47 protein-coding genes (1 of these 47 only partly in view) are annotated in these 57,671 nt (G+C 71.9%); 20 read left to right on the top strand and 27 right to left on the bottom strand.

Features of this window, described 5'->3' with window-relative positions; translation table 11 throughout:
• Positions 1-43, top strand: partial view of a phosphotransferase gene (locus tag ACFW22_RS04685; RefSeq protein WP_173264329.1) — the final stretch only. It extends 764 nt beyond the left edge of the window; the window shows 43 of its 807 coding nt (coding positions 765-807); the start codon falls outside the window, past its left edge; its stop codon occupies positions 41-43.
• 89 nt (positions 44-132) lie between these two features.
• Positions 133-1,155: an NAD(P)H-quinone oxidoreductase gene (locus ACFW22_RS04680; RefSeq protein WP_386398814.1), complete on the top strand. Its 1,023-nt coding sequence runs from the start codon at positions 133-135 to the stop codon at positions 1,153-1,155.
• Between the two features lie 152 nt (positions 1,156-1,307).
• Here ACFW22_RS04680 and ACFW22_RS04675 read toward each other — a convergent pair whose 3' ends face one another.
• The 6 genes from ACFW22_RS04675 to ACFW22_RS04650 form a co-directional block, all read right to left on the bottom strand.
• Positions 1,308-1,853 (bottom strand): bacterial proteasome activator family protein, encoded by a 546-nt coding sequence (locus ACFW22_RS04675; protein WP_384874250.1) that lies wholly within the window; start codon positions 1,851-1,853, stop codon positions 1,308-1,310.
• A gap of 97 nt (positions 1,854-1,950) precedes the next feature.
• On the bottom strand, positions 1,951-4,815 hold the full coding sequence (locus tag ACFW22_RS04670; protein WP_386398809.1) for an FtsX-like permease family protein: 2,865 nt from the start codon (positions 4,813-4,815) through the stop codon (positions 1,951-1,953).
• A complete protein-coding gene (locus ACFW22_RS04665; RefSeq protein WP_386398807.1) occupies positions 4,812-5,546 on the bottom strand; it encodes an ABC transporter ATP-binding protein in 735 nt (244 codons plus the stop codon). The genes ACFW22_RS04670 and ACFW22_RS04665 overlap by 4 nt, the downstream gene beginning before the upstream one ends.
• Before the next feature lie 98 nt (positions 5,547-5,644).
• The gene (locus tag ACFW22_RS04660) at positions 5,645-6,301 is read right to left on the bottom strand and encodes a PadR family transcriptional regulator (RefSeq protein ID WP_386398805.1); all 657 of its coding nucleotides are present in this window, start codon (positions 6,299-6,301) and stop codon (positions 5,645-5,647) included.
• 86 nt (positions 6,302-6,387) lie between these two features.
• Entirely contained in the window at positions 6,388-7,284 is an 897-nt protein-coding gene (locus ACFW22_RS04655; protein ID WP_386398802.1) for a hypothetical protein, read from the bottom strand.
• A 110-nt stretch (positions 7,285-7,394) separates the two neighbouring features.
• Positions 7,395-9,020, bottom strand: a complete 1,626-nt coding sequence (locus ACFW22_RS04650; protein WP_386398799.1) for a protein kinase — start codon at positions 9,018-9,020, stop codon at positions 7,395-7,397.
• A 264-nt stretch (positions 9,021-9,284) separates the two neighbouring features.
• On the opposite strand from ACFW22_RS04650, the gene ACFW22_RS04645 reads away from it, so the two are divergent.
• On the top strand, positions 9,285-10,895 hold the full coding sequence (locus tag ACFW22_RS04645; RefSeq protein WP_386398795.1) for a protein kinase: 1,611 nt from the start codon (positions 9,285-9,287) through the stop codon (positions 10,893-10,895).
• A gap of 92 nt (positions 10,896-10,987) precedes the next feature.
• Here the strand turns inward: ACFW22_RS04645 and ACFW22_RS04640 are convergent, their stop codons facing one another.
• The 3 genes from ACFW22_RS04640 to ACFW22_RS04630 all read right to left on the bottom strand — a co-directional run bounded on the left by ACFW22_RS04640 (position 10,988) and on the right by ACFW22_RS04630 (position 13,494).
• Positions 10,988-11,986, bottom strand: coding sequence for a phosphotransferase (locus tag ACFW22_RS04640; RefSeq protein WP_386399056.1), 999 nt, complete (start codon positions 11,984-11,986; stop codon positions 10,988-10,990).
• Positions 11,987-12,238: 252 nt separating this feature from the next.
• Positions 12,239-12,691 carry a pyridoxamine 5'-phosphate oxidase family protein gene (locus tag ACFW22_RS04635; RefSeq protein WP_386398792.1) on the bottom strand — a complete coding sequence of 151 codons (453 nt, stop codon included), beginning with the start codon at positions 12,689-12,691 and terminating at the stop codon, positions 12,239-12,241.
• A 143-nt stretch (positions 12,692-12,834) separates the two neighbouring features.
• Entirely contained in the window at positions 12,835-13,494 is a 660-nt protein-coding gene (locus ACFW22_RS04630; RefSeq protein WP_386398790.1) for a response regulator, read from the bottom strand.
• A 339-nt stretch (positions 13,495-13,833) separates the two neighbouring features.
• On the opposite strand from ACFW22_RS04630, the gene pdhA reads away from it, so the two are divergent.
• From pdhA to ACFW22_RS04605, 5 genes are all read left to right on the top strand, one after another.
• Positions 13,834-15,024, top strand: a complete 1,191-nt coding sequence (gene pdhA / locus ACFW22_RS04625; protein ID WP_384882961.1) for a pyruvate dehydrogenase (acetyl-transferring) E1 component subunit alpha — start codon at positions 13,834-13,836, stop codon at positions 15,022-15,024.
• A gap of 2 nt (positions 15,025-15,026) precedes the next feature.
• Positions 15,027-16,007 (top strand): alpha-ketoacid dehydrogenase subunit beta, encoded by a 981-nt coding sequence (locus tag ACFW22_RS04620; RefSeq protein ID WP_384882963.1) that lies wholly within the window; start codon positions 15,027-15,029, stop codon positions 16,005-16,007.
• Between the two features lie 32 nt (positions 16,008-16,039).
• Complete coding sequence (locus tag ACFW22_RS04615; protein WP_386399053.1) at positions 16,040-17,398, top strand: dihydrolipoamide acetyltransferase family protein; 1,359 nt, start codon at positions 16,040-16,042, stop codon at positions 17,396-17,398.
• A 165-nt stretch (positions 17,399-17,563) separates the two neighbouring features.
• A complete protein-coding gene (locus ACFW22_RS04610; RefSeq protein ID WP_386398786.1) occupies positions 17,564-18,226 on the top strand; it encodes a GntR family transcriptional regulator in 663 nt (220 codons plus the stop codon).
• Positions 18,223-19,539 (top strand): nitrate/nitrite transporter, encoded by a 1,317-nt coding sequence (locus ACFW22_RS04605; RefSeq protein ID WP_386398783.1) that lies wholly within the window; start codon positions 18,223-18,225, stop codon positions 19,537-19,539. Before ACFW22_RS04610 ends, ACFW22_RS04605 begins: the two co-directional genes overlap by 4 nt.
• A 101-nt stretch (positions 19,540-19,640) precedes the next feature.
• On the opposite strand, the gene ACFW22_RS04600 is transcribed toward ACFW22_RS04605, so the two are convergent.
• A complete protein-coding gene (locus ACFW22_RS04600) occupies positions 19,641-20,468 on the bottom strand; it encodes a maleylpyruvate isomerase family mycothiol-dependent enzyme (protein WP_386398780.1) in 828 nt (275 codons plus the stop codon).
• Positions 20,469-20,623: 155 nt separating this feature from the next.
• On the opposite strand from ACFW22_RS04600, the gene ACFW22_RS04595 reads away from it, so the two are divergent.
• Positions 20,624-21,427, top strand: a complete 804-nt coding sequence (locus ACFW22_RS04595) for a carbon-nitrogen family hydrolase (protein WP_386398776.1) — start codon at positions 20,624-20,626, stop codon at positions 21,425-21,427.
• Between the two features lie 25 nt (positions 21,428-21,452).
• Positions 21,453-22,109, top strand: coding sequence for an SMI1/KNR4 family protein (locus ACFW22_RS04590; protein ID WP_386398773.1), 657 nt, complete (start codon positions 21,453-21,455; stop codon positions 22,107-22,109).
• A 7-nt stretch (positions 22,110-22,116) separates the two neighbouring features.
• Here the strand turns inward: ACFW22_RS04590 and ACFW22_RS04585 are convergent, their stop codons facing one another.
• Positions 22,117-22,608 (bottom strand): LURP-one-related/scramblase family protein, encoded by a 492-nt coding sequence (locus ACFW22_RS04585; RefSeq protein WP_386398770.1) that lies wholly within the window; start codon positions 22,606-22,608, stop codon positions 22,117-22,119.
• Between the two features lie 155 nt (positions 22,609-22,763).
• Here ACFW22_RS04585 and ACFW22_RS04580 point away from each other — a divergent pair, with 155 nt between their 5' ends.
• Positions 22,764-24,578: a thioredoxin-like domain-containing protein gene (locus ACFW22_RS04580; protein WP_386398767.1), complete on the top strand. Its 1,815-nt coding sequence runs from the start codon at positions 22,764-22,766 to the stop codon at positions 24,576-24,578.
• 92 nt (positions 24,579-24,670) lie between these two features.
• On the opposite strand, the gene dacB is transcribed toward ACFW22_RS04580, so the two are convergent.
• From dacB to ACFW22_RS04545, 7 genes are all read right to left on the bottom strand, one after another.
• Complete coding sequence (dacB, locus tag ACFW22_RS04575; protein WP_386398763.1) at positions 24,671-26,302, bottom strand: D-alanyl-D-alanine carboxypeptidase/D-alanyl-D-alanine-endopeptidase; 1,632 nt, start codon at positions 26,300-26,302, stop codon at positions 24,671-24,673.
• A 309-nt stretch (positions 26,303-26,611) separates the two neighbouring features.
• Positions 26,612-27,919, bottom strand: a complete 1,308-nt coding sequence (locus ACFW22_RS04570) for a M18 family aminopeptidase (protein ID WP_386398760.1) — start codon at positions 27,917-27,919, stop codon at positions 26,612-26,614.
• Between the two features lie 201 nt (positions 27,920-28,120).
• Positions 28,121-29,950, bottom strand: coding sequence for an acyl-CoA dehydrogenase (locus ACFW22_RS04565; RefSeq protein WP_386398757.1), 1,830 nt, complete (start codon positions 29,948-29,950; stop codon positions 28,121-28,123).
• 180 nt (positions 29,951-30,130) lie between these two features.
• On the bottom strand, positions 30,131-30,679 hold the full coding sequence (locus ACFW22_RS04560; protein ID WP_386398755.1) for a hypothetical protein: 549 nt from the start codon (positions 30,677-30,679) through the stop codon (positions 30,131-30,133).
• Between the two features lie 69 nt (positions 30,680-30,748).
• Positions 30,749-31,315 carry a hypothetical protein gene (locus ACFW22_RS04555; protein ID WP_386398754.1) on the bottom strand — a complete coding sequence of 189 codons (567 nt, stop codon included), beginning with the start codon at positions 31,313-31,315 and terminating at the stop codon, positions 30,749-30,751.
• Positions 31,312-33,228: an alpha/beta hydrolase gene (locus ACFW22_RS04550; protein ID WP_386398752.1), complete on the bottom strand. Its 1,917-nt coding sequence runs from the start codon at positions 33,226-33,228 to the stop codon at positions 31,312-31,314. The genes ACFW22_RS04555 and ACFW22_RS04550 overlap by 4 nt, the downstream gene beginning before the upstream one ends.
• Before the next feature lie 5 nt (positions 33,229-33,233).
• Entirely contained in the window at positions 33,234-33,659 is a 426-nt protein-coding gene (locus ACFW22_RS04545) for a hypothetical protein (protein WP_386398750.1), read from the bottom strand.
• A gap of 158 nt (positions 33,660-33,817) precedes the next feature.
• Here ACFW22_RS04545 and ACFW22_RS04540 point away from each other — a divergent pair, with 158 nt between their 5' ends.
• The 4 genes from ACFW22_RS04540 (at position 33,818) to ACFW22_RS04525 (ending at position 37,740) form a co-directional block, all read left to right on the top strand.
• On the top strand, positions 33,818-34,309 hold the full coding sequence (locus ACFW22_RS04540; protein WP_384872647.1) for an SseB family protein: 492 nt from the start codon (positions 33,818-33,820) through the stop codon (positions 34,307-34,309).
• Between the two features lie 127 nt (positions 34,310-34,436).
• Entirely contained in the window at positions 34,437-35,399 is a 963-nt protein-coding gene (locus ACFW22_RS04535; protein ID WP_386398749.1) for a pirin family protein, read from the top strand.
• A gap of 85 nt (positions 35,400-35,484) precedes the next feature.
• Positions 35,485-36,555 (top strand): AI-2E family transporter, encoded by a 1,071-nt coding sequence (locus tag ACFW22_RS04530; protein ID WP_386398748.1) that lies wholly within the window; start codon positions 35,485-35,487, stop codon positions 36,553-36,555.
• Positions 36,556-36,729: 174 nt separating this feature from the next.
• Complete coding sequence (locus ACFW22_RS04525) at positions 36,730-37,740, top strand: quinone oxidoreductase family protein (protein ID WP_386398747.1); 1,011 nt, start codon at positions 36,730-36,732, stop codon at positions 37,738-37,740.
• A 251-nt stretch (positions 37,741-37,991) separates the two neighbouring features.
• Here the strand turns inward: ACFW22_RS04525 and ACFW22_RS04520 are convergent, their stop codons facing one another.
• The gene (locus ACFW22_RS04520) at positions 37,992-38,807 is read right to left on the bottom strand and encodes an MBL fold metallo-hydrolase (protein ID WP_386398745.1); all 816 of its coding nucleotides are present in this window, start codon (positions 38,805-38,807) and stop codon (positions 37,992-37,994) included.
• A 253-nt stretch (positions 38,808-39,060) separates the two neighbouring features.
• Positions 39,061-41,181, bottom strand: coding sequence for a SpoIIE family protein phosphatase (locus ACFW22_RS04515; RefSeq protein WP_386398744.1), 2,121 nt, complete (start codon positions 41,179-41,181; stop codon positions 39,061-39,063).
• A gap of 172 nt (positions 41,182-41,353) precedes the next feature.
• Here ACFW22_RS04515 and aspS point away from each other — a divergent pair, with 172 nt between their 5' ends.
• The gene (gene aspS / locus ACFW22_RS04510; protein WP_386398742.1) at positions 41,354-43,174 is read left to right on the top strand and encodes an aspartate--tRNA ligase; all 1,821 of its coding nucleotides are present in this window, start codon (positions 41,354-41,356) and stop codon (positions 43,172-43,174) included.
• A 282-nt stretch (positions 43,175-43,456) separates the two neighbouring features.
• Here the strand turns inward: aspS and ACFW22_RS04505 are convergent, their stop codons facing one another.
• Together ACFW22_RS04505 and ACFW22_RS04500 are read right to left on the bottom strand one after the other, a co-directional pair.
• Positions 43,457-44,329, bottom strand: a complete 873-nt coding sequence (locus tag ACFW22_RS04505; RefSeq protein ID WP_386398741.1) for a helix-turn-helix domain-containing protein — start codon at positions 44,327-44,329, stop codon at positions 43,457-43,459.
• Positions 44,330-44,617: 288 nt separating this feature from the next.
• Positions 44,618-45,049: an ATP-binding protein gene (locus tag ACFW22_RS04500; RefSeq protein WP_384872662.1), complete on the bottom strand. Its 432-nt coding sequence runs from the start codon at positions 45,047-45,049 to the stop codon at positions 44,618-44,620.
• A gap of 156 nt (positions 45,050-45,205) precedes the next feature.
• Here ACFW22_RS04500 and ACFW22_RS04495 point away from each other — a divergent pair, with 156 nt between their 5' ends.
• From ACFW22_RS04495 to ACFW22_RS04485, 3 genes are all read left to right on the top strand, one after another.
• On the top strand, positions 45,206-46,081 hold the full coding sequence (locus ACFW22_RS04495; protein WP_384872664.1) for a helix-turn-helix domain-containing protein: 876 nt from the start codon (positions 45,206-45,208) through the stop codon (positions 46,079-46,081).
• Positions 46,078-46,284 carry a DUF397 domain-containing protein gene (locus tag ACFW22_RS04490; protein ID WP_386398740.1) on the top strand — a complete coding sequence of 69 codons (207 nt, stop codon included), beginning with the start codon at positions 46,078-46,080 and terminating at the stop codon, positions 46,282-46,284. Before ACFW22_RS04495 ends, ACFW22_RS04490 begins: the two co-directional genes overlap by 4 nt.
• 263 nt (positions 46,285-46,547) lie before the next feature.
• On the top strand, positions 46,548-46,889 hold the full coding sequence (locus ACFW22_RS04485) for a DoxX family protein (protein WP_386399051.1): 342 nt from the start codon (positions 46,548-46,550) through the stop codon (positions 46,887-46,889).
• An 80-nt stretch (positions 46,890-46,969) separates the two neighbouring features.
• On the opposite strand, the gene metG is transcribed toward ACFW22_RS04485, so the two are convergent.
• Together metG and ACFW22_RS04475 are read right to left on the bottom strand one after the other, a co-directional pair.
• A complete protein-coding gene (metG, locus tag ACFW22_RS04480) occupies positions 46,970-48,577 on the bottom strand; it encodes a methionine--tRNA ligase (protein WP_384872670.1) in 1,608 nt (535 codons plus the stop codon).
• 150 nt (positions 48,578-48,727) lie between these two features.
• Positions 48,728-50,560, bottom strand: a complete 1,833-nt coding sequence (locus tag ACFW22_RS04475) for a VWA domain-containing protein (protein ID WP_386398738.1) — start codon at positions 50,558-50,560, stop codon at positions 48,728-48,730.
• 259 nt (positions 50,561-50,819) lie between these two features.
• Between ACFW22_RS04475 and ACFW22_RS04470 the strand changes: the two genes are divergently transcribed.
• On the top strand, positions 50,820-52,862 hold the full coding sequence (locus ACFW22_RS04470; RefSeq protein ID WP_386398736.1) for a PhoX family protein: 2,043 nt from the start codon (positions 50,820-50,822) through the stop codon (positions 52,860-52,862).
• A 28-nt stretch (positions 52,863-52,890) separates the two neighbouring features.
• Here the strand turns inward: ACFW22_RS04470 and ACFW22_RS04465 are convergent, their stop codons facing one another.
• The 3 genes from ACFW22_RS04465 to ACFW22_RS04455 all read right to left on the bottom strand — a co-directional run bounded on the left by ACFW22_RS04465 (position 52,891) and on the right by ACFW22_RS04455 (position 57,567).
• Positions 52,891-53,871 carry a hypothetical protein gene (locus ACFW22_RS04465; RefSeq protein ID WP_386398734.1) on the bottom strand — a complete coding sequence of 327 codons (981 nt, stop codon included), beginning with the start codon at positions 53,869-53,871 and terminating at the stop codon, positions 52,891-52,893.
• Between the two features lie 57 nt (positions 53,872-53,928).
• Positions 53,929-55,401 (bottom strand): APC family permease, encoded by a 1,473-nt coding sequence (locus tag ACFW22_RS04460; RefSeq protein ID WP_386398732.1) that lies wholly within the window; start codon positions 55,399-55,401, stop codon positions 53,929-53,931.
• A 207-nt stretch (positions 55,402-55,608) separates the two neighbouring features.
• A complete protein-coding gene (locus ACFW22_RS04455; RefSeq protein WP_386398731.1) occupies positions 55,609-57,567 on the bottom strand; it encodes an FUSC family protein in 1,959 nt (652 codons plus the stop codon).
• Positions 57,568-57,671 lie beyond the last annotated feature (104 nt).

Genomic DNA, 57,671 nt, shown 5'->3' with positions numbered 1-57,671 from the left:
TGACGCTGCCCGACGCTGGGCGGAGTACCGAAAAGCCGTCTGAACGCCCCTCAGCGGCCCCTCAGCGGCCCCGTCCGTGCGTCGGCCCCCGTGGCGCATGGGCGGGGCCTTCGTCGTGGGTAGCGTGAGGTTATGAAGGCAATCACGATCACCGAACCGGGTGGGCCGGAAGTGCTCACATGGACAGAGGTACCGGACCCCGTACCGGGGCCGGGGGAAGTCCTCATTGATGTGACGGCCAGCGCCGTAAACCGGGCGGACCTACTCCAGCGCCAAGGCTTCTACGATCCTCCGCCTGGCGCTTCGCCGTATCCGGGACTTGAATGCTCCGGGCATGTGGCAGCGCTGGGGGAGGGGGTCACCGGGTGGAAAGTCGGTCAGCCGGTGTGCGCTCTCCTGAGTGGTGGGGGGTACGCCGAGAAGGTGAGCGTGCCCGCTGGCCAGGTACTTCCTGTACCGGACGGTGTGTCTGTGGCCGACGCTGCCGCGCTGCCGGAAGCAACCGCAACGGTGTGGTCTAACATCTTCATGGGTGGGGGTACCGCCACAAGCTCCAACATCTTCATGATCGCCCACCTGAGGCCGGGCGAGACCCTGCTGGTGCACGGTGGTGCGAGCGGGATCGGCACGATGGCGATCCAGCTGGCGAAGGCGGTCGGTGCGCGGGTCGCGGTCACCGCCGGTGGGCCCGAGAAGCTGGCGCGCTGCGCCGAGTTGGGCGCGGACGTCCTGATCGACTACCGCGAGCAGGACTTCGTGGAGGAGTTGGCGAAGGCGACGGACGGCGCGGGTGCGGACGTCATCCTGGACATCATGGGCGCGAAGTACCTGGAGCGGAACGTGAAGGCGCTGGCCGTGAACGGCCGGCTGGTCATCATCGGCCTCCAGGGCGGGGTGAAGGGCGAACTGAACCTCGGGGCGCTGCTCGCCAAGCGCGCCGCCGTCATGGCGACCACGCTGCGGTCCCGTCCGGTGCACGAGAAGGCGGCGATCGTCGCCGCCGTCCGGGAGCACGTCTGGCCCCTGATCGGCGCGGGTACGGTCCGGCCGGTCGTCGACCGCACGGTTCCGATGCAGGACGCGGCGGAGGGGCACCGGGCGCTGGAGGCCGGCACCCACGTGGGCAAGGTGCTGTTGCTCGCCCCGGGCGCCTGATCCCACCGGGCGCCTGATCCCACCGGGCGCCTGATCCCACCGGGCGGACGGCCCCTCGACGGCCGGCGCCTGCCGTGGCGCGCCCCGGTGGGCGGCGTGCGCACGGAGGAGGGCCGGCACACCCGGTGCGCCGGCCCTCCTCCGCGTGCGACCTACAGATACGGGCCCGAGCGCCCCGCATGTCCGTGGCCCTGCTCGTCGTCATCGTCGTGGGACGCGCCCGGGGGCAGCGCGCGGCGCATCTGCTCCAACTGCGCCCTGGCCGCCATCTGTTGGGCGAACAGCGCCGTCTGGATGCCGTGGAACAGCCCTTCGAGCCACCCCACCAGTTGGGCCTGCGCGATGCGCAGCTCCGCCTCGGAGGGGATCGCCTCGTCGGTGAACGGCAGGGAGAGACGTTCCAGTTCCTCGACCAGTTCGGGCGCGAGCCCGTCCTCCAACTCCTTGACGGAGCTGGCGTGGATGTCCTTGAGCCTGACGCGGCTGGCCTCGTCGAGGGGTGCCGCGCGCACTTCTTCCAGGAGCTGCTTGATCATGCTGCCGATCCGCATGACCTTCGCAGGCTGCTCGACCATTTCCGTCACCGGGACCTCGCGGGTTTCGTCGTCGCCCTGAGCGCCGCCGAGCGCCATCCCGTCCTGTCCCACGACGAGGATCGGGGGGCTCTCCTGCGACCTGTCATTCCTCGGCATCTCCATGCCGCCATTCTCTCGTACGCATGCCTCACCACACGGTGTGCCCCTGTACGGGGGTGATCCACCCTCGTACAGGGGCACGGGACGGGAGCGGGGACCGTCAGGTCGCCGCGCGTCGGGCGAGCGCTCCGCGCGAGCGGGTCACCAGGGCGGCGAGCAGCGCGGCGCCGAGCGGGACGGCGACGAGCAGGCCGGCCAGCGTTTCCCAGGGGATGACGATCGGCAGCTCGGGCGGGGAGGTCTCTCCGATCCAGCCCTGGGCCAGGCTCTGCTCGAAGAAGCGGACCTGCTCGCGCTCTTCGGTGAGGCGCAGGCCCACGGCGGGCAGCAGCCCGGCCGCCGAGCCGAGGAGCACGCCCATGGCGGCGACGACGCCGCACTGGAACCCGCTGAGGGTGCGGCGGACCTTGGGCGGTGCGCCGACGGCGGCGAGCGTCTTCAGGTCGGCTTCGGCATCGGCCTGGGCGAGACCGGTGGCGATGCCCGCGGCGCCGATGGTGACGAGACCGGCGAAGACGGCCAGCGAGAGCAGGACGATGCCGTCCTGCTGGACGAAGCCCTCCTCCAGGTGGAGCTGGACTTCGCTGCCGAGCTTCGCGAGCTCGGCGTCGAGCTTCTGGCGCTGTTCGCCGTCGGGGAGCCGGTCCGTGCTGACGTAGAGGCCGAGCGGGACCGTGGAGAGCCCTGCGGCCTTGGCGGTGGCCGGGGTCATCAGGGCCTGGAGGCCGTATGCGTTCTTCTCGCCGGGCACCTGGTAGGCGGGCAGGGAGGTGATCCTGCCGGGGACCGGGCGGTTCTCCGAGGAGGCCTTGTCGGCTGCGGCGAGGTCGGTGATCTGCTTGATGCCGATGGTGCCGTCCGCGGCGACCTGGCTCCGGTTGAAGCTGACGACCTTGCCCTCGGCCAGTGCCCGGACGGTCGCGGGATCGTCGACGCCGAGGACGGTCAGCACTCCGGCGTCACCGACGAGCAGCCCGCCCTCGGAGACGTACATCCCGCCGTTGCCGTTCTCCGCGCAGCGCCAGTCCTCGGTGAGGATCTTCCGCCGCTGCTCGGGCGTGTACTTCTCCGAGGGGTCGCCGCCGTCGGGGAGCGCCGCGTACAGCGGGCACTCGTTCGCCTGGGGAACGACGACCTCGTAGCGACCGCAGCCCGCCTCCGCGCTCCAGGGGGCACAGCCGGGCTTGCCGACGGACACGCGCTCCACGTCGGCGCGCAGGTCGACGGGGAAGGAGCGCTGGACGGCCTCCCGGACGGCGGGGGCGTCCCGTCCGCCCTCCTCGGAGACGAAGGCGGAGGCGACGCCGTACGGCAGCTTGGCCTCGTACTCGGCCTCGCTCTGGGCCTCGCGGCTGGCCATGTAGGTGGAGACGGCGACCGTGCCCGCGACGGCGGCGAGGACGGCGGCGACCGCGGGTGCCGTACGGCCCCGGTTGCGGACGGCGTCCCGCAGCGCGAGACGGGGGGAGAGCGGCAGCCAGCGGCCGGTTCGCCCGAAGAGGCCCACCAGGGCCGGGGTCATGGCGACGACGCCCAGTTCGGCGATGGCGGAACCACCGGCCACGATGATGAACTGCTCGCTGACGAGCGAGCCGAAGAGGGCGATGGAACCGCCGAGCAGAAGGGCGCCGAGCCCGATGAGCGGGAGCACCCGGCTGCTGCGGCGGATTCCGCGCCGGCCGGTGAGCGAGGCGAGGACGGTCTGTCGTGCGGCGGTGAAGGCCGGAACGATGGCCGAGAGCAGACCGGTCAGGACCGCGAGCAGGGCAATGCCGAGGAGTTCGGCCGGTCGGACCTCGAAGGCCCCGAACCGCTGCCCCATGGTCTCTTCGAGGACCGGCTGCAGGGCCAGCGTCAGGACCACGGCGAGAACGGTCCCGGTGACGGCGGCGGTGAGGCCGATGACCAGGCCGCCGCTCAGCACGATGGCCCGGATGTGGCTGCGGGCACCGCCGTTGGCCCCGACCAGACCGAGCTGGCGGCGCGAGCGGCGGGCACCGACCGCGAAGGCGGGGCCGGCGAGGAGGCAGATCTCCAGCATGGCCAGGCCGACGACCGTGCTGATGGCGGCGAGCTCGGCGGCGGCAGCGGCCGGGCTGGCTTCGAAGGTGCCCCAGCCCTCCTTCTGGAAGAGCGGCACCTCTGACCTGGCGGGCGGGTTCACCAACACGGCGCGCGAAGTGACCGACACACCGTGGGTGTTGATCTCCTTGACGGCGTTCCACGTGAAACCGCCGGACGCGCGCACCAGGTACGAGAGGGAGGTTTCGGGGGTGGTCAGACCGGCCTGTGTGACGGCCTTGCCGTACGGCGCGAGGAAGGCCCCCGGCAGTGCGTTGACCTGGTCGGTGCCGAGCGAGTCGGGAAGTTCGTAAGCGCCGACGATCCGGTACGGGCGGTCGAAATTGCGGGCGGAAAGGGTCGAGCCGACCGACAGGCCGCTGGTCTCCAGGAAGTGCGAGGTCGCCATGACCTCGTCGTCCCTCTCCGGGAAGTGCCCCTCCAGGAGCGTCATGATGCCGCGGGCAACCGGGTCGGAGGCCTTGAGTTCGCGCACCTCGGTCAGGAGCAGGCCGTGGGACGTCGTCAGCTTGGCCGCCCCGCTCTCGTCCGTGAGGACGGTGGATCCTGCGGGAAAGGTCCGGGAGACGTCCGTGGTGCCGCTCGGCCACGGCTCGTCCTCATAGTCCTCGACCGGTGTCCGCAGGTCCCCGGACGGGTCCTGGAAGATCGGGACACCACCGAACTGGGCGTCCCGGAAGCGCGCGTCGGCCGTGCCCATCATCCGCTCCGCCCGCTCGACGGGGGAGAGTTGGGAACTGCGGTAGGTCAGGTCGAGGGCGCTGACCCCCAGGATGGGCAGCGCGATCATCGCGAGGACGAGGGCGCTGCGTCCCTTGGAGCGCCAGGCGTCGCGGCGGGCTATTCGGATCGCGGCCCGCCAGGAATGGAACCAGGTCTTCACGCCTCTGCCACCTGGCCCGACAGAAGGGAATCGGCTTCGCTCCGCACGGTCTGGTCGACGATGGCGCCGTCCCGGAGGAACACCACCCGGTCGGCCCAGGCGGCGAACCGCGGTTCGTGGGTGACGAGGACGCCGGCGGCGCCCGCATCGCAGCGCGTGCGGAGCAGCGCGAGCACGGACTCGCCGGTCTCGGAGTCGAGGGCGCCGGTGGGCTCGTCGGCGAGGACCAGTCGGCGGTCGCCGACGAGGGCGCGGGCGATGGCGATCCGCTGCTGCTGGCCGCCGGACATCTCGTCGGGGAAGCGGTCGGCGAGGTGGCCGAGCGCCATCTCCTCCAGGGCGGCGAGGGCCTCGACGCGTGCCTTGCGCGCGGAGGTCCCGTCCAACTCGCGCGGTAGGGCGACGTTCTCGGCGGCGGTCAGGGCCGGGATGAGGTTGTAGTCCTGGAAGACGTAACCGATGCTGCGGCGGCGCAGCGCGGCGAGCTCCTTGACGCTCGCGGTGGTGATGTCGGTGTCCTCGACGATCACCCGGCCCGAGGTGGGGGTGTCGAGGCCGCCCGCGATGGTGAGCAGGGTGGACTTGCCGGAGCCCGACGGGCCCATGACGGCGACGAGTTCGCCGGGGTAGACGGCGAGGTCGATTCCGCGCAGGGCGTGCACTTCGGTGGCGCCGGTGCCGTGGACGCGGGTCAGGTTCTGGAGTTGCAGCACGGGCTGCGGTGTGGGCATGGAAGAGGTCCCCCAGTTGGTCGTACGCGGTGGTGGGCCGGGTACGGGTGTGTGCGGTGGAAGGTGGTCGATGGCGGGGCGGGTGCGCGAGGGGTGGGTCAGCCCGCTCCGGACGCACCGGTGGCCGACGGGCGAGGAGCGGCCGAGGCGTTCGGGGCGGCCGAGGCGTTCGGGACGGCCGGTGCCACCGGGGGCCGCTCCCGGGAGGCCGTCGCCGACAGACGGATCAGCCGGGCCTCGCAGTGGTCCAACCAGCGGGCCTCCGCCTCGGTCTGGAAGATCAACTGCTCCAGGACGAGCAGCCAGGCCACGTCGTCCCGCTCCCGCGTCCCGCCGCTCTCGACGGCGGCGAGGGCCTGGGCCTTGAGGCGGGTGTAGTCCTGCATGGCCTTCACGGTGTGCCGGCGCTGGGACTGGATGACGGCGCGGATGTCCACGCCGGGTGCACCCACGGCCATGGCGAGCTTGATGGCCAGTTCGTCACGGGCGGGACTGGTGCGGTCCACCGGCTCCTCGAACCAGGTCCTGAGTTCGGTGCGACCGTTGTCGGTGATCGTGTAGAGCGTGTGTCCTGCCTCGTCCGCGCCGTCCTGGGTGACCATGCCGTCGCGTTCGAGCCGGTTGAGCGTCGTGTAGACCTGGCCGACGTTGAGCGGCCAGGTGGAGCCGGTGCGCGACTCGAACTCCGTGCGGAGCTGGGAGCCGTAGCGGGGACCGCGTTCGAGGAGGGCGAGGAGCCCGTGGCGGATCGACATACTCAGTATGTATACCGAGTATGTCGCCGGGTGCAACCCTCCCGAGGGGGAAGCGGAAGGTCCCCCTCGTGGGGGACCCCGACGGCTCAGCGGCGGCGCATCCGGAGCCCGAGAAAACCGATGCCGAGCCCCATCAAGGTCATCCCCACCCCCAGGGTGAGGAAGGGAACCGGCTGGTCAGCAAGGGGAAGGGCGGCCTCGGGCGACAGTCGCGGCGCGGCGGCGGGCAGACTGGCGGGCACGGTTCCGGGCTGCAGCGGCTCCTCCTCGGGAACCGGCTCGTCCGCCGCCCCGAAGCCGTCCTGCTCCTGCGCGCTTGTTGCCGTTTCGGTACGAGAAGGGCCCGACGAGGACCCGCTCGACGGGGCGGGGTCGGAGGGCGCGGCGGTCTCGGAGCGTCCGGGGCGGGGCCGCCCCTCGCCGGCCGGTCGCCCCGCGAGGGAGGCGGAGCCCTGGGGAGCGGGGGCGTCGGAGGGATCCGTGGACGGCACGGCCGACACGGAGGCACCGGTACCGGAGGGCACGGGCACGAGGGGCCCGGCGGCGGGGAGGGTTTCCCCCGCGCTCTCCCCGGTGGCCTGTCCGGAGCCCCCGCCGGTGTCCTCGGGAGCGGTGGCAGGGGAGGACGGCGCCGGTGCGGCCGACGGGCGCCCGGCGGAGGGCAGGGGCACCGCCGGGACCTTGGCGGGGAGCGGGGGCGTCGGAGCCGTACGGCCCGCCGAAACCGGGGGCTTCACGCCGTCCGCCGCACCGCCTCCCGGCTTCCGCACGTCCGGCTTCCGCACGTCCGGGTCCCGCACCTCCGGCCCGGCCGTTGCGCGCCCCGCCGGCCACCGGGTGTCCGCACCGGTCGCCGGGGGAGCGCCGGGGGCCTCCGCCGCGTACCCGGAGGGCGCGGCGTGCAGAGCGCAGAAGCAGGTGAACGCGCAGGCGAGAGCGGTGCCGAGAGCCCGCGCCCGTCCCGTGCGGAGTGCTGGAGTCACCGAGTGACCCCCTCCCGTACCGAGCCGCCGAGGTGTTCAACTCAGCGTCACATGACCGAATCGTTCCGGCATCCGGGACGGGGCAGGGGGTGGAGGCGGGTGTCGACGCCCTACTCCGGCGGGTAGCCCGTCGACACCTTCAGGGTGAATTCGGCATCGGCATCGGTGATGTCCTGGCCTGCCGGCGGGTACTGCTCCAGGACCGTGCCCTCGCCGTACGTGGACTCGTCCACCGTGGTCTCGTTCATGATCTTCCAGCCGGCCGCCTGGACGCAGTCCTTCACCGACTGGATGTTCTTGTAGGTCAGGTCCGGGGTCTCGAACTTGTCGGGGTCGTCGTTGGACTCCGTGGGCTCCGTGCACTTCTTCGTGTCGATGGTCTTGGTCAGGTCCGGGCCCTTGTAGCCGGGCACCTCCGACTCGCCCTGCTGCACGTCCGTGCCGGTGCCACCCGCCTGAGCGCCCGGATCCTCGTCGTCCAGGTTGAGCGCGAGGACCAGGCCGCCGATCGCGAGCACCGCGACGGCGACGGCGCCGACGAGGAGCGGCACGTTCCGGCGGGACCCTCCGGCGGCGACGGGCCGGGGCGCCTGCTGCGGGGGGTAGGGAGAGGGGGCCGGGGTCTGGTAGACCGGCGCGGGACCCTGGGGGTAGCCGTAGGGAGTGCCGGCCATCGGCCCGGACACGGGGGGCGTCGGACCGTACGGGCCGGGCTGCGGGGTCTGCGGCAGATAGGGCTGCTGCACGCCGTGCGGGGTCGGCGGCGGGGTCTGGCCGACGGGCGGGAAGACCGCGGAGCCGACGCCCGAGCCGCTGCTCACCTGACCGCCCGCCACGATCACCGGCGCACCGGTCTGGCCGGCCGCGAGGACGCGCAGGCACTCGTCGCGCATCGTCGCGGCGTTGGGGAACCGCTCGTTCGGGTTCTTCCGCAGCGCGCGGGCGACCAGGGCGTCCATCGCGGGGGTCACCGAGCGGTTGACGGAGGACGGGGCGACCGGCTCCTCCTGTACGTGCGCGTAGGCGATGGCGAGCGGTGAGTCGGCGTCGAACGGCAGACGGCCCGTCAGCAACTGGAAGAGCATGATGCCGACCGAATAAAGGTCGGAGCGGGCGTCCACCGCGCGGCCGAGGGCCTGCTCGGGGGAGAGGTACTGCGGGGTGCCGACGACCATGCCGTTCTGCGTCATCGACGTGACGCCCGACTGCATGGCCCGCGCGATGCCGAAGTCCATGACCTTGACCGTGCCGCGCTTGGTCGTCATCACGTTGCCCGGCTTGATGTCACGGTGGACCAGGCCCATCTCGTGGCTGACCTCCAGCGCCGCCAGCACGTCGGCCGTCACCTTCAGGGCCTTGTCGGCCGGCATCGCGCCGTACTGCTGCACGTCGGCGGCGAGGACCGAGCCGAGCGGCTGCCCCTCCACGTACTCCATGACGATGTACGGCATGACGGCGCCGTCGAGCGTGTCCTCGCCGGTGTCGAAGACCGACACGATGTTGCTGTGCGACAGCTTGGCCACGGCCTGCGCCTCGCGCCGGAAGCGCTCGCGGAAGGACTGCTCCCGGCCGAGCTCCGTGTGCAGCGTCTTGATGGCGACCTGACGATCGAGCGCGGTGTCGTACGCCAGGTACACCGACGCCATGCCGCCTTCACCGAGGAGGTCGCGCAGCTGGTACCGGCCGCCCGCGACCGACCCGCCCGCATAGCGGCCCTGTGCGCCGTCCTGGCTCATCTGTGCTTCCCCCTAGGCGCGCGCGGTGGCGTCGATCCGGAATTTCCCGGCCAAGTCTGCCCGAGGGCGGTGACACGTCAAGCCGGGTGCCCTTTCCGTGACCCTCTGCACAGGAAGCGTTTCCACGTGCTTCGGAGGGGCCCGTCGGATTTGCACAGGCGTACGTCGAGGGGGTTCGATGGCCGATCCATCTCGGACCGTGGCGTTGCACGGAGCCTGTAGCGTGACGACTGGACACGGCACGACAGACGACGGCGAGGACTGATGGCACCCGAATCCGAAGCAGGCGGCGGCGTGCCGGACCCGTCGGCGGAGTCCTGGGGCATCGGCGGGGTCGTCGGCGACGGCCGCTACCGCCTGACGCACCGTCTGGGCCGCGGCGGCATGGCAGAGGTCTTCGCCGCCGAGGACGTGCGGCTCGGCCGCACCGTGGCCGTCAAGCTGCTGCGCGCCGACCTCGCCGAGGACCCGGTGTCCAAGGCCCGCTTCACCCGTGAGGCACAGTCCGTCGCCGGCCTCAACCACCACGCCATCGTCGCGGTGTACGACTCCGGCGAGGACCTGGTGGGCGGTCGGCCCGTGCCGTACATCGTGATGGAGCTCGTCGAGGGCCGCACCATCCGTGACCTGCTGCTCAGCGCCGAAGCGCCCGGGCCCGAGCAGGCGCTCATCATCGTCTCCGGGGTCCTGGAGGCGCTGGCCTACTCGCATCAGCACGGCATCGTGCACCGCGACATCAAGCCGGCGAACGTGATCATCACCCACACCGGCGCCGTGAAGGTCATGGACTTCGGCATCGCGCGGGCCCTGCACGGCGCGCAGTCGACCATGACGCAGACCGGCATGGTCATGGGCACCCCGCAGTACCTCTCCCCCGAGCAGGCCCTCGGCAAGGCGGTCGACCACCGCTCCGACCTGTACGCGACCGGGTGCCTGCTCTACGAACTGCTGGCACTGCGCCCCCCGTTCACCGGCGAGACCCCGCTGTCCGTCGTCTACCAGCACGTGCAGGACGCGCCGGTCCCGCCGTCCGAGGTGGCGCAGGGCGTGCCGCCGGAGCTCGACGGCCTGGCGATGCGCTCGCTCGCGAAGGACCCGGACGACCGGTTCCAGAGCGCCGAGGAGATGCGCGGGCTCGTCCAGTACGGCCTGCAGATGCTCCAGCAGCAGGGCGGCCACACCGGCCTGTGGAACACCGGGCCGGTCGGGATGTACGAGGGCGGGCACACTCCGGGCGGCGGCATGGCCGCGACGGCCGCGATGGGCCACCCGGTGCACGGGGAGACCGCGCAGGGCGCGATCCTCCCGCCGATGAACCCGGACGACGGCGGCGTCGGATACGGCGGCGGGTACGGCGGTGGCACGGGCGGCACCGGCTACGGCCAGGACGGCTACGGAGGGCAGAACGGCGGCCGGGGCAAGCTGTGGCTGCTGGTCGCCCTCGCGCTGGTCGCGGTCGTCGCCGGCGTCGCGTACGCAGTCAACAAGGCGAACGCACCGGACGGCGAGGTGAAGCCCCCGACCGTCACCGACTCGCCGTCGACGGCCTCGCAGGAGCCGACCCCCTCGGAGGAGCCCACCGGGGAGCCGACCGACGAGCCGGGCACGTCCACCGGTGGGGGCGCGACGCAGAAGCCGTGGACCCCGCCGACGACCTGGGAGCCGCCGACCGAGCCCACCGGCGAGCCGACGGAGACGGCGACCACGCAGCCGACCGAGCCCACCGGCGAGCCGACGGAGACGGCGACCACACAGCCGACCGAGCCCACCGGCGAGCCCACCGGTGAGCCCACCGGCGAACCGACGGACAGCTCCTCCGGCGGCAACGGCAACCCGGACACCCCGCCGACGGGCGCGGGCGCCGAGAGGAACTGACGCACCGCCCGGCGACGGGGGCGCCACCCCGACGGGGTGGCGCCCCCGCCGCCGTGTCGGAGCCCGGTCGGCCCGGTCGACCGGGTCCGTCCTCAACCAGCGAAGGCGTCACGGACCGCGACGTACTCGCGGGTCCACCAGACCGCCAGGGCCGACACCGTGGGGAACTGCCCGTCGGCCCTGCGGTCGTGCAGCTGGTAGCGCCAGCGCAGGGTCCAGAAGTCGTTGAGCCGCTCCCACCACACCCGGTGTGCCGCCGCGGCCATCTCGGTGCCGTCCGCACCCGACGCCCGTCGGTACGCGCGCGCGTACGGCCGCACCTTCTCCAGGGCCAGCTCGCCTCCGGGCCGTACGAAGAAGATCGCGGCGGCCCTGACCGCCTCCTCCGCCCGGGGGCGCACCCCCAGCCGGTCCCAGTCGACGATCGCGGCGGGTTCCGCGCCCCGGTACAGCAGGTTCAGCGGGTGGAAGTCACCGTGCACCCAGCCCGCGGTGGCGGCGGGCGGCGGGCGGTGGTGGGCGTGCTGGGCGAGCAGCCTGCGCCGTTCCCTGAGACGGTGCTCCGCGAGCGCGTCGAAGCTGTCCCGGGGGCGGTGCGCCCGGGCCAGCCCGAGCAGTTCCTCGATGGCCCGGAAGGTCTCCGGGAGGTCGGCGCTCGCGCATCCGCTCCCGTCGGTCGGGTCGTGCGCCTCCTCCGGTCCGGAGGGCTCCATCACCCGGGCCAGGGCCGTGTGGACCTGCCCGAGGAGGGTGCCGAGACGGCGGGAGCCGCCGGTGGAGAGCTCGCTGCCGTCACGGTGACGGCCCTCGATCCAGGGGTGCAGGGCGTAGCAGTGGCCGTCGACGACGGTGACGGTGCGGCCCCGGGCGTCGGCGAGGGGCGGGGCCACGGGCAGACCGAGGGCGTACAGGCGCTGGGTCGCCCGGTGCTGGCGGGCGACGGTGGCGCGGTCGGCGGTGGCCGCGTCGAGGTGCTGCTTGAGGAAGTAGGTGCCCCGGGTGGTGGCGAGGCGGAAGCCGCGGTTGAGGAGCCCTTCGGCGACGGGCACGCAGGAGAGGGGCTCTCCGGCGTGCCGGTGGCGGCGGAGCAGGGCGCCGACGGGAGGTGCACCGGTGGCCCGTAATGCGGTGCCTAACGGCCGGGGCGGGCCGTCCGCTGCCCGTAACGCGTCGTCGGCGGCCGGCGTGCCGGCGGCGCGGCGTCGGTGCGCGGAGGGGCGGGCCCGGCCGTCGGGGGACCGGAGGGCGGGGCGTCCGGTTTCGAGGGCCCCGGGGAACGGCGGAGGGTTTCCGGCCGGTGACGAGAGTGTTTCAGATGAGCGCAACACTCACCAAATGTTAGATCACGCTGCGTGGTGGAGATGTCGCTCTGTGGAAGGGGAGGGGGTGGCGGGTGCCTTCGTCCCGCTCGGGTAGTCGAGCGCGTGCACCGTCACGAACTGGGGCTCGATCCGCATGTAGACCGCCTCGTAGGGCTCGCCGTCCACCCGTTCGGGCTCGGGCCCGAAGGCCGCCAGCTGCTCTTCGGTGGGCTCGACGATCTCGGCGGTGCCGGTGAACTGCACGGACCAGATGTTCTCGGCCCCGGACTCGAAGTTGTCGGCACCGTACGCGACGACGCTCCCGTTGCAGGCCCGGTGGTAGCCGAGCCCCCGGTGCATCCGCAGCAGGACGCGGCCGTCGGCCACGATGTGGCGGGCGGGGGCGACGAACGGCATCGCCCGCATGCTCGTCGCCACCCGGCCGTACGACACGCGGCTGAGCAGATCGATGGCGCGGATCTCGTCGGTGGACATGGCTTCCACTCTCCGCCACCGGCACCGGGTCGGGAAAGGGGCCCCTGCCCCGGTTCGGCGGGGACGTAGGTCCCGAATGCGGGCCGTCGGCCCGGCCTGGTCCGTACGGGGGAGGCAGGGGTCCGCCCCGGGCCCCGCAGCTGTCAGTGGCGCTCGGCCTGGAGCCGCGCCACGTACGCCGCGGCCTGCGAGCGCCGCTCCATGCCCAGCTTGGACAGCAGGCTGGAGACGTAGTTCTTGATGGTCTTCTCCGCGAGGTGGAGCCGTTCGCCGATGACCCGATTGGTCAGGCCCTCGCCGATCAGATCCAGGATCTTGCGCTCCTGATCGGTCAGACGGGCGAGCTTGTCGTCGCCCTTCGGATTGTTGCCGTCACGCAGCCGTTCCAGGACGCGGGCGGTCGCCACCGGATCGAGCAGCGATTTGCCGGCGGCCACGTCCCGCACCGCGTTGAGCAGTTCGTTTCCGCGAATGGCCTTGAGGACGTATCCCGAGGCCCCGGCCATGATCGCGTCGAAGAGCGCTTCGTCGTCCGCGTAGGACGTCAGCATCAGGCACTTGATCGAATCGTCCTGTGACCGGATTTCGCGGCACACCTCCACCCCGCTGCCGTCCGGCAGCCGGACGTCCAGCACCGCCACGTCGGGGCGGGTCGCGAGGATCCTGACCAGGGCGTCCGCCGCCGTCCCGGCCTCGCCGACGACCTCGATGTCGTTCTCCACGGAGAGCAACTCGTGAACGCCGCGCCGGACGACTTCATGGTCGTCCAGTAGAAATACCCGGATTTTTCCTTCTTCGCGCACGCAGTCAGTCTCACATATTGGGTCTTCCGGCGCCCGGGGTGCGCGGGATAACGTGCCGGGTGTTCCGACGACGGCGTCGGGTCGTTGTCCGTGCGCTGACCAGCAGCGCATCCCCCTTTTTCTCGATTTACTTGGAAATCCAAGCAAAATCGCAGGTCAAGTGGGGTTTCGCGGGAATGCCGCGCAATGGGTAACGTGCCTATGACGACGCTCGCCGGGGCACCTGTCACGCCCGACTCCGGCCGCGTCGCACCCACCCCGTGCGAAGGTACGGACAAGGCGGAGCCGCACTGGCCCCACCGGCGAACCCGGGGGCCGGACCGACGGAGGAGCACGCACGTGACCGTGGAGAGCACTGCCGCGCGCAAGACGACGCGACGCAGCAGCGGCACCAAGCGCACCGCAAGCGCGAGCACGAGCACCACCAAGAAGGCGACGGCGAAGAACGCCGAGGCCTCGGAGCCCGAGCTCGTTCAGCTGCTGACGCCCGAGGGGGAGCGCGTCCAGCACCCCGAGTACGACATCGATCTGAGCGCCGAGGAGCTGCGCGGTCTCTACCGCGACATGGTCCTCACCCGCCGCTTCGATGCCGAGGCGACGGCCCTGCAGCGTCAGGGCGAGTTGGGCCTGTGGGCCTCGCTGCTCGGCCAGGAGGCCGCGCAGATCGGGTCCGGTCGTGCCCTGCGCGACGACGACTACGTCTTTCCGACCTACCGGGAGCACGGCGTCGCCTGGTGCCGCGGGGTCGATCCGACGAATCTGCTGGGGATGTTCCGCGGTGTGAACAACGGCGGCTGGGACCCCAACAGCAACAACTTCCACCTCTACACGATCGTCCTCGGCTCGCAGACCCTGCACGCCACCGGCTATGCCATGGGCATCGCCAAGGACGGCGCGGACTCCGCCGTGCTCGCGTACTTCGGCGACGGCGCTTCCAGCCAGGGCGACGTGAACGAGTCGTTCGTCTTCTCCGCGGTCTACAACGCTCCCGTCGTGTTCTTCTGCCAGAACAACCAGTGGGCCATCTCCGAGCCCATCGAGAAGCAGACGCGCGTCCCGCTCTACCAGCGCGCCCGCGGCTTCGGCTTCCCCGGCGTCCGCGTCGACGGCAACGACGTCCTCGCCTGCCTGGCCGTGACCCGTTCGGCCCTGGAGCGTGCCCGCCGGGGCGAGGGCCCGACCCTCATCGAGGCCTTCACCTACCGGATGGCCGCCCACACGACCTCCGACGACCCGACGCGCTACCGCCGCGACGCGGAGCGGGAGGCCTGGGAGGCCAAGGACCCGATCCAGCGGCTCCGGACGTACATGGAGAACGAGGGCCACGCCGACGCGGCCTTCTTCGAGGCGCTGGAGACGGAGAGCGAGGAGCTCGGCAAGCACGTCCGCGAGGTCGTCCGCGCCATGCCCGTTCCGGACCACATGGCGATCTTCGACAACGTGTACGCGGACGGGCACGCGCTCGTCGACGAGGAGCGCGCGCAGTTCGCCGCTTACCAGGCGTCCTTCGCGGACGGAGAGGCCGAGTAATCATGGCTGTTCAGAACCTTCCCCTCGCGAAGGCGCTCAACGAGTCGCTGCGCAAGGCCCTGGAGAGCGACCCCAAGGTCGTCATCATGGGCCTGGACGTCGGCAAGCTCGGCGGCGTCTTCCGGATCACCGACGGGCTGCAGAAGGACTTCGGCGAGGACCGCGTCGTCGACACCCCGCTCGCCGAGTCCGGCATCGTCGGCACCGCGATCGGCCTCGCCCTGCGCGGCTACCGGCCGGTCGTGGAGATCCAGTTCGACGGCTTCGTCTTCCCGGCGTACGACCAGATCGTCACCCAGCTGGCGAAGATGCGGGCCCGCTCGCTCGGCACGGTGAAGATGCCGGTCGTCATCCGCATCCCGTACGGCGGCGGCATCGGCGCCGTCGAGCACCACTCCGAGTCCCCCGAGTCGCTCTTCGCGCACGTCGCGGGCCTCAAGGTGGTCACCCCGGCGAACTCCTCCGACGCCTACTGGATGCTCCAGCAGGCGATCCAGAGCGACGACCCGGTCATCTTCTTCGAGCCCAAGCGCCGCTACTGGGACAAGGGCGAGGTCGACACCGAGGCCATCCCCGGCGAGCTCCACAAGGCCCGCGTCGCCCGCCAGGGCACGGACCTCACCCTCGCCGCCTACGGCCCGATGGTGAAGACCTGCCTGGAGGCCGCGGCCGCCGCGGCCGAGGAGGGCAAGTCGATCGAGGTCGTGGACCTGCGCTCGATCTCCCCGCTCGACTTCGACACCATCCAGGCCTCGGTCGAGAAGACCCGTCGCCTGGTCGTCGTCCACGAGGCCCCGGTGTTCTTCGGCTCCGGCGCGGAGATCGCCGCCCGGATCACCGAGCGCTGCTTCTACCACCTGGAGGCCCCCGTCCTGCGGGTCGGCGGCTACCACGCGCCGTACCCGCCGGCGCGCCTGGAGGAGGAGTACCTGCCGGGCCTGGACCGCGTGCTCGACGCCGTCGACCGCTCGCTGGCGTACTGAGGAGAGCACCCGTGACCATCCGCGAATTCAAGATGCCCGACGTGGGCGAGGGCCTCACCGAGGCCGAGATCCTCAAGTGGTACGTCCAGCCCGGTGACACCGTCACCGACGGGCAGGTCGTGTGCGAGGTCGAGACGGCCAAGGCGGCCGTGGAGCTGCCGATCCCCTTCGACGGCACCGTCCACGAGCTGCTCTTCCCCGAGGGCACGACGGTCGACGTCGGCCAGGTCATCATCTCGGTGAACGTCGGCGGCGAGGCGGCCCCCGCGGCCCCCGCGACCCCGGCCCCCGCCGTGGTCGAGGCCCCCGTGGCCGAGGAGCCCGAGCCGGAGGGCCGCCAGCCGGTCCTCGTCGGCTACGGGGTGTCGGCGGCCTCCACCAAGCGCCGGGCCCGCAAGACCGCCGAAGCCGTCTCCGTTCCCTCGGTGCCGGAGCAGCTGAACGGCCATGCCGCCGCGGCGGCCCGTCCGCTGGCCAAGCCGCCGGTGCGCAAGTTGGCCAAGGACCTCGGCGTCGACCTGGCGACGGTCACCCCGACCGGTCCGGACGGCATCATCACCCGGGACGACGTGCACCGGGCGGCCGTCCCGGCGCCCGCTCCGGCTCCCGTGGCCGAGGCTCCGGCCCCCGCCTCGGCTCCGGCCCCCGTGGTCGAGGCCCCGGCCCCCGCGCTCACCGGCTCCTCCGACGCCCGTGAGACCCGCATCCCGATCAAGGGCGTGCGGAAGGCCACGGCGGCGGCGATGGTCGGTTCGGCCTTCACCGCGCCGCACGTCACCGAGTTCGTGACCTTCGACATCACGCGCACGATGAAGCTGGTCGAGGAGCTCAAGTCCGACAAGGACATGGCCGGACTGCGGGTCAACCCGCTCCTCCTCATCGCCAAGGCGGTCCTGGTCGCGGCCAAGCGCAACCCGGACATCAATGCGGCCTGGGACGAAGCGGCGCAGGAGATCGTCCTCAAGCACTACGTGAACCTGGGCATCGCCGCGGCCACCCCGCGCGGTCTGATCGTGCCGAACATCAAGGACGCGCACGCCCAGACCCTGCCGGAGCTCTCGAAGTCCCTGAGCGAGCTGGTCGCCACCGCCCGCGAGGGCAAGACGACCCCGGCGGCCATGCAGGGCGGCACCTTCACCATCACCAACGTCGGCGTCTTCGGCGTGGACACCGGTACGCCGATCCTCAACCCCGGCGAGTCCGCGATCCTCGCGGTCGGCGCGATCAAGCTCCAGCCGTGGGTCCACAAGGGCAAGGTGAAGCCGCGACAGGTCACCACGCTGGCGCTCTCCTTCGACCACCGCCTGGTCGACGGCGAGCTCGGCTCCAAGTTCCTGGCGGACGTCGCCGCGATCCTGGAGAACCCGAAGAGGCTCATCACCTGGGCGTAGTGGCGAGGTTCGTCCGTTTCACGTGAAACATCCGGCGGTGGCCCATGCCACCGCCGGATGCGTTTCCGCCTCCTGCAGCAGGGACGGGACGCCGTCGGGCAACGGTCCCGTCCGCGATGCGGACGGGACTGCTCCTTGGACCCCTGTTGTATCTAAGCTGTGCCCATGCCCCCGCCAGCGCTCTCGTCCACCAGGCAGCCCCCCGCCGCCGACCGCGTCTACGCCCACGTCAAGCAGGCCGTGCTCGACCGGCGCTACGAGGGGGGCACCCTCCTCACCGAGGGCGAACTCGCCGAGGCCGTCGGGGTGTCCCGGACCCCCGTCCGCGAGGCACTGCTCAAGCTGGAGATGGAAGGGCTGCTCAAGCTCTACCCCAAGAAGGGCGCCCTCGTCCTCTCCGTCTCCGCACAGGAGATCGCGGACGTCGTCGAGACCCGCCTGCTCGTCGAGGAGTTCGCCGTCCGCCGGGCCGTGCCCGCCTCCCCCGCCCTCATCGAACGGCTCGAAGAACTCCTGGAGGAGCAGAAGCGGCGCGCCGCGGCAGGCGACCTCGCCGAGGTGGCCGTCACCGACCGCTGCTTCCACGCCGAGATCGTCCAGCACGCCGGCAACCAGATCCTCGCCCGGCTCTACGACCAGCTCCGTGACCGGCAGCTGCGCATGGGCGTCGCCGTCATGCAGGCCCATCCCGACCGGGTCGCCAAGAACATCACCGAACACGCCGAGATCCTGGACCGGATCAAGGACGGCGACGCCGAGGGCGCCGCCCACCACGTGCGCCGCCACCTCGGCCGGGTCAGGGTCCTGGTCCGGGGTGAGGACCGTTGAGCGGCCGCAACGGCCACGGCTCCGCCGCCTCCCTGCCCGGCGACCCGCCCGGCGGGCGGCGCGCCGCCCTCGTCTGGGGCGTCGGCGTCGCCGTCTACTTCGTCGCCGTCATCTTCCGCACCTCCCTCGGCGTCGCGGGACTCGACGCCGCCGACCGCTTCGACGTCAACGCCTCCGCGCTCTCCACCTTCTCCATCCTCCAACTGCTGGTCTACGCGGGCATGCAGATACCCGTCGGCCTCATGGTCGACCGGCTCGGCACCAAGAAGGTCCTCGCCCTCGGCGTCACCCTCTTCACCGTCGGCCAGCTGGGCTTCGCGCTCTCCCCCTCGTACGGCACCGCGCTCGGCTCCCGCGCCCTCCTCGGCTGCGGCGACGCCATGACCTTCATCAGCGTCCTGCGCCTCGGCAGCCGCTGGTTCCCGGCCCGCCGCGGCCCGCTCATCGGCCAGGTCGCCGCCCTCTTCGGCATGGCCGGCAACCTGGTCTCCACCGTCTTCATCGCCCGCGCCCTGCACGGCCTCGGCTGGACGACCACCTTCGTCGGCAGCTCGCTCGCGGGCGTCCTCGTCCTCGCCCTGCTGCTGCTCTTCCTCAAGGACCACCCCGAGGGACACGAACCGGAGCCCGTCCCGCACGCGGGCATCGCGTTCGTCCGGCGCCAGATCGCCGAGTCCTGGCGGGAGCCCGGAACCCGGCTCGGCATGTGGGTGCACTTCACCACCCAGTTCCCGGCCATGGTGTTCCTGCTGCTCTGGGGACTGCCGTACCTCGTCGAGGCACAGGGACTGTCCCGGTCCGCCGCCGGAACGCTGCTCACCCTCGTCGTGCTGTCCAACATGGTCGTGGGCCTCGCCTACGGCCAGATCATCGCCCGCCACCACGCGGCCCGCGCCCCGCTGGCCCTCGGCACGGTCGCGGCCACCGCACTGCTGTGGGGGGCCACCCTCGGCTACCCCGCCGACCACGCACCGATGTGGCTGCTCGTCACCCTCTGCCTGGTCCTCGGAGCCTGCGGCCCCGCCTCGATGATCGGCTTCGACTTCGCCCGCCCGGCCAACCCGCCGGAGCGCCAGGGCACCGCGTCCGGCATCGTCAACATGGGCGGTTTCGTCGCCTCGATGACGACCCTGCTCGCGGTCGGCGTCCTGCTCGACGCGACGGGCGACGACTACCGGATCGCCTTCTCCTCCGTCTTCGTCCTGGAAGCCCTCGGCGTCGTGCAGATCCTCCGCCTCAAGGCCCGCACCCACCGCAGGGAACGGGAACGGCTCGTCGCCAGCCGGGTGGAGGCCGTGCACGTGCCCGTCTGAGGCGGGGACGTGCACCCCCCGCCGCGGAGGACGTCAGGACCCACCGGACACCATCGGAGCCCTGCCGACACCGGCGACGTCCCCCCGGGCGGGCACGACGGTCAGCGGGGCGTCACCGCGAAGTTGTCGAGTATGGCGCGGGCCAGGTCGGCGTCACCCTCCGTCTTGACCTGATCCGCCACCTCGGCCGGCCGGACCCGACCGCAGGCCAGCCGCACGAACGTCTCCCAGTCCGTCGCCAAGCTCACCGCGGGACCCAGCGACGGCGCCCCGTCCACCGACCCCCGGCCCTCCGCATCGACCCGTATCGTCCGCAGGAACTCCACCGGCCCGGTCACATCGAGCACCACCGCCGACGAAGCCGGCGCCCCCGCGTCCTTCGCGACCGCCTTCGGCAGCGCCTCCAGCAGCACGTCCCGGGTCACGAGGGCCCCCGCGGAGTCCAGGTTCCCCGGCGCGTTGAGCGCCGTCCGAAGGTCCTGCTCGTGCACCCACACGTCGAAGGCGCGCATCCGATAGGCCAGTTCGAGGGACTGCTCGGCCCCGAGGGGAGCACGGATCAGGTGCTCGGGGGAACGGTTCTCGTTGCGGAGCTGCCGGGCCCGCCGGATCAGGATGTACTCCAGCTCCGAGGTCATCTCCGGGGCGGTGTGGTGCCGCCGCACATCGACCTGGACCTCCATGTAGCGGGAGAAGTCGCTGCGCACGTGGTAGAGGTCGCGCGGCAGCGAGTGGATCGGCCGCGGATCGCCGAGCATCTCCGTCTCCATGCCGATCACATGGGACACGACGTCCCGCACCGACCAACCGACACAGGGCGTCGGCCGGTTCCACTCGCTCTCCACGAGGGGCTGCACCAGCTCGGCTATCGCCTCGATGGAGTGGGTCCAGGCGTCGGCATAATTCTGGAGGCTGGGATGGACGGTCACGGGACCCCTCGGCGGTTCTTCGGTGCGCGGGCTGAAAACACGACTGGGTGGGAGGCTCGGACGCTAAGTTACGCTGCCCGAAGGCACACCGGCAGTGCTTTCGTGTGACGATCGTAGGCCGGTCTTGACGGCTCGAATGCCAGGACGGTGGTAGTGTGCGCGCCTCGCTGATCCAGATCGCGGTAGACCCGGACGAACCGGTCGATGCCCGTCGTGCCCGCGCGGCACGTCTCGTACGGGAGGAATCCGGCCGCGCCGACCTCGTCGTCCTGCCGGAGCTGTGGACCGTCGGCGCCTTCGCATCCGAGCTCTTCGCCGCCGAGGCCGAGCCGCTCAACGGCCCGACCCACCGGGCGATGGCAGCCGCCGCCAGGGACGCCGGGGTCTGGCTGCACGCCGGCTCCTTCGTCGAAACGGAGGGCGGTGCCCTCTACAACACCTCGCTCGTGCTCTCGCCCGACGGCGAACTCGTCGCCTCCTACCGGAAGATCCACCGCTTCGGCTTCGACAAGGGCGAGGCCGTCATGATGGCCGCCGGCGAAGACCTGGTCACCGTCGACCTCCCGCACCTCACCGTCGGCGTCGGCACCTGCTACGACCTGCGCTTCCCGGAGCTCTTCCGCGGCCTGGTCGACGCCGGCGCCCAGGCCTTCGTCGTGCCCGCCGGCTGGCCCGCCCTCCGCCGCGCCCACTGGACCCTCCTCGCCCGGGCACGAGCCGTCGAGAACCAGGCGTACGTCCTCGCCTGCGGCACCGCCGGCACCCACGCGGGCGTGGAGCAGGCCGGGCACTCGCTCGTCGTCGACCCCTGGGGCGAGACCCTCGCGGAAGCCGGACCGGACGAGGAGGTCCTCCGCGTCGTCCTCGACCCGGCGAAGGTCCGGACGACCCGGGAGCAGTTCCCGGCGCTCAAGGACCGCATCCTCGGAATCGCGCCGCCGCACACCCGCCACGCCTGAGACGGCCAGGAGGAGACCGCATCCCGTGAACGACCACGACGGGGCCGTCGGTGCCTTCGCCGCGCTTTCGGCCCGCCGCCCCGAACCCACCCCCGAACAGCGGGCGGCACTCGCCGCCGGCACCGGCCTCTCCACCCTCACCGCCCTGGTGCCCCCGCCCACCACCCCCCGGCTCGGTCCGCACGACTGGGCGTGGTTGTACGAGCGCCTCGGTACCCGCCTCCCCACCGAGTACGTCCGGCTGATGGAGGCCTACGGCGCCGGCGAATGGTGCCAGTGGCTCCGCTTCCAGGTTCCACGGGGCACCGACTCCTACGACCTGGCGCCCTGGGCCGAGTGGTACGCCGACTGCTACCGGGGCCTGCGCGCCGACCACCCCGCCTACCACCCGCTCGCCGCCTGGCCGGAACCGGGCGGTTTCCTGCCCTTCGCCGACTCCATCGACGGCGACCAACTGTGCTGGCTCACCGAGGGCGACGAACCCGACGCCTGGCCGCTGGTCGTCGTCCCGCGCCATGCCGGTCAGGGCCCACCGCTCACCGGCACCCTCGTCGAGACCCTCCTCGCCTGGCTGCGCGGTCACCTGCACGTGGAAGGACTGCCCCGCCCGGTGCGCCCCGACGAGGACCCGCTGGACGTCATCGACTTCGAGCAGTTCGAGGAGGAGACCGACGGGCGATGACGGCCCGCTACTCCTCCCGCTCCCGCTCCGACATCCTGATGACGCACACGGCGACCGCGATCTGGAGGGCCGGGTCGGCGTCCTCGCGGACCACGTTCACCGCGTAGGTGTCGCGGATGCGGAACCACTGCCTGGAGATGTGGGCCAGGAGTTCCCCCTCGTACTCGACGATGAACTCCCGGTCCAGGATCCGGCCGCTGACGTCCAGTTCGGTGCCGTCGACGAGCGTCACCCGGTAGTGGTTGCGGAGCAGGGAGAGCCGCTTGCGGCGAACGGTCGCGAGGGGCCGCTCGTCCCGTTCGACGGTCATCGTGTCCCGGAGGCTGAACACCTTCTGCCGCAGCGTGATCAGGACCTGGCCGTCGGGGTCCTTCAGTTCCAGGGTGTCGCGCAGCCGCAGGGCCTTGCCGTCGACGAGGAAGGCGTGGCGGCCCCGCTCGTCCTCGATCCAGTAGTCGTCACCGATCGCGAAGATCTTGTCCCGCACGAGATATTTCACGGGCCCATGTCTGCCCCGGCCCGGCGGCTTCCCAACCGGGCCGGGGGGTGAACCCGCCCCGCCGGTCCCGTCTGCCCGCCGGTCCCGTCCGCCCCGCTCCACCGGTCTCCCCCGGGCGGTGACCGTCCGCCGGGCGCGGATGGCAAGCTTGAAGGATGAACGATGCTGCCCCGGCGCCCACCCCTGCGCCCGCACCCCGCAAGCGTGCCCGTGTCCGTGCCCCGGAGCTGATCGGCAAGGGCGGCTGGATCAACACCGGCGGGAAGGACCTGAAGCTCGCCGACTTCCGAGGTCGCACATTGATCCTCGATTTTTGGACCTTCTGTTGCATCAACTGCCTGCACGTCCTGGACGAACTCCGTGACCTGGAGGAGAAACACCGCGACACGCTCGTGATCGTCGGGGTGCACTCGCCGAAGTTCGTGCACGAGGCCGATCACCGGGCCGTCGTCGACGCCGTCGAGCGGTACGAGGTGCACCACCCCGTGCTCGACGACCCCGAGCTGGCGACCTGGAAGCAGTACGCCGTGCGGGCCTGGCCGACGCTCGTCGTGATCGACCCCGAGGGGTACGTCGTCGCCCAGCACGCGGGTGAGGGGCACGCCAACGCGATCCGGACGCTCGTCGAGGAGCTGGAGGCCGAGCACGAGGCCAAGGGGACGCTGCGGCGCGGGGACGGGCCGTACGTGCCGCCCGAGCCCGTCGCGACCGACCTCCGGTTCCCCGGCAAGGCGATCGGACTCCCGTCCGGGAACTTCCTGGTCTCCGACACCACCCGGCACCAGCTCGTCGAGCTGGCGGAGGACGGCGAGACCGTGGTGCGGCGCCTCGGGGAAGGAGTCTTCCGGGAGCCGCAGGGCCTGGCACTGCTCCCCGACGGAAAGGTCGTCGTCGCGGACACCGTGCACCACGCCCTGCGGACCTACGACCCGGAGAGCGGGGCGATCGAGCTCGTCGCCGGCACCGGGAAGCAGTGGTGGCAGGGCTCCCCCACCTCCGGGCCGGCGCTCGACGTCGACCTGTCCTCGCCGTGGGACGTGGCCTGGTGGCAGGGCAAGGTGTGGATCGCCATGGCCGGCGTGCACCAGCTGTGGACCTACGACCCGCAGACCGGGACCGTCGAGGTCGCGGCCGGCACCACCAACGAGGGGCTCGTCGACGGGCCCGCCGCCGAGGCCTGGTTCGCACAGCCCTCCGGGCTGGCCGCCGCCGGGGACCGGCTGTGGATCGCCGACTCGGAGACCAGCGCCCTGCGGTGGATCGACACCGACCTGGTCGTCCACACCGCCGTCGGCACCGGCCTCTTCGACTTCGGCCACCGGGACGGGGCCGCCGACCAGGCGCTGCTCCAGCACCCGCTGGGCGTCACCGCCCTCCCCGACGGCTCGGTCGCCGTCTCCGACACGTACAACCACGCGCTGCGCCGCTTCGACCCGGCGAGCGGCGAGGTCACCACCCTCGCCACGGACCTGCGCGAGCCGAGCGACGCGGTCGTCGTCGACGGGGACGTCGTGGTCGTCGAGTCGGCCCGGCACCGGCTGACCCGGCTGCGGCTGCCGGAGGAGGCCGTCCAGGTCGAGTCGGTCGCCCACCGCACGCAGCGGGAGGCGACGGAGGTCGCTCCGGGCCGGCTCCGTCTCGACGTGGTCTTCCAGGCGCCGCGCGGCCAGAAGCTCGACGAGCGGTACGGCCCGTCGACCCGGCTCCTGGTCTCCTCGACCCCGCCGGAGCTGCTGAGCTCCGGCGAGGGCACGGGCACGGACCTGTTCCGGGAGCTCGACGTCGACCCGGAGGTCGCGGAGGGCGTGCTGCACGTCTCGGCGATGGCCGCGTCCTGCGACGACGACCCGGCCAACGAGTACCCGGCCTGCCACGTGCACCAGCAGGACTGGGGGGTTCCGGTGCGGATCACGGCGGACGGGGCGACCCGTCTGCCGCTGGTGCTGGCGGGCCTGGACGAAGAGGGCTGACCCGTGGTTCCGGTGAGGTGAACGGGCCCCGGGGCAGAGCGCACGGCTCTGCCCCGGGGCCCGTCGTCGTTCGGCGGTGCGGCGGGGTGGACTCAGGACGCCCTGGGGCCGCCGTGAGGGCCGCCGTGAGGGTGGCCGGCGGCCTGCTGCTGGAGCAGTGCGGCGATGGTGTTGACGTCGTCGCCGATCTCCAGCAGGCCGTCGACGTTCGCCGCCGAGGCCCCGTTGACGCCGACGAAGAAGGTGTGCAGCCGTCCGTGACGGGCCACCAGATAGCCGGCGAGGGTCTGTGCGCCCACGCCGTACCGCTGGTTGAGGGCGTCGCCGCCGGCGACCGTGCCGGTCTTCGCGAAGACCTTCCCCTTGGCGGGGCAGGCGGTGCAGGAGAGGGCGAGGCTCCCGTCGACCCCGAGGATCGGCAGGGCGGTGCGGAAGCGGTCCGCCTCGGGGGTGCGCAGCCAGTGGCGCAGGATCTGGTGGAGCGCGACCGGGGTCGCCCGGTCCACCGGGTCTCCGCCGCGGCCGTCCGCGAGTTGGATCTGGGTGGGGTCGACGTCGGCCCGCTGGAGGAACGACCGGAGCACCGGGAAGCCGTCCTCGCAGTCGCGGCTTCCGGTCGCGGTGGCCATGGTGCACAGGGCGAGGTTGGCGCCGAGGTTGTGGCTGACCTTGAGGATCAGCTTGGCGTACTCGGCGTAGACCGGGGAGACGTACGCCGCGACCCGCTGGCCCCCGACCGGAGCCGGCGGGAGCGAGGAGACCGGGTTGGGGCCGGTCGGGGCGGCCGTGACGCGGACGCCCGCGCGGGCGAGCGCTTCGATCAGGGCCGTGCGTCCGAAGGCCGAGGGGTCGTTGACCGGGGAGATCCGCAGGACGGGCGGGGAGCCGGCGGCGACGGTCCCGGAGAGCGTGATGCGGGTGCCGTCGGCGGAGGCGGACACCTGGATGTCGGTGGTGCCGCCGGCGGGCACCGTGCGGACCGTGGAGGTCACCCGGTAGGGGGCGACCTGCGGGCGCCAGAGGAGTTCGGCCGGCTCGCCCGGGCTGGTCGGCGTGGTCAGCAGGTCGATGACGTTGTCGTTGACGATGAGCGGGGACGGGCGGGGGTCGAGGTCCGGCCGGGCGAAGAGGCGGTCGTCGACGACGACGTCCCCGTTGACCTCGGTGATGCCCGTGGCGCGGACCTGCCGGGCCAGGGAGTCGAGCCCGGCGAGCGGGTCCTCGGGGGTGAGGGTGGCGCCGGGGATGTCATTGGCGTAGGTGTGGTCGATGGTGGTGAAGTCCACGGTGCCGTCGGGCTTGGTGCGCCCGCCCATGGTGAGGTCGCCCTGGGCGACCAGCACCAGGCTGCCGCGCAGGACGGAGCCCCGGCGGGTGCCGAGGGCCTGCACCGGGGTGGTGAAGCGGTGGTCGCCGCCGAGGGTGTCCCAGGCGCCGGAGACGGAGAAGAGCTTCTCCGCGGATCCGGGGATGAAGAACTGGTGGGGGTACATCGAGTGGAAGACCCGGCCCGTTTCGGGGTCGGTCTCCAGGAGGCCCCACTGGGCGTGCGCATAGGCCGGCTTGTCCATGATCGCGGTGATCGCCGGGTCGAGGGGGCCGTGCGGTGCGGGGGGCGGGCCGGTCGTGGCACGCGCAGCGGTGGTGGTGGTCGTGCCGGTGAGGGCGGCGAGGACCGCGGTGACGATGCCGAGGACTCGCCATCCGCGCAGGGGTGATCGCACTGTTCCGTCCGTTCGGGAGGCGGGACGTGGAAGGCCCGGAGACCGAATGGCTCCCGTGGGGACGGCGGTCAGCGGGCACGCCCGGTGCACGCTAATCCGGTGGATCGGAGGGCGGGCGGTGGCGGTGCGGCGTGTGGCGCATCGGGGCGCCCGGCTCATTCGACTGGCCGAGCGGCGTCCGGGGCGGGCGTCGCCGAGGGGGCGTTCGGGTGCGGGGACGGCCGAGCGGCCGTCCCCGCCGTGGTGGCGGGGACGGCCGCTCGGCCGGGGTGGCTCCCGAGGTCAGGGACGGCTCCGGGGGCCGTCCGGTCAGCCCTCCAGGAAGGCCACCAGGGCGTTCGCGAGGAGGTACGGGTCGTCCGCGCCGCAGAGTTCGCGGGCGCTGTGCATGGAGAGGATCGCGACGCCGATGTCGACGGTCGTGATGCCGTGGCGGGCGGCGGTGATCGGACCGATCGTGGTGCCGCAGGGCATGTCGTTGCTGGAGACGAAGGACTGCCAGGGCACGCCCGCCTTCTCGCAGGCGGCGGCGAAGACCGCGCGGCCGCTGCCGTCGGTGGCGTACCGCTGGTTGACGTTGACCTTGAGGATCGGGCCGCCGTTGACGCGCGGGTGGTGCGTCGGGTCGTGGCGCTCCGCGTAGTTGGGGTGGACGGCGTGGCCGGTGTCGGAGGAGAGGCAGACGGTGCCGGCGAGGGCGCGGGCGCGGTCCTCGTAGGAGCCGCCGCGGGCGTAGACGGAGCGCTCCAGGACGTTGCCGAGGAGGGGGCCCTGGGCGCCGGTGTCGGCTTCGGAGCCGTTCTCCTCGTGGTCGAAGGCGGCGAGGACCGGGATGTACGGGAGGTCCTCGCGCCCCGCGAGGGAGGCGAGCGCGGCGGTGGCCGCGTGGACGGAGAGCAGGTTGTCCATGCGCGGTCCGGCGAGGAGTTCGCGGTCGCGGCCGAGGTAGGCGGGGGCGTCGACGGCGTGGACCATGAGGTCCCAGCCGCTGACGTCCTCGGCGTCGACGCCGGCCTCGGCGGAGACGAAGGAGATCAGGTCGCCCTCGTGGACCTCGCCGATGCCCCAGATGGGCTGCATGTGGCGCTGGCGGTCGAGCTTGAGCCCGTCGTTGGCCTGGCGGTCGAGGTGGATGGCGAGCTGCGGGACGCGCAGCAGCGGCCGGTCGACGTTGACGAGGTGGTGGCTGCCGTCGCGGAGGGTGAGGCGGCCGGCGAGGCCGAGGTCGCGGTCGAGCCAGGTGTTGAGGAGGGTTCCGCCGTAGATCTCGACGGCGACCTGGCGCCAGCCCTGGGCGCCCATGTCGGGCTGCGGCTTGACGCGCAGGTTGGGGGAGTCGGTGTGGGCGCCGACGATCCGGTACGGGGTGTGGGCGGCGGCGCCTTCCGGCACGTACCAGGCGATGATCGCGCCGCCGCGGATCAGGTACTTCCCGCCGCTGGTGGCGTCCCAGGCCGCGGTCTCCTCGACGCGGCGGAAGCCGGCCTTCTCCAGCCGCTCGGCGGTGCTCGCGACCGCGTGGTACGGCGAGGGGGAGGCCGTCAGGAAGGCCATCAGGTCGTCGGTGTGGGCGCGGTCGAAGGGGCCGGCGCCTGGGCGGGAAGCTGCGCTGCTCATGGGCCCCACCTTACGCAGGCGTCGGTATGCGGATACGGGGTCCCGCAAGAAGGGACGCGGGACGGCCGCTGCGGGCGTCGGCCGGGGCCCCGGGCACGGGTCCGCCGGGGCGGGGCGGGGCGGGGGCGAACCTCCGGAAAGGGCGGAACGGCCCGCCCCCCTCCCCGGGGACGGGCCGTTCCTTGAAGGACGGGGAGCGTCTTAGAACGCGGCCTCGTCCAGGTCCATCAGCGAGCCGTCGACGGCCTCGGCGAGGGCGCGCTCGGCGGTGACGCCGGGCAGGACGTTGGCGGCGAAGAACTTCGCGGCCGCGATCTTGCCCTGGTAGAAGGCGACGTCCTTGCCGGTGGCGCCGGCGGCCAGCTTCTCGGCGGCGACGGCCGCGCTGCGCAGCAGCAGGTAGCCGACGACGACGTCGCCGGAGGCGAGCAGCAGGCGGGTGGTGTTGAGGCCGACCTTGTAGATGTTCTTGACGTCCTCGCCGGTGGCGGTGAGGTCGGTGATCATCGTGCCGACGATGCCCTCCAGGTCGACGGCGGCCTTGGCGAGCGCGTCGCGGGCCTCGGCCAGCTCCTCGCCGCCGGTGCCGACCGCGAGGAACTTCTTGATCTCCTCGGACAGCGCGTTCAGGGAGGCGCCCTGGTCGCGGACGATCTTGCGGAAGAAGAAGTCCTGGCCCTGGATGGCGGTGGTGCCCTCGTACAGGGTGTCGATCTTGGCGTCCCGGATGTACTGCTCGATCGGGTACTCCTGGAGGAAACCGGAGCCGCCGAAGGTCTGGAGCGACTGCGCGAGCTGCTCGTAGCCCTTCTCGGAGCCGTAGCCCTTCACGATCGGCAGGAGCAGGTCGTTCAGGCCGTGCAGCGCCTTGGCGTCCTCGCCCGCGGCCTCCTTCAGCTGGATCTCGTCCTGCACGGTGGCCGTGTAGAGGACGAGGGAACGCATGCCCTCGGCGTACGCCTTCTGCGTCATCAGCGAGCGGCGGACGTCGGGGTGGTGGGTGATGGTGACCTTGGGCGCGGCCTTGTCCATGAAGTTGGCCAGGTCGGTGCCCTGGACGCGCTCCTTGGCGTACTCCAGGGCGTTGAGGTAGCCCGTGGAGAGGGTGGAGATCGCCTTCGTGCCGACCATCATGCGGGCGAACTCGATGATGAGGAACATCTGGCGGATGCCGTCGTGCTTGTCGCCGATCAGCCAGCCCTTGGCGGGGTGCTGGTCGCCGAAGGTCATCTCGCAGGTGTTGGAGGCCTTGAGGCCCATCTTGTGCTCGACGTTGGTGGCGTAGACGCCGTTGCGCTCGCCCAGCTCGCCGGTCTCCCAGTCGAACTCGTACTTCGGGACGAGGAAGAGGGAGAGGCCCTTGGTACCGGGGCCGGCGCCTTCGGGGCGGGCGAGGACGTAGTGGAGGATGTTCTCCTCCATGTCGTGCTCACCGGAGGTGATGAAGCGCTTGACGCCCTCGATGTGCCAGGAGCCGTCCTCCTGCTGGACGGCCTTGGTGCGGCCGGCGCCGACGTCCGAACCGGCGTCGGGCTCGGTGAGGACCATGGTGGAGCCCCAGCGCTTCTCGACCGCGATCCGGGCGACCTTCTTCTGCGCCTCGTTGCCCTCGTTGTAGAGGATGCCGGCGAAGGCCGGGCCGGAGGAGTACATCCAGATGGCCGGGTTCGAGCCGAGCAGCAGCTCCGCGTAGGCCCAGATCAGGGAGCGCGGGGAGACGGTGCCGCCGATCTCCTCGGGGATGCCCAGGCGCCAGTACTCGGAGTCCATGAAGGCGTTGTACGACTTCTTGAAGGTGGCCGGGACCGGGGCGGTGTTGGTCTCGGGGTCGAAGACCGGCGGGTTGCGGTCGGCGTCGGCGAAGGACTCCGCGAGCTCGTTCTCGGCGAGGCGGCGGATCTCGTCCAGGATGCTCTTGGCGGTGTCGACGTCCATCTCCTCGAACGGACCGGTGCCGTACACCTTGTCGCGGCCGAGGACCTCGAAGAGGTTGAACTCGATGTCGCGGAGATTCGACTTGTAGTGCCCCATGGCGACGGCTCCGTAAGGCTCGGGGAGGCAGGTTCCTCGTACACGTGCGTGTGCTGGGCTCCCGGGTACGGGCGTACTACCGGTGAGTAGCGCACGCTCTCTACGATGATGCTACCCACCGGTAATAAAGGCAACCCCTATCCGGACATCTGTGACACGGGCCGCACTGCGGCGGGCGCGTCAGTAGTGCTCGACCGTCTGGCCCTCGGGGACCTGGTAGCAGCCGGAGACCACGTCGATCCTCAGCATCGGCGGGTTCGTGTCCCCACCGCTGTCCTTGCGCCAGAAACTGACGTGCACGCCGAACTTCCGCTCGTCGTGGTCCGCGGTGAGCTCCAGGTTCTCGGACGGGCTGCTGTCGGGCCCATAGCCCACGATCTTCCAGCCGTGCCGGGGCAGCTCGACCTTCAGCCGCTCCATGGCCCGGGCCAGTTCCTCGTCCGTACTCGCCGTGAGGCTCCAGGGGTGGAATACCTTGTAGAACCTCTCGCGGTCCAGGCCCCGGCAGGGCTGGACCCCGGCACCGGCCTTGGACGCGCTCCCCTGGACGCCGATCAGGTCGTAGATCTCGCTCGACACCTTCTTGGTCTCGGCATTCACCTCGTCCTGGTCGCGGACTCCGACGACCTTCGGCTCGTCGGTCTTGGCGTCGCCGCCGTTGGACATGCTGCACCCCGTGAGCGTGAGAAGCGCCGCCGCGGCGAGAGCGCCGGCCCGAACATTGATCAACAGTGACCACCTTGCTGTACTTGCCAGTGACGACCGCCGCCTGGTTGTCGGTGACCCTCCCGTGCCCCCTCAGTCACCCACCTCGTACGCGGGGTCCACGTAGCACGGTGAGGTCACCGAGACCGAGAGGCTGTCGCGGGAGGCCTTCTCCCACTTCGAGGCGTTCTCGTACGTCGAGGGGAGCAGCAGCTCGATCGTCGCCGTGTGGTGCTCCTTCTCGTGCTCGACGTCCAGCTGGAGCTGCTCGGCCTCGGACTTCGCCGGCTCGAAGCGCCGGACCTGCCAGCCCTTGGCCGGCAGGTCCCGGTGCAGGACCTCCATCGCCTGCTTCAGGGCGTCGGCGGTCGGCGCGTACATCGACCAGAAGTGGCGGACGCGGAAGCCGTGGTCCACGCCGTCGCAGGGCGCGGCGTCGGGGGCGCCGTTGTTCGCCTCGCGCAGGCCCGCCGCGTCGAAGATCGCGCTGGACTGGACGCGGACCAGGTCCTTGGCCTCGGCGACCGTCTTGCGCTCCGGCTCGTAGGGCAGGCCGCTGCTGCCGTCGTTGCTCATGGTGCTGCATCCCGTCAGGAGGAGGAGAGCGGTGGCCGCGGCGGCGAGCGTGCCGCCGCGCGCCGCGGAGGAGCGGAGGGTCACTGGTGGGTCACTTCCTTGTACCGGCCGGTGACGACACGGGCCTGGTTGTTCAGGCTCTCGGTGCCGTTGTCCCAGTAGCCGCTGTGACCGCGGGAGCCGTCCGTGGCCACGATGTGCGCGCCGAAGTCGGGGTTGGTGGGGGTCAGGGGCTTCACGACGCTCATGCCGTCGCCGTCGAGCCACGAGGGCAGGACGTCGATGTCGACCTTCTTCGGCGCGTGGCCCCAGCCGCCGATGTCCGGCACCGGGTCGCTGGTGACGAAGGGGATGTTGAAGCCGCCGTACTTGTCGTCGGTGAGGGAGCCGAGCGGGGCGGGCAGGTGCAGCCCCTTGAGGTACGGGTCGCTGTCGGCCTCCGCCGCGTACACGTGGCCCTTGGGCACGTCCAGGTCGGTGGCGCTGCCCACCTGCATGCCGGGACTGCCCGCCACGAAGACGTCATCGGCGTGCAGCGTTCCCTGGCGGGCGGCGGAGCCGATGACCGTGGAGCCGTAGCTGTGGCCGGTGACCGTCAGATGCGAGGGGTCGCCCTGGTGGGTGGCGCGCAGGCCGTCCACGAAGTTGTTCAGCTTGGGGGCGCCGTCGTCCGCGTAGTGGCTGAAGGGCGCGTCCTTGACGATGTCCTGCGGGGCGTCGTAGCCGAGCCAGGTGATCGTGGACACGCTCTGCCCGTCGGCCAGGTTGTCGCTGGCCCGCCAGAGGGTCTCCATGCGCTTGATGTCGCCGCCGATGCCCTCCAGGTTGGACGTGGTGCCGGGCACGTACATCGCGGTGTGCGTGGCGGTGTCCGGATTTCCGTTGGCGACGATCGCGTGCCCGTGGCCCTGGGTGTCGAAGCCAAGGAGGTACGCCTCGGGCAGCGGTTTCTCGCCGGGCTTCTCGACCCTTCCGCTGCGGTCGAAGCGGTCCTGGATGGCGTTCATGCCCTTCAGGTCCGCTTCCAGCTCCTTCTTCCGGTCGCCGTACTCGTCGTTCCACTCCCGCCACTCGGGGTTCTTGATGACCGCCGGGTAGGAGCCGTTGGGGTTCGGCAGGTACTCCTGGGGCTGCTTCGGGATGGCGTTGAGGTCGAGCTGGGTCTGGGCACGGGTCTCCGCGAGGACCATCCGGTTGGCGTCGTCCCGGACCGCGGAGGGGAGGCCGTCCAGGGCGCCGATGGAGGCCGGGTAGAGCGTCGCGTACTCGTCGCGCTGCTCCTGTGCGAGGCCGTTCCACCAGTCGGCGTTCTCCTTGGGGGACTTGCCGCGGGGGATCTCGCCGTCGTCGGCGTACCTGCCGGCGGCCTCCTGCATCGCCTTGGTGTCCCTGGCGGCGTCGGCCAGCGTCTCGTCGCTGACGGTGAGGCCGGGCCCGGCCTTCAACTTGCGCAGGACGGAGGCGTAGCGGCCGTCGATCTCGTTGGCCTCGCGGACGGCGTCGCCGATGCGCTGGGCGATGTCCTCGGCCTTGCCCTTGTTGGCGTCGGCGCTGCCGATCCCCTCGGCCTTGCCGGGGAGGTACGGGACGGGGGCGCCGTCGTGCGCGGTGTTGCTGCCCGGAAGGAGGACGGACGACTGGATCGGGTAGGTCACCGTCCCGTCGGCGTTCACGGTGAACTTCAGGTTCTCCGCGTCCTCCAGTGCCTGCTTCAACTTCTTCTGTGGAGCCGCGAGTTCGGACGCGAGTCCGTTGAGCGCGGTGCGGATGAGCCCGCACTCGGTGTGCAGGTACTGGTAGTTGCGGGAGAGCTGCTGGACGTCGCCGCCCGCCTTGTTCGCGGTCTCGCCCTTCTGGGTGTCGTGGATCTTCGCGAACATGCCGTTGTCCACGCGGTCCTTGTCCGCATTGGCGCGGGAGCTGACCTTGCCCCAGCCGTCGGCGGCGTCGGTGTACTCGTTCAGCTTCGCGTCGCGCAGTTGCTGCCAGGTGGGCACGGCGGTCAGCCCTCCTTCTTCGGGCCGGGGTGCTTGTCGCCCTCGGCGGCGATCTTCCGCCGGGTGTCCAGCTCGCGCTCGCCGAAGTCGCGCCCGGCGGCCTTGAGCGCGCCTTCGAGGCGCTCGCACTCGTCGCGGACGTGGGTGAGGCGGGTCTTCCAGGTGCCGAGGACCTCGCCGAGGGCGGCGGAGGAGTCGAAGCCCGCGGTGTTGCCGCCGACGCCCTCGTTCGCGGTGTCGAGGTCGGTGACCGAGGCGGCCGTGGAGGCCTTCAGTTCGCCGGCCGTGTTGCCGGCGCCGTGCCAGGGGCCCACCTCGGCCTTGAGGTCGGGGCCGCCCCCGCCCCCGCCGTCGGGTGCGGGAAGCCCCGCGAGGGCCATCGCCGCGGGCTGCTCGCCCATGATCTCCTGCCATCTGGCGTCGAGCGCCATCTGTCACCCCCGTGGTGGCCGGATTGCTTCCGCGAATCTAGCAAGGGTCTCCGCGGCGTGCGAAGAAGAGTGCGACGGGCATCCGTGCGACTGCGGTGCGGGCCCCTCTGGTTCCCGTACCGGCTTCCCCCCGCCCCGGCGCTCGATAGTCTGGGCGCATGTACGGCTACGACCAGAATCCGGGTGCCCAGCAGCAGTACGGCCAGCCGCCCCAGCAGGGGCAGTACGCGCCGCCGCAGGCCGGCATGCAGGGCGGGTACGGGCAGCAGGCCCCGCTCTATCCGGAGCCGTCCCCGCCCTCCCTCGCCGACGCCGTGCGCGCCTTCACGACGGGCACCCTGGCCGCCGAGGACTTCCAGCAGGTCTTCGCGACCTCGAAGGTCTACTGCCCGCGCGGGGACAACCCGGGCTTCCTGGCCCTGCACAACACCCAGCAGCCGGTGATCCCGATGTTCACCTCGCTCAAGGAGCTGCGGCGGTACGCGGGCAAGGAGTCCAAGTACTTCGTGATCACCGGCGCCGAGGTGATCGACCTGCTGCCGACGGGGTACGGCTTCGTCCTCGACATGGAGGGCGACCACCGCATGGTCTTCGACGCGAAGGCCGTGGAGCAGATGGTCGACTTCGCGATGCGGCGGATGTACGGCTGACCGAGGCTGGACGTGCTGGAGAGGGCGCCCGGGAGGAATTCCTCCCGGGCGTTCCGCGTTCCAGGTGACAAGAAGTTCACTGTTCAACTAAAGTGGATGCACAAGGTCGCACCTAGGAGGTCCGGTCATGCCCGCTGTGACTGTCGAGAACCCGCTCACCCTGCCGCGCGTCGCCGCCCCGGCCGACGCCGTCTCCCGCCCCGTGCTCGCCGTCACCACGGCCCCCCAGGGGTTCGAGGGCGAGGGCTTCCCGGTCCGCCGGGCGTTCGCCGGGATCAACTACCAGTACCTCGACCCGTTCATCATGATGGACCAGATGGGCGAGGTGGAGTACGCGCCCGGAGAGCCCAAGGGCACCCCCTGGCACCCCCACCGCGGCTTCGAAACCGTCACCTACATCATCGACGGCACCTTCGACCACCAGGACTCCAACGGCGGCGGCGGCACCATCACCAACGGCGACACCCAGTGGATGACCGCCGGCTCCGGCCTCCTCCACATCGAGGCCCCGCCGGAGTCCCTCGTCGTCAGCGGCGGCCTCTTCCACGGCCTCCAGCTGTGGGTGAACCTGCCCGCGTCCGACAAGATGATGGCCCCCCGTTACCAGGACATCCGCGGCGGCCAGGTCCAGCTCCTCACCTCCCCGGACGGCGGCGCCCTGCTCCGCGTCATCGCCGGCGAGCTCGACGGCCACCAGGGCCCCGGCATCACGCACACCCCGATCACGATGGTCCACGCCACCCTGCGCCCGGGCGCCGAGATCACCCTGCCCTGGCGCGAGGACTTCAACGGCCTCGCGTACGTGCTCGCCGGACGCGGCACGGTCGGAGCCGAGCGGCGCCCGGTCCACCTCGGCCAGACCGCCGTCCTCGGCAAGGGCGGCGCCCTCACCCTCCGCGCCGACGAGAAGCAGGACGGCAACGCGCCGGACCTGGAGGTCGTCCTCCTCGGCGGCCGGCCCATCCGCGAGCCCATGGCCCACTACGGCCCGTTCGTCATGAACACCCAGGCCGAACTCCGGCAGGCCTTCGAGGACTTCCAGGCCGGCCGCCTGGGCACCGTCCCCGCGGTCCACGGGATGGGCGAGTAGGACCCCCACCGCCCGTTGACGGACCGTCACCCGTACGGTCCGCCAGCGGGCGACGACACGCCGACGGGCATGGTCCGGTGGTCGGGTGCAGACGAGTGGAGCGCCCCTCCTTCCCGAACCCGCCCGCCGGTTCGCCGCCTGGTGCGCCGTCCTGCTGCTCGCCGCCGGGGTCGCCGCCGTCTTCATCTGGCTCTGCGTCGTCTTCAAGACGGCCGTCACCCCCGTCCTGCTCGCGATCCTCGGCACCGCCCTGCTCGGCCCCCTCTACCGGCGCCTGGTGCGGATGAAGGTCCGCACCTCGCTCGCCGCCGCGCTCACCGTCCTCGCGGTCCTCCTCGTCGTCGGCGGGGCCACCTACATCGTGGTCCTCGCCCTCGTCGAGACCGGCGACCAGATCATCGCCTCCCTCCGACAGGTCGCCGTCGGCATCGCCGAGCACCTCGGCGCGGCCGGGACCTCCCTGGACGACCTGGCCGAGAACGCGAAGACCCTCCTGGAGAGGTTCGGCGGCACCGCCGCCTCCGGGGTCATCAGCGGCATCAGCGTCGTCGGCGAGATGCTCGCCATCGGCGTCCTCGCGCTGCTGCTCATCTTCTTCTTCCTGAAGGACTCCGACCGGGCCGTCGACACCCTGCGCTCCCTCGCCCCCCGCGCCACGGGCGACCTCGTCGAGGCCATGGCCCGCCGCGCCTTCGAGGCGGTCGAGGGCTTCATGCGCGGCACCACCTTCGTCGCGCTCGTCGACGCCTTCCTCATCGGCACCGGCCTGCTCGTCCTCCAGGTGCCCGGCGCGGTGGGGCTCGCCGCGCTCGTCTTCGTCACCGCCTACATCCCCTACCTCGGAGCCTTCCTGTCCGGTGCGATCGCCGTCCTGGTCGCCCTGGCCGACCGGGGCTTCGTCATCGCCCTGTGGGTCTTCGGCATCGTCCTGGCCGTCCAGGCCATCGAGGGCAACGTCCTCCAGCCCGTCGTGCAGAGCCGCACCGTGCAGATGCACCCCGCCGTGGTCATGCTGGCCATCACCGCGGGCGCGTCCGTCGCGGGCATCCTGGGCATGCTCCTCGCCGTACCGCTGACGGCTGCGGCGACGGGCGTCCTCGGCGAGCTGCGCACCCGCTACGGAGCGCGTCCCGAAGCCGCGGAGGAGCCGCCCTAGCCGTATTGCCCGGTGGGGTCGGGGACGCGGCGGGTGGTGCATTCGTCGACCCTCGACGGCCCCGGTCTCCTGTCCCAGACCCGGGTGCAAAGCAGGCGTCTCAGCTCTCAGCGGGGCGGCGGGCCGGTCTGCTTGCCGGGAATCGGATCGCCATCAACGGGGTTGGTGGGGGTCATGCGAGCGATACAGGTGTACGAAGTGGGCGGCCCCGAGGTGTTGCAGGAGGCCGAGGTGGACCAGCCGCGGCCGGGTCCGGGCGAGGCGGTCGTGGAGGTCGCCGCATCCGGGGTCAACTTCCTCGACGTCTACCACCGCGAGGGCCGGTACGGCCTCCCGCTGCCCTTCACCCCGGGCGCTGAGGGCGCCGGCACGGTCGTCGAGGTCGGACCCGGCGTCGCTGACGTCGCGGTCGGGGACCGGGTCGGCTGGGTGGAGATTCCCGGCACCTATGCCGAGCGGGCCGTCGTGGACTCCTCCCGGCTGGTGCCGCTGCCCGACGACATCGACTTCGAGACCGCCGCCGCCGTCCTCCTCCAAGGCATGACCGCGCACTACCTCGTCACAGACGCCTACCCGGTCCAGCGGGGCGACACGGTGCTCGTGCATGCGGCCGCCGGCGGCATGGGACTGCTGTTGACCCAGCTCATCACCCATCTCGGCGGCAGGGTGATCGGCACGACGTCGACCACGGCGAAGGCCGAGCTCGCGAAGCGTGCCGGGGCCGCCGAGGTGATCCTCTCCTCCGCCGTCGACGATCTCGCGGCCGAGGTGAGGCGGCTCAACGGCGGTCAGGGACTGCCGGTCGTCTTCGACGGCGTCGGCGCGCACACCTTCGACGCGAGCCTCGCCGGCCTGCGACCCCGTGGCCATCTCGTGCTCTTCGGCGCGGCAAGCGGTGCCGTGCCGCCGTTCGATCCGATGCGGCTCGCCCGCGGCGGTTCGCTGACCCTGATCCGGCCCAGCCTCGGGGACTACGTCGCCGACCGGACCGAACTGCTCCGACGGGCCGCCGACGTGTTCGAGTGGGTGCGCTCCAAGGCGCTTGAGGTCACCGTGACGGGCCGCTACGCCCTGTCCGAGGCCGCCCGGGCCCACAGCGACCTGGAGGCCCGGCGCACCACTGGCAAGCTGCTCGTCATCCCCGATGCGGCCGCCATGGGACGCCGCGAGGAGACGCAGAGCTGATCGCGGGTGACGAGGTCGGGGATCTTGGAGACGGAGATGTCGGGGTCACGGCCGACCGTCATCGCCAAGGTCCCCGACAGCGTCAGGCACTCAGCAGGCCAAGATCACGTTCTGGCGCATCCGGACCACACCCCTTCGAGGTCCCTCAGCCGAGACCTGGCTCACCCGTCCACAAGCTCCCGAGACGGAACACCCAGCGGTTCTGTTCCGGGGTCTGTTCCGGGCGGCCCGGGGGCTGCCGGCCCCCGCCCTCAGGCGGTGGACAGTCCGCCCGGCTCGAACGAGGCCAGGAGCTGTTCGAGGGCGGCCTGGTCGGGGCCCACGAAGGGGTCGGCGTCGGGGACGGCCGCGATCGTGTCCAGCATCCGGTCCGTCAAGCGCACGGCCGGCGGCAGGTGCGTGCACAGCACGATCTCCGGGTTCAGCTCCGCGAGCGGCGCGAGCGTCGCCCGGTACTTCTCCGCGTCCACCAGGTGCACCCACGGGCTGTCGATCGTCGCCCACAGCGTCTGGGCCCGCCGCAGCTCCTCCGGCTTCAGGTCGCTCGCGTGCCCGCTCTCGGCGATCTCGGCGCTCGGCATCGGGCCGCCGAAGCAGTCGGAGCTGAAGCAGATCCGGGTCCGGTCGTCGTAGAAGCCGACGGTGGCGGGGTTGTCGAAGAGCGGCGGTCGGAAGCCGTGCAGCATCCGGTCACCGACGTCGAGGGACTGGCCGGGGTTGAGGAAGTAGACCCGGTCCATGGGCAGCGCCCGCTCGGTCGACATGATGCCGGCGGCGAGGAAGGTGGTGACCACGCGCGCGCGGGGGGCCGCGTCGAGGAGGTCGAAGAGCCCGCCCGTGTGGTCCCGGTCGGGGTGGGTGAGCCAGATCCAGCGGACGTCGGCCGGGTCCATCACCCCGCCGAGCGCGGCCACGAAGTCGCGGTCCTCGACGGAGAGCCCGGTGTCGACGACGACGGGTTCGGCCGCGGTGAGGACGTAGGCGTTGACGGGGATGTGCCCGATGCCCGGGACATCGAGGCTGTCGGCGATCACCGTGGTGTCACTGCCGACCTTGTGGGTGTCCATGATGTGCTCCGTGGTCCCCCCGGGCGGCCGTACGACACCAGTGTGCGCCGCGCGGGAGGCGCCCGCGCGGCGAGGACCGCCCCGTCCCGCCCCGTCCCGCCCCGTCCCGCCCCGTCCCGCCCCGTCCCGCCCCGTCCCGCCCCGTCCCGCGCGGGCCCGCCGGGCCGGTGCGGACGTGCCGGTGCGGGCGTGTGGGCGCGGCGGGTTGGTGCGGCCCCCGTCCGGGGGGCGGCGGGCCGGGCGCCCCCGCCCGCTAGGTGCAGCAGCCGTCGCCGGTCGGCGGCTCGTTCAGTTCGAACCAGATGGCCTTGCCCTCGCCCCGCGGATCGACGCCCCAGGCATCCGCCAGCAACTCCATCAGGACCAGGCCGCGCCCGCTCGACGCCATCTCGCCCGGGTGGCGCTTGTGCGGCAGTTCGTCGCTGGTGTCGGAGACCTCCACCCGCAGCCGCCGCGACTTCTTCCCGCAGGCGACTTCGGCGACCAGGAGCGCATCGCCGTCGGTGTGCACCAGGACGTTGGTCACCATCTCGGAGACCATCAGCACCGCCGAGTCGAGCTGTTCCCCGTCCGACCAGTCGTGCAGCAGCTGTCGGATCTGCTCGCGCGCCTCGGCGATCCGCTCCGGCTCGGCCTGCGCGATCGTCATCAGGGTGCGGCGCGGGGCCTCCCGCGTGGTGTCGTCGGGCCGGCGGGAGAGCAGCAGGACGGCGATGTCGTCCTCGCGCCGGTCGGCGAGCGGTCCCGTCGTGTGGTGCGAACCGGGCCCGTGGACGGCCTCCACCAGGCCGTCGGCGAGCCGCTCCAGGTCGTCGCCCTCGTGGGACTCCAGGAGCGCCCTGACCCGCTCCCAGCCGCTGTCCAGGTCGTGCCCACCGGTCTCCAGGAGGCCGTCGGTGCAGATCATCAGGGTCTCGCCCGGATCGAGGGTGAGCCGGGTGGTGGGGTAGTCGCCGTCGGGGTCGATGCCGAGCGGCAGCCCACCGGCCGTCGGCCTGAGCAGAACCGTTCCGTCGTTCATCCGCACCGCCGGGTCCGGATGCCCCGCCCGTGCGATGTCGACGGTGCCCGTCCCGAGGTCGACCTCCAGGTACAGACAGGTCGCGAAGCGCGGCCCGCCGTTCTCCGCCGCGTCGTCGCCGTCGGTGATCCCGTACAGGAAGCGCGAGGCCCGGGACAGGACCGCGTCCGGCCGGTGTCCCTCGGAGGCGTACGCGCGCAGCGCGATCCGCAGCTGCCCCATCAGCCCGGCGGCCCGCACGTCGTGCCCCTGCACGTCGCCGATCACCAGCGCGATCCGCCCCGCGTCCCGCCCGCCCCCGCGGGAGGAGCCGCCGGGCAGCCGGATGACGTCGTACCAGTCGCCGCCCACCTGGAGCCCGCCGCCGGTCGGCACGTACCGCGCGGCGATCCGGATGCCGGGGATGCCCGGCCCGAGGGCCGGCATCATCGTCCGCTGCAGTCCCAGGGAGAGCTCGCGCTCCGACTCGGCCACGCCCGCGCGCGCGAGGGCCTGGGCGAGCATCCGCGCGACCGTCGTCAGCACCGAGCGCTCGTCCGGGGTGAACGCCACCGGGTGCTTGAAGGCCGCCATCCAGGCCCCCATCGTCCGCCCGGCCACGACCAGCGGCACGAAGGCCCAGGAGCGGCGTCCGAAGCGCTGGGCGAGCGGCCAGGTCATCGGGAAGCGGCGCAGGTACTCCTCCGGGGTGGGCAGGTAGATCGCCCGACCCGTGCGCACGACCTCCGCCGCCGGATAGTCCGTGTCGACGGACATCGACGAGAACGGCCCCTCGTCGCCCTCGCCGTGCCCGTGGTGGCCGATCACCGTCAGCCGTTCCCCGGCCACCCCGAAGACGGCGAGCCCGTCCGGCGAGAAGCCCGGCATGGACAGCGAGGCGGCGACCCGCAGCACCTCGGCCGTCGACCGGGCCTCGGCCAGCGCGCGTCCCGCATCCAGCAGGAACGCCTCCCGGGAACGGCGCCAGTCCCCGGTGATCGGGGTGTGCGCAGCGGTGCCGGGAAGCTGCTCGGCGACCTCCTGGAGGGTGCCGACCAGTTGGTAGTCGTTCCCGTCGACGAGCGGTTTCGACCTGCTCCGGACGGTACGGATCACCCGTCCGTGTTCGTCCATGATCCGCAGCCTGGCCTCGGCGAGGGTGCCCTCGGCGACGGCGAGGTTGACCACCCCGTCGATCTCGTTCCAGTCCACCGGGTGGAAACGGGAACGCACGGCGGCCTCGGAGAGCCGTGCGGGCTCGGCGGGCAGCCCGAGCAGCCGGGCTGCCTCCGCGTCGAGCGAGACGATCCCGGACGCGTTGTCCCAGCGCCACAGACCGGTCGCGATCGCGGCCAGGACGTCCTCGGTGCGCATTGCCCCACTTTATGAATATCGGACACCAGGTCGCCAGCGAGAGTATTCGAAATCCGATCACGGCCCGGCCGGTACTCTGGGTGGGGACTGCCTGCGTGTCCCGTGACGTCCGTGACAGCGGCCACGGGACGGCGGCCCACGACCCACGACCCCGAAGACTGGATGAACGACGATGCATCGGTACAGGTCCCACACCTGCGGCGAGCTCCGCGCCTCTGACGTCGGCACCGACGTCCGGCTGAGCGGCTGGCTGCACAATCGGCGCGACCTGGGCGGCATCCTCTTCATCGATCTGCGCGACCACTACGGCATCACGCAGCTCGTCGCCCGGCCCGGCACCCCCGCCGCCGAAGTCCTCGACAAGCTCACCAAGGAGACCGTCGTCCGCGTGGACGGCAAGGTCGTCTCCCGCGGTGCGGAGAACGTCAACCCCGAGCTGCCGACCGGCGAGATCGAGATCGAGGCCGTCGAGGTCGAGGTCCTGGGCGCCGCCAAGCAGATCCCCTTCACCATCAACGCCGACGACGGCGTCAACGAGGAGCGGCGCCTGGAGTACCGCTTCCTCGACCTGCGCCGCGAGCGGATGCACCGCAACATCATGCTGCGCTCCGCCGTCATCGCCGCCATCCGCTCCAAGATGGTGGCCCTCGGCTTCAACGAGATGGCGACCCCGATCCTCGCCGCGACCTCCCCCGAGGGCGCCCGCGACTTCGTCGTCCCGTCCCGTCTGAACCCCGGCAAGTTCTACGCGCTGCCGCAGGCCCCGCAGCAGTTCAAGCAGCTGCTGATGATCTCCGGCTTCGACCGGTACTTCCAGATCGCGCCCTGCTTCCGCGACGAGGACGCCCGCGCCGACCGCTCGCCGGGCGAGTTCTACCAGCTCGACGTCGAGATGTCCTTCGTCGAGCAGGAGGACGTCTTCCAGCCGATCGAGAAGCTCATGACGGAGCTCTTCGAGGAGTTCGGCGGCGGCCGGCACGTCACCTCGCCGTTCCCGCGGATCCCGTTCCGCGAGTCGATGCTCAAGTACGGCAACGACAAGCCCGACCTGCGCACCGACCTCGAACTCGTCGACATCACCGACGTCTTCGAGAACTCCGAGTTCAAGGCCTTCGCCGGTAAGCACGTCCGTGCCCTGGCCGTGCCGAACACCGGTGACCAGCCGCGCAAGTTCTTCGACTCGCTCGGCGACTTCGCGGTCTCGCTCGGCGCCAAGGGCCTGGCCTGGGTCCGCGTCGGCGAGGAGGGCGCCCTCACCGGCCCCATCGCCAAGTTCCTCACCGAGGAGAACGTCAAGGTCCTCACCGAGCGCCTCGGCCTCGCCGCCGGCCACGCGGTCTTCTTCGGCGCCGGCGACTTCGACGAGGTCTCCAAGATCATGGGCCCGGTCCGGGTCGAGGCCGCCAAGCGCGCCGGCCAGTTCGAGGAGGACGTCTTCCGCTTCGCCTGGATCGTCGACTTCCCGATGTACGAGCGGGACGAGGAGACCGGCAAGATCGACTTCTCGCACAACCCGTTCTCCATGCCGCAGGGCGGTCTGGAGGCCCTGGAGACCCAGGACCCGCTGGACGTCCTCGGCTGGCAGTACGACATCGTCTGCAACGGCATCGAGCTCTCCTCCGGCGCCATCCGGAACCACGAGCCCGAGATCATGTTCAAGGCCTTCGAGATCGCCGGCTACAGCCGCGAGACCGTCGAGTCCGAGTTCGCCGGCATGCTCCGCGCCTTCGAGTACGGCGCCCCGCCGCACGGTGGCATCGCCCCCGGCGTCGACCGCATCGTGATGCTCCTCGCCGACGAGCCCAACATCCGCGAGACCATCGCCTTCCCGCTCAACGGCAACGCCCAGGACCTCCTGATGGGCGCCCCGACCGAGCTCGACGAGGCCCGTCTGAAGGAGCTGAACATCCAGCTCCGCAAGCCGGTCGCCAAGGAGAAGCCGGTGGACGGCCGTCCGGTCACGGAGTCGGTCCACCCGGAGGCGGGCCGCTGAGCCCGCCCGGCTGACACCTGACGGGGGGCCCGGAATCCTGACGGATTCCGGGCCCTTCCGCGTTCTCAGCCAGTCAGCCTCGTGCACGGTGCACGCGTTCACATCCGGAGGACAGAAGCCGGCGGAAGTGACTCACCAAGGGTTCCACCGCGGCAGGGTCCCGGAGCACCACGCGAGCTCTTCTCGTCTGCGGGAAGAACGTCCTCCGGTCGGGCGGGGCGGGGCAGGGCGGTCCGCGTCGTCTTGCGGGGAGAGCCTCCGTGGCGCCGACGTTCTCGCCGGTCACCCCGCTGACGCGCATCCGCCGCAGGTGCCGGGTTCCGGGGCGCGGAAGGCGCGGTCGCAGACCTCGCAGTTCTGGAGCGGGTGTCGGACGGACGGCTCCTCGCGGGGACGGAAGGGCAGCAGGGGTGGGAGCTGGGCCGTGAGGCGGTGGGCCAGGAGGGCGGCGGGGCGGTGGAGGGGCTCCCCGGGGAGGCCGTCGGTCAGGACGCGGTGGACGGCTTCGGCGGGGACTCCCCGTTCGAGCCAGGTCGCGACGCCCGGGGCCAGGTGGTCGACGTCCTTGGCCGAGAGGTGGAGCCGCCAGTCCTCGCGGCGGAGGCCGGCGAGGACGCCGATGGCGGTGACGAGGAGGTCCGGGGCCGGGTAGGCGGGCTGCGGTACGGGCGGCAGGGCGCGCTGCCGCTGGGGCGGTGTCCCGCCCCGGCGGGGCGGGGGCTGCGGCTTGGGCGTGGACCGGGGCTTCGGGCCGTTCGGGGTGCCCGTACGGCCCGGTTGGTTGCAGGAGACCGTCCGCGTGACGACCTGCCCGCTCGCCGTCCGCTCGCGGGTGCGGCGCAGATAGCCGTGCTCCTCCAGCTCACGCAGGGCGGCGGCGATCCGGGTGGTGCCCTCGGGGAACCGCGACGCGAGCGCCTTGATGCCGACGGGCGCGCCGGTGGGCAGCGACTGGATGTGCACGGCCAGACCGATGGCCAGCAGCGAGAGTTCGGCGTGCTGGGCGAGGTGGTTGCCGATCACCGTGAAGCGGGTGCCGTGGCGGACGTTGTCGTGGACGACGCCGGCGGTGGCGTTCCTACCCCGGGAAGGGTGGTTCTTGGCGGTGTTACGGGACGCGGGGCGCGGGAGCGCGCTAGTGTCGCGGGTATCCATCAGGAAGGTGCTTCTTCCTTGTTGGTCAGGCCCTCGCATCGGGATGCCAGTCCCTGCGGGGGCCGACGCATTTCTGCGGTCGGGTTGTTGGGGTGAGCGTAAGGCAGGCAACCAGCCCAAAAGCCAGCTGAGTTGGCATATTCACTCGCGTGAGTGACCATCCCGTCCATCGGGGAGGAGGGGTGGGGTTTGGTTCGGTTCCTTTCCCCCAGTGGTCGTCCTTGGGGGACGTTGGCACCCACCGGAGCCCGTCCGTCTGGGCTCCGGTGGCGATGCCGTCCATGCAGGTCAGGGGCACGGTAGGTCGATTTCGGCCCACACGGTCTTGCGGGGTGAGGGGCCGGTCGTCACGCCCCACCGGTCCGCGAGTGCCTCGACGAGCAGCAGCCCGCGCCCGGAGTCCCCTTCGGGAGAGGGCTGTCGGACGTGAGGGAGGTCTTCGCCCCGTGTGTCCATCACCTCGATCCGAAGGCCGTCCCCGCGCGCGAGGAGTGCGAGCCGGAAGCTCCGGCCGGCGACCCGGCCGTGCGTCGCCGCGTTCGTGGCGAGTTCCGCGACGACGTGGGTGGCGGTCTCGACCACGCGGTACGGAACCGCGTGATCCCGCATCCACTCGACGGCGAGCAGCCGCGCGAGCCGGGCCCCACGCGGGGTGGGTGACAGGAGCACGCTGAAGTAAGGCGCAGGGGAAAGGAGTTGAGTGGTGTTCTGCTGATTCACGTCACCGAGCGTGGTCGCCCCTGGCTACCGTGAACAGTGATGGCGTCGATGCGTAGAGTGACTGTCCGGGGCTTGTCCACTGCTGTCCGGGCTGTCCGAACTCCCCTCGGGGGTAGGGGTATCGCGCCATGGAGCGGGTCGAGGGAAGGGTGCGGTATGTCGGCGGACGGTGGGGCCCAGCGGCTCAAGAACGAGGCGGACGAGCCGGGGTGGGAGGTCGACCCGGACGACGACTGGGGCGTGGCCGTGGTCGCCACGGTGGGGCGGCAGTTGAGGCTGCGGCGTGAGGCGGTGGGGATGGGCGTCGCCGAGTTCGGCGAGGCCCTCGGCTACGGCGAGGACCTGGTCTACAAGATCGAGGGCGGCAAGCGGATCCCGAGGCCGGAGTACCTGGACAAGGCGGACGAGGTCCTCGGTGCGGGCGGGCTGATCTCGGCCATGAAGGACGACGTGGCGAAGGTCCGGTACCCGAAGAAGGTGCGGGACCTGGCGAAGCTGGAGGCGCGGGCGGTCGAGATCCAGCTGTACGACCCGCTCAACATCCACGGCCTGCTCCAGACCCCGGAGTACGCGCGCGGGCTGCTGCTCATGCGGCGGCCGGCGTACACGCAGGACGAGGTGGAGCGGATGACCGCCGGTCGCGTCGCCCGGCAGAGCATCTTCCAGCGGGACCCCGCCCCCGAACTCAGCTTCGTCCTGGAGGAGTGGACGCTCCGCCGCCCGCTGGGCGGGAGGGCGCTGATGCGGCCTCAGCTGGAGCGCCTGTTGGAGGTGGGACGGCTGCGGAACGTCGAGCTTCAGGTGATGCCGATGGATCGCGAGGAGCACGCGGGAGTGGACGGCAGCATCGAGGTGCTGAAGTTCGACGACGGGTCAGCTGTCGGGCGCTCTCCGGTGGTGGCGAACGGACGCCCCGTGACCGAGCGGAAACCGCTCCATATCCTGGAGATGCGGTATGGCATCATCCGGGCTCAGGCCCTCACTCCGCGTGAGTCGACCGCCCTCATCGAGCAACTGCTGGGAGAGACATGATCCGCAACACCTCGGCCGGGGACGCCTCCGAACTGGCGTGGTTCAAGAGCAGTTACAGCAGCGGAAGCGAGGGCGACTCCTGCGTCGAGGTCGCCACCTCTCTTGCCATGGTCCACGTCCGCGACTCCAAGTGCCTCGACGGCCCCCAGCTCACGGTTGCGCCCGGTGCGTGGGCGGGCTTCGTGTCGTACGCGGCCGGCTGAGTCCGGACTGCGGGTGCCCCGCGCTCGGCGCGCGGGGCACAGGTCTGTCTGCTGGGAACAGGGCGTCTGGCTGGGGGAACGGCTCCCCTTCATCGAAGCCCTCGCCTGCGTCCTGCGGGGCGCGCACAGCGGCCCGCGCCGTGGCCTTAAGAGCAGCCGCCCGCCGCCGTCACACTTCCCGTCCCGTCTCCGTCAGTGTGGTGTCCGGCTCGGTCGAGGCGGACGCGGAAGCAGCCGAAGGAGCCGTCGAGATGTTCGCCGAGATGTCCACCACCGCCATGGTCGTCACCGCCGTCGCCGCCTTCATGGCCGGGTTCTCCGGAGCCTCGATCTTCTTCAAGGCCAAGTTCACGGTGGAGCCCCTCGCCGAGTACGGCGTGCCGCAGGCCTGGTGGAACTGGCTCGGGGCCGCCAAGACCGCTGGGGCCGCCGGGCTCGTCGTCGGGTTCTGGGTGCCGGTGATCGGGACGCTCGCCGCGATCGGCCTGGTCCTGTACTTCGCCGGGGCGGTGATCACCGTGATCCGTGCCCGCGCGTACGGGCACGCACCCTTCCCGCTGATCTACATGGCGCCCGCCGTCGCCGCCCTGGCCCTCACCTGGTGACACCCGGCCAGCAAGAAGGCCGCCGTCCCCGTACGAGGGGGCGGCGGCCTTCTTCGTGCCTCGGGACGTCCCTCAGGACGTCAGTCCTTCTTCGGCTCCTCCAGGCGCGGGAACAGCACCGCGCCCTTCGTCACCGTCGAGCCGGCGGGGAGCTGTCCCCAGGTGGCCGCGGACTGGACCGGCTGGGAGGCCAGCGCGCCCAGGGACGCCTCGGCGCCCAGCGAGTCCCAGAGGGCCTGGGAGGTCTCCGGCATGATCGGGTTCAGCAGGACCGCGACCGCGCGGAGCGACTCGGCGGCCGTGTAGAGGACGGTCGCCAGGCGGGCCCGGCCCTCCTCCGAGTCGTCCTTGGCCACCTTCCACGGCTCCTGCTCCGTGATGTAGCCGTTGACCTGCTTCACGAAGTCGAAGATCGCCAGGATGCCGGACTGGAAGTCCAGCTCCTCGCCGATCTTCGCGTCGGCCGTGGAGACCGCTTTGGCCAGGCCCTCGTGGAGCGCCTTCTCCGCGTCGCCGTCGGCCGTCGAGGCCGGCAGCTCGCCGCCGAAGTACTTGCCGACCATGGCCGCCACCCGCGAGGCGAGGTTGCCGTAGTCGTTGGCCAGCTCGGAGGTGTAGCGGGCGGTGAAGTCCTCCCACGAGAACGAACCGTCCTGGCCGAAGGCGATCGCCCGCAGGAAGTACCAGCGGTACGCGTCCACGCCGAAGTGCGAGGTCAGGTCCTGCGGCTTGATGCCGGTCAGGTTCGACTTCGACATCTTCTCGCCGCCGACCATCAGCCAGCCGTTCGCCGCGATCCGGCCCGGGACCGGCAGGCCCTGCGCCATCAGCATCGCGGGCCAGATGATCGCGTGGAAGCGCAGGATGTCCTTGCCGATGAGGTGCACGTTCGCCGGGAAGGTCCCGTCGAACTTCTCCTGGTCGGCGCCGTACCCGACGGCCGTCGCGTAGTTCAGGAGCGCGTCGATCCACACGTAGATCACGTGCTTGTCGTCCCACGGCACCGGGACGCCCCAGTCGAACGTCGAGCGCGAGATGGAGAGGTCCTCCAGGCCCTGCTTGACGAAGTTCAGGACCTCGTTGCGCGCCGACTCCGGCTGGATGAAGCCCGGGTTCGCCTCGTAGAACTCCAGGAGCTTCGGGCCGTACTCGCTCATCTTGAAGAAGTAGTTCTCCTCCTTGAGGATCTCCACCGGCTTCTTGTGGACGGCGCAGAGCTTGGTGCCGTCCTCCGCCTCGATGAGGTCGCCGGGGAGCTTGTACTCCTCACAGCCCACGCAGTACGGGCCCTCGTACCCGCCCTTGTAGATCTCGCCCTTGTCGTACAGGTCCTGCACGAACTCCTGCACGCGGTCGGTGTGACGCTTCTGGGTGGTGCGGATGAAGTCGTCGTTCGCGATGTTCAGGTGCTCCCAGAGGGGCTTCCACGCCTCCTCGACGAGCTTGTCGCACCAGGCCTGGGGCGTGACGTCGTTCGCCTCGGCCGTGCGCATGATCTTCTGACCGTGCTCGTCCGTGCCGGTGAGGAACCACACCTTCTCGCCGCGCTGACGGTGCCAGCGCGTGAGCACGTCGCCTGCGACGGTCGTATAGGCGTGGCCCAGGTGAGGAGCGTCGTTTACGTAGTAGATGGGGGTCGTGACGTAGTACGCCTTCGCCCCCTGCTTCTCGGATCCAGTGGCCGCCATGGTCGAAATCCTAACGGCCTGGCGGAGATCCACTCACCTCGATAAGCCGGGGCCGGGGAGGACCCGCGGAACCCCGCCGCTCCCCTTGCCCCCGCCGCCACCGGCCCGCGGCGACGGTGACCCCGCGGTCACCGTCGCCGTCGTCGGCCGCTAGAACTCCAGGCCGGACAGCAGGCCCCGGTAGAAGGCCGCGTGCGCCGTCTCCACGGGGGTCGCGCCCGCGAAGTACGTGCTGGTGCGGGAGGTGCCGTCGAGCTTGCGGAGGTAGTCGAAGGCCTTGTTGTCCTCCTCGCCCCAGGCCACGAACCGCCAGTGCAGCGGACGGTCGGCGGCCTCGGCGAGCGCCTGCGTGGCAGCCGTCTTCGACTCCGGGGCGCCGTCGGTCTGGAACACGACGAGCGCCGGACGGGCCGGGTCCTCCTTCGCGTGGTGGGCCAGGACCTCCTCGACCGCACGGTGGTAGTTCGTGCGGCCCAGCCGGCCGAGGGTGCCGTTGACCTCCTCCACGCGGGTGGGGGTGGTCGTCGCGGGAGTGAGGTCCACGGTGCCGTCGACGTCCGTCGAGAAGAACACGGTCGTGACGGTGGCGGCCTCGTCCAGGTGCGCCGACAGCGCGGTGACCTGCTCGGCGAGCCGCTGCACGGAGCCGTCCTTGAAGTACCCGCGCATCGAACCGGACCGGTCCACCACCAGGTACACGGCGGCCCGCGTCCCGGTCAGCCCCTGCTTCTTGAGCTGGGCACCGGCCGCCTTGTAGGCGTCGGCGAGGTGCGGTGCGACGGCCTTGACGGCGGCGAGGGGGAGGGCGGGGGCGGGTGCGGGCGTCTCGTCGGGGGTCTGGACGGGGTCGCTCGGGGAGTCCTCGGACCGGGCCGGGGCGGGCGCGGCCTCCTCGGCGGGGGCCGGGTCGACCGGAAGTGCCGGAGCCGGGGACCGGTCGGCCGGCTCGTCCGCCGCCGCGGCGGCGATCGCCTCCGGCTCCGCGGGGACGGCGGACTCGGCCTGCGGCTCCGTGGGCTTCGCGTCGTCCGCGGCGGCGGGCGCCTCCGGCTCCGTGGGCGCCGGGGCTTCTGCGGCGGCGGGCGCCTCCGGCTCCGCGGGCGCGGTCGTGTCGGCCTGCGGCTCTTCGGCCGTGTCCGTCTGCGGGGCGGCGGGGGCGTCCACCGCGGTGTCGGTCGTCGTGCCCGTGGCCTCGGTCACCGCCTCCGGTCCGTCGGCCCCGGCCGGCTGCTCGGCGGCGGGCTCCACCGCTTCGGAGAGCGCTTCGGAGGACGCTTCGGACACCGCTTCGGCGGGCTCCGCGACCGCTGCGGTCACGACCTCCTTCGGTGTCGGAGCTTCCTCGGCAGCCTCCGTCGTGGCCCGCTCGGGTGCGGTGACGGTCTCCGCGGCGGGGGGCACCTCCTCGGAGGCGGCCGGCTCCGGCTCGGCGGTCGTCTGCTCGGGGACGGCGGCCTCGGCAGCGGGAGCCGTCCCTTCGAGGACGGTGGCTTCGGGGGCGGCAACCGGCTCCGAGGACGCGGCCGTCTCCGCCTCCGCCTCCGTCTTCGCCTCCGTGGCCGCGACCGGGGCGGGCTCCTCCTCGGCGTCCGTCCGTGCACCCGCCCCCTCGGCCGTCACGGCCGGCTCCGCCTCCGCCTGCCCACCGGTGGCGGCGGCCCGGGCCCTGGGGATCTGCGGGTTGTCGAAGGACGCCGCCACCAGGTCGTCCGCGGCGCGACGGGCCTCGTCCGAGTCGTCCGGTGCGGTGGAGGGTGCCGGTGCGGTGGAAGCCGCCGGTGCGGTGGAAGCCGCCGGGGCGGCCGGCGCGGCCGGGACGTCTCCGGTGGTCCCTCCCTCGACGGCGTCCGTGGTCGCCCGCGTCTCCGGGACGGCCTGCTTCTCCGGAACGGGGGTCTCACGCGTCTGGGGCGGGACGGAGGTTGCCGGGGTTTCCTCGCGGTCCCGGCCGAACACCTTGCGCAGCATGCTCCGAATACCCATGGGCGAACCCTTTCGCATGAGTGGGGGTGCAGTGTGAATGTCCGTACTGGGCGTTTCGGGACGTTCATCCCTGGCCAGGGCGGACACGTAAGGTTAGCGGCCGTCCCCGCTCTCTCCGATGACCCGGCCGTCCTCGGTTGTCGTGCATTCACGCGGTGTTCACTCCTTCGCCGTCCGTGTGCAGGCGTACGCGCATAGCGTCGCCGCCGAAGGAATCCCGACAGCATGTCGGCGCAGTGGTGCGCCGGAGGAGGACGAAGTGCGCAAACTGCTGCCGCTGCTGAGCACGAACGCCCACGGAGGTGGCCGTTCCGCTCTCACCTGCCGGTTCCGCTGCGGTGACGCCTGCTTCCACGAGGTGCCCAACACCAGCGACAACGAGTACGTCGGCGACGTCATAGCCGGCGTGCTCTCGCGCCGCTCCGCGCTCCGCGCCGCCGCCGTCGTCACGGTCGCCTCCGCCGCCGGCGGGGCCGTCGTCGTCGGGGCCGCGCCGGAGGCGGCTGCCCGTCCGTCGAAGCCCGAGCGCGTCGACGGGGCCCGTGGCCTCCGCTTCAAGCCGGTGGCGCCCAACACCGACGACCGGGTCACCGTTCCCGTCGGATACGAACAGAACGTGGTCATCCGCTGGGGCGAGCCCATCCTCCGCGGCGCGCCCGCCTTCGACCCGGAGAAGCAGACCGCGCAGGCCCAGGCCGGCCAGTTCGGCTACAACAACGACTTCCTCTCCCTGCTGCCGCTGCGCGGGGAGCACCACCGACAGGTCCTCGTCGCGAACCACGAGTACACCGACGAGGTGCTCATGTTCCGCGGCTACGACGAGGCCGACCCGACCCGCGAGCAGGTCGAGATCGCCTGGGCCGCGCACGGCCTCTCGGTCGTCGTGGTCCAGGAGGAGCACCGCACCGGCAAGCTGACCCCGGTCACCCGCCACCACCTCAACCGGCGCCTCCACACGACGAGCGAGTTCGAGCTCACCGGTCCCGCCGCGGGCAGCGACCTGCTCAAGACCTCCGTGGACCCGACCGGACGCAAGGTCCTCGGCACGCTCAACAACTGTGCCGGCGGCACCACGCCCTGGGGCACCACCCTCCACGGCGAGGAGAACTTCAACCAGTACTTCGCCAACGGCTCCAGCGCCACCGACAAGCGGTACGGCGTCGGCACCGGGGCCACCGAGCGGAAGTGGGAGCGGTTCGACAAGCGCTTCGACCTCGCGCAGGAGCCCAACGAGGTGCACCGCTTCGGCTGGGTCGTCGAGCTCGACCCGTACGACCCGGAGTCGACGCCCCGCAAGCGCACCGCCCTCGGCCGCTTCAAGCACGAGGCCGCGCAGCCCCGGCTCACCGAGGACGGCCGCCCCGTCGTCTACATGGGCGACGACGAGCGGTTCGACTACTTCTACAAGTTCGTCTCCTCGAAGCGGATGAAGAAGGGGTCCTCGCGGGCCGCCCGCGAGCACAACCTCACCCTGCTCGACGAGGGCACCCTCTACGTCGCCAAGCTGACCGGGGACTCGCCCGCCGCCGAGATCGACGGCAGCGGCAAGCTCCCGAACGACGGCGAGTTCGACGGCTCCGGCGTGTGGATCCCGCTCGTCACCGGCGACGTCTCGCACGTCCCCGGCATGACCGCCGAGGAGGTGTACGTCTTCACCCGGCTGGCCGGTGACAAGGTCGGTGCGACGAAGATGGACCGTCCCGAGGACGTCGAGCCCTCCCCCCGCAGCGGTCGCGTCTACGTGGCGCTCACCAACAACTCCAACCGCGGCAAGGAGGGTTACGCGCCGGCCGACGAGGCCAACCCGCGCAACCTCAACAAGCACGGGCAGATCCTGGAGCTCGCCGAGCACTGGGACGACCCGTCCTCCGACGGCTTCGCCTGGCGGCTGTTCCTGGTGGCCGGCGACCCGAACGACCCGGCCACCTACTTCGCCGGCTTCCCCAAGGAGAAGGTCTCCCCGATCTCCTGCCCGGACAACGTCGCCTTCGACCCGCACGGCAACCTGTGGATCTCCACCGACGGCAACCGGCTCGGCTCGCACGACGGCCTGTACGGCGTCGCCACGCGGGGCGAGCGGCGCGGTGAGCTCAAGCAGTTCCTGACCGTGCCGGCCGGTGCCGAGACCTGCGGCCCGATCGTCCAGGACCGACGCGTCCTGGTCGCCGTGCAGCACCCGGGCGAGATCGACGGCGCCTCCGTCGAGAACCCCGCCTCCGTCTGGCCCGACGGACCCGGCAAGATCGTCCGCCCGTCGGTCGTCTCCGTCTGGCGCAAGGACGGGCGCGACATCGGCGTCTGATCCGGTGCCCCGGGGCCTGGGAAGGGGGTCACCCCACTCCCAGGCCCTCCCGGAACCGCAGGAACTGCTCCTCGGGATCGCCGGTGTACGCCCACGGCACCCATGCGGCCCGTGACCCGAGCATCCCCAGCAGCTCCCGGGCTATCTCCACCTGGCCCGCGTAGCAGGCCGCGTGCGCCAGGAAGTTGAGGTCGGCGACCTCTTCCGGTGCCACCGGTCGGTCCGGGTCGCGGCCGCAGATCCAGCGCGCATGGGTGCGGCGCAGTTCCGTCGCCGCGAGCTCGTGCTTCCAGTGCTGGTCGAAGCCCCGCACGGGGCCCCGGCCGAGCGCCCCGTCCGCGATGTACCGGTACTCCTCGACCCGGGCCACCTGCACCAGGACGGGCAGCGGGGAGCCGGGGGGTGCCACGCCCGCCGCGTCGCGGGCGAAGTCGTACATGCTGCCGTGCGTGCCGTGCCACCGCGCCGACCAGTAGCGCAGCACCTGGACGTGCCCTTCGGTGTTGTACGGGTCGCGGCGCCGCAACTCGTCGAACCAGTGGCGCAGTTCGCGGCGCGGCACCCCGCCCTCGTACAGCCGGGCCACCGAGAGCAGCGACACCCACGGCATCGGGTCGGCCGGTGCCGCCTCGGCCGCGCCGCGGCAGGCGTCGACGGCGGCGTCGATCCGGCCCCGGTCGATGACGGCGCCCCGGCCGGCCGCGATGGCCGCGTCGAAGACCCGGACCACCTCCGTCGCGGCCCGGAGCACGGCGGCGTCGGGGTTGCCGGGTTCGGCGGCCCGCCAGGTCTCGACGGTGGAGCTGCCGGCGGCGGCGTGCGAGAGGAGCCGCAGGCGGTGGGTGCGGCGCGCCCAGTCGGTGCCGGTGGCGGCGAGCAGGTCCCGCACGCCCTGCCAGCGGCCGATGACGATGTCGTGGCGTGCTTCGGTCAGGGCCCGGTCTCCGAAGTCCGGGTCGAAGTCGGGCACGAAGCGTTCCGGGCGTGCCGAGCGGCGACGTACGGCCATCGGGGTCTCCTTCGGGTTCGGCTGCCGTCAGAAGTCGTTCTGTCTGCGGGGGACGGGTCAGAAGTCGGTGGCGTAGCTCTTGTCGTCGGTGCGGTCCCTCCGGGGTGCCGGGACCGCGGCCTGCTCCGCCGCCAGCGCGCGGACCGCGTCGAGGCGTGCCGGACGGTAGTAGTCGCTGCCCTTGCGCCAGTACACGAGCAGCGGCACCACGCCGAGGAGCAGTCCGCCGAGGCCGATGGCGAGGGCGGTCGTGGTGAGGACGCCGAGCGATTCGACGAACGCCCAGAGCATGAACGCGGAGCCCAGCAGCGGCCACAGCCCGCCGAGGAACAGGTCCTTCACGGAGCGGAACAGGACCGTCTTGTAGGCGACGACCGCGGCGATGCCGGCGAGGCCGTAGTAGAAGGCGATCTGGAGGCCGATCGCGGCGACCGCGTCGCTGAGGATCTGTTGGACGGAACCGGCGGCTGCGGCGGCGGCGAACATCAGGAGGGCGGCGCCGCCGACCGCGGCGATCGCGACCCACGGGGTGTTCCAGCGGTGGTGCACGGAGCCGAGGGCCGCCGGCAGGGTCCGGTCGCGGCCCATGGCGAACAGCGAACGGGTCACCTGGAGCAGGGTGGTCTCCAGGGTGGCGACGGTGGACAGCAGCACGGCGACGACGAGCAGTTTGCCGCCGACGCCGGGCCAGATCTCCTGGCCGAGGACGGCGAGGACGTTCGGTCCGGCGGTGCGGATCTCCTCCGCGCTGAGCAGCACGTTGACGGCGACGGTGAAGGCCTCGAAGAGCAGGAAGACGAAGCCGACGCCGACGAGCGCGGCGAGCCCGGCGGTGCGGCGGCTGTTCCGGGTCTCCTCGCTGAGGTTGCTGGTGACGTCCCAGCCCCAGTAGTAGAAGGCGGCGATCAGCGCGCCGGCGGCGAAGCCCTCGGGGCCGTCGAAGCGGTCGAGCGCGAACCAGGACCAGTCGAAGGCGGTGGCCCGGCCCCGGTGGGCGACGGCGGCGAGCACGAAGCCGAGCAGGATCAGCATCTCGGCGCCGGACATGACGAGTTGTGCCCGCACGGTGAGCCGGGCACCGCCCAGGACGACGAGCAGCATCATCAGGAACCAGCCGGCTCCCACCGCGGCGGCGAGCGGGGTGTTCTCGGCGAGTTCGGGATCGACGAGGGAGAGGGTGAGGGAACCGGCGGGCAGCGAGCCGGCCACCATGAACACGGTGGCGGAGAAGACCAGGGCCCAGCCGGAGAGGAAGCCGAGGAAGGGGTGGAGGGTGCGGCCCACCCAGGAGTATCCGGCACCGGCGTTGACGTCGATCCGGCCGAGCCGGGCGTAGGCGAGGACGATGCCGAGCATCGGTATCGCGCAGTAGAGCAGGGCGCCGGGGCCGGCGAGGCCGACCGCGCCGAAGAGGACGGCGGTGGTTGCGGCCAGCGAGTAGGCGGGGGCGCTGCCGGCGACGGCCATCACGATCGTGTCGAAGGTGCCGAGGACGTTGGGCCGGAGCCCTCTGTTGGTGGTGGTGCGCATGGCGGGTCCTCGGGGGCGCGGGGGGTGAGGCAGGGCGGTGGCAGGACGAAGGGGAGTGTCCGTCGGGCCGTTTGCCGACGGCGGAGGGCTCGGATCACGGTGAATCGTGCGCATCGTAGTCGCCCGGGTGGTTCCCGGTAACGGCGGTGGGGAGGGTTCCGTTCCGTGACCGCCGGTAAGTTCTCCGGCACGCCCCCCGAGGGGGTTTCACCGCAGGTCGGGGCCGGCGATGGCACGGGCCGCGCTGACCTCCTGGCGGAGCGGCTCCAGCACTCCGTTCTCGTCGCCGGGGAGTTCCGCGTGGACCTCCACGAGGGTGTCGGTGCCCCGCAGTCCGTCCGCGAGCTCCCGCAACTCCCTTTCCACGGCGGCGACCTCGACAGGGTCGGGGGCGGGTGCGCCGTGGTTGACCCGGATCCGGGCCGCCGTCGTCGCGTCCACGATCCGCTCCACGGCGACGACCAGCGGCCACCAGGCGGTGGCCCGGGTGCCGGTCGGGGGCGGTTCGGTGAGGGCCCGCTGGAACTCGGAGCGGACCGCCGACAGGTCCCGGTAGAGCTTCCGGCGGGCCCGGAGCCTGCTGCCCTGGCCGTCCGCCGCCGCGGGGCCGAAGGCCCGGCCCACGTAGGCGGCGGTGTCGGCGACCGCGTCCGCGAGCCGGTCCCCGATCCGGGCGTGCCAGGACTCGGGCCAGAGCAGGTAGCCGGCGACCAGGGCGATCGCGCAACCGATGAGCGAGTCGTACAGGCGGGGCAGGACGAGGCCGAAGCCCTGGTGGTTGAGCAGGTCGGACAGGAGCAGGATGACCGGGGTGATCGCTGCGGTCTGGAAGGCGTAGCCCTTCGCGGAGAAGGCCGGGACGAGCGCCGCGAGCACGCACATCACCGGCACGTCCCACCAGCCCCGGGGCACTTCGGAGAGGACGAGGGCGGCGAGGACGAGTCCGGCGGCGGTGCCGGCGGCACGGAGCACGGCCCGGGAGAACACCGAGCCGAAGTCGGGCTTCATGACGAAGGTGACGGTGAGCGCGACCCAGTACGAACGGGGCACGGCGATCAGCGAGACCAGGGCCTGGGCGAGGCCGATGCAGAGCGCGAGCCGCAGGCCGTACCGCCAGGACGCCTCGGACAGCAGGGCGGCGCGGACGGTCCGGCGGACCCGGACGCGCAGCGCGGCGGGCCGCCCGAGCCGGTCGTCGACGTTGTACGGGTCCGGATCGGCCTGGTGGACGACGGCCGCCGCGTGGCGCAGGGCGTGGTCCACGGCCTTCTCGGCGGGTCGTTCGGGCACCGGTAGGTCCGGCTCGGGGGTGCCGGTGCGGCCTTCCTCGACGGCGTCGGCGAGGTCCCGCACGGCGGCGGGGACCGCGGCGGGCAGCGGGCCGACGAGCCGGGCGCGGAGGTGTGCGGCGGGGGCGGCTTCGACGAGGGGGATGACGACGTTCAGTTGGGCCAGCAGCCGCACCAGGGAGGAGGCACGGCCGTGCTGGCGGGTGCGGCGGGAGAGGACCAGGTCGTAGGCCTGGTTGAGGGAGGCGGTGACGGCCTGGCGCTTCTCGTCGTACGCGTCGGTGCCGGTGGCCCCGTACAGTTCGGCCACCGCCCGGTAGGTCGAGGCCACCGCCGACCGTTCGGGTGCGGCGCGGCGCAGCGGCCAGCCGAGGAGGGTGAGCAGGAGGACGAGCAGTCCGCCGAGGGCGAGGAGGACGGGGGCCTTCCACCAGGGGTCGGGCATGGGCAGACCGGCGCCGACGACGGCGTTGAGGAGGAGCAGCAGGCCGGAGACGGAGGCGACGGCGCCGATGGAGGAGATCATCCCGGAGACCAGCGCGATGAGGGTGAGGGCTGCGACGGCGAGCCAGCCCCGACCGAAGACGAGGGTGCCGAGGGCGACCCCGACGGCGCCGAAGAGCTGGGGCACCGCGATGTTGAAGACCCGCATCCGGTAGGCGTCGGCGGTGTCGCCGATGACGCCCGACAGGGCGCCCATCGAGACGAGTGCGCCGTACGCCGGCCGGTCGGTGGCGAGCCCCACGGCGAGCGGTGCGGACAGGGCGACGGAGGCGCGGAGGACGGCGGCCCAGGGGATCTCCGCGGGGGCCGGGCGGAGTCCGGCGGTCAGCCAGGGGGGCGGGGCGAGACGTGCGGGTCCTGCGGGACGTGCCATGTGTCCAACGTACGACGGTGCCCGGCCGGTGCCGTGTCGTGTCGTGACCGGCGTTCTGCGGGCGGATCGACGGGAGGGTCGGCGGATCGCCGGGAGGGCAGCGG

Source organism: Streptomyces sp. NPDC058872, from assembly GCF_042743065.1.
Lineage (GTDB): Bacteria > Actinomycetota > Actinomycetes > Streptomycetales > Streptomycetaceae > Streptomyces.
This window is presented reverse-complemented; position numbering and strand designations above follow the sequence as displayed.

Bases quoted from the DNA above. Each gene is read 5' to 3' on its own strand.
- ACFW22_RS04680 (WP_386398814.1), top strand. From the start codon at position 133: ATGAAGGCAATCACGATCACCGAACCGGGTGGGCCGGAAGTGCTCACA.
- ACFW22_RS04675 (WP_384874250.1), bottom strand. From the start codon at position 1,853: ATGGAGATGCCGAGGAATGACAGGTCGCAGGAGAGCCCCCCGATCCTC.
- ACFW22_RS04665 (WP_386398807.1), bottom strand. From the start codon at position 5,546: ATGCCCACACCGCAGCCCGTGCTGCAACTCCAGAACCTGACCCGCGTC.
- ACFW22_RS04660 (WP_386398805.1), bottom strand. From the start codon at position 6,301: ATGTCGATCCGCCACGGGCTCCTCGCCCTCCTCGAACGCGGTCCCCGC.
- ACFW22_RS04650 (WP_386398799.1), bottom strand. From the start codon at position 9,020: ATGAGCCAGGACGGCGCACAGGGCCGCTATGCGGGCGGGTCGGTCGCG.
- ACFW22_RS04645 (WP_386398795.1), top strand. From the start codon at position 9,285: ATGGCACCCGAATCCGAAGCAGGCGGCGGCGTGCCGGACCCGTCGGCG.
- ACFW22_RS04635 (WP_386398792.1), bottom strand. From the start codon at position 12,691: ATGTCCACCGACGAGATCCGCGCCATCGATCTGCTCAGCCGCGTGTCG.
- ACFW22_RS04620 (WP_384882963.1), top strand. From the start codon at position 15,027: ATGGCTGTTCAGAACCTTCCCCTCGCGAAGGCGCTCAACGAGTCGCTG.
- ACFW22_RS04615 (WP_386399053.1), top strand. From the start codon at position 16,040: ATGCCCGACGTGGGCGAGGGCCTCACCGAGGCCGAGATCCTCAAGTGG.
- ACFW22_RS04610 (WP_386398786.1), top strand. From the start codon at position 17,564: ATGCCCCCGCCAGCGCTCTCGTCCACCAGGCAGCCCCCCGCCGCCGAC.
- ACFW22_RS04580 (WP_386398767.1), top strand. From the start codon at position 22,764: ATGAACGATGCTGCCCCGGCGCCCACCCCTGCGCCCGCACCCCGCAAG.
- ACFW22_RS04570 (WP_386398760.1), bottom strand. From the start codon at position 27,919: ATGAGCAGCGCAGCTTCCCGCCCAGGCGCCGGCCCCTTCGACCGCGCC.
- ACFW22_RS04565 (WP_386398757.1), bottom strand. From the start codon at position 29,950: ATGGGGCACTACAAGTCGAATCTCCGCGACATCGAGTTCAACCTCTTC.
- ACFW22_RS04545 (WP_386398750.1), bottom strand. From the start codon at position 33,659: ATGGCGCTCGACGCCAGATGGCAGGAGATCATGGGCGAGCAGCCCGCG.
- ACFW22_RS04540 (WP_384872647.1), top strand. From the start codon at position 33,818: ATGTACGGCTACGACCAGAATCCGGGTGCCCAGCAGCAGTACGGCCAG.
- ACFW22_RS04535 (WP_386398749.1), top strand. From the start codon at position 34,437: ATGCCCGCTGTGACTGTCGAGAACCCGCTCACCCTGCCGCGCGTCGCC.
- ACFW22_RS04525 (WP_386398747.1), top strand. From the start codon at position 36,730: ATGCGAGCGATACAGGTGTACGAAGTGGGCGGCCCCGAGGTGTTGCAG.
- ACFW22_RS04520 (WP_386398745.1), bottom strand. From the start codon at position 38,807: ATGGACACCCACAAGGTCGGCAGTGACACCACGGTGATCGCCGACAGC.
- ACFW22_RS04515 (WP_386398744.1), bottom strand. From the start codon at position 41,181: ATGCGCACCGAGGACGTCCTGGCCGCGATCGCGACCGGTCTGTGGCGC.
- aspS (WP_386398742.1), top strand. From the start codon at position 41,354: ATGCATCGGTACAGGTCCCACACCTGCGGCGAGCTCCGCGCCTCTGAC.
- ACFW22_RS04505 (WP_386398741.1), bottom strand. From the start codon at position 44,329: ATGGATACCCGCGACACTAGCGCGCTCCCGCGCCCCGCGTCCCGTAAC.
- ACFW22_RS04495 (WP_384872664.1), top strand. From the start codon at position 45,206: ATGTCGGCGGACGGTGGGGCCCAGCGGCTCAAGAACGAGGCGGACGAG.
- ACFW22_RS04490 (WP_386398740.1), top strand. From the start codon at position 46,078: ATGATCCGCAACACCTCGGCCGGGGACGCCTCCGAACTGGCGTGGTTC.
- ACFW22_RS04485 (WP_386399051.1), top strand. From the start codon at position 46,548: ATGTCCACCACCGCCATGGTCGTCACCGCCGTCGCCGCCTTCATGGCC.
- metG (WP_384872670.1), bottom strand. From the start codon at position 48,577: ATGGCGGCCACTGGATCCGAGAAGCAGGGGGCGAAGGCGTACTACGTC.
- ACFW22_RS04475 (WP_386398738.1), bottom strand. From the start codon at position 50,560: ATGGGTATTCGGAGCATGCTGCGCAAGGTGTTCGGCCGGGACCGCGAG.
- ACFW22_RS04465 (WP_386398734.1), bottom strand. From the start codon at position 53,871: ATGGCCGTACGTCGCCGCTCGGCACGCCCGGAACGCTTCGTGCCCGAC.
- ACFW22_RS04460 (WP_386398732.1), bottom strand. From the start codon at position 55,401: ATGCGCACCACCACCAACAGAGGGCTCCGGCCCAACGTCCTCGGCACC.
- ACFW22_RS04455 (WP_386398731.1), bottom strand. From the start codon at position 57,567: ATGGCACGTCCCGCAGGACCCGCACGTCTCGCCCCGCCCCCCTGGCTG.